Here is a 57,671-nt window from a genome sequence, read left to right as displayed (position 1 = left end):
CAGATACAGGCAAAGATATCATTTAAGCCCTCCGTATGGCTTTATGAACGATCCAAACGGGGTTTCCTTCTATAAGGGTATCTACCATGTGTTTTATCAGTGGAACACGAATTTTCCTGGGGAAAAACAAATCCACTGGGGTCATTTCTCAAGTGATGACATGATTAATTGGAAGCATGGCAAGGCAGTGCTTGCGCCGGTGGACTGGTATGACAAAAACGGATGCTATTCCGGTTCGGCTATTAAATATAATGACAAGCTTTATGCTTTTTATACCGGAAACGTAAAGGATGAAAAGAACATTAGAAGTGCATACCAGTGTCTGGCGATATCAGCCGATGGATTTGAATTTGAAAAGTACGATAAAAATCCATTAATTGACGGTGCCCCAAAGGGCTATACTCCCCACTACAGGGATCCTAAAGTGTGGTTGGATGAGAACGGAAAGGGGTTTATGGTCATCGGCGCTCAGAGAGAAAATCGTACTGGGACAGTTGTTCTATATACCTCAACCAACATGCTTGACTGGAAATTCAAAGGGGAAATATCGGATAAAAAATTGGGGTTCATGTGGGAATGTCCGGACCTGTTTAAACTTGATGGTCATGATGTGCTGATATTTTGTCCCCAGGGCCTTGAGCCTGAGGGAGATCTTTATAACAACAGGTATCAATGTGGTTATATGGTTGGGAACATGGATTTGGAAAACGGAAAATTCGACTCCGGTGATTTTGTCGAATTGGATAGAGGGTTTGAATTCTACGCACCCCAGACAGTATCCCTGCCTGATGGCAGGAAAATCCTTTATGCTTGGATGGGGATGCCGGAAGAAGAAGATCATCCCAGCGTAGAAGACAACTGGGTTCATTGCATGACCATGCCCAGAGAGCTGGATATCTCCCGAGGAAAGCTGATTCAAAAGCCTGTGGGAGAGATAGAGCGTCTTAAGGAAAACAAGGTTGAGTCAGGCCCTATGGAAATTAGGGAGGGCCATATAAAGATCCCTGAATTCGCCGGAGAAAGCGTGAATATTAAAATGCTGCTAAAAAATAAAGGAGCAAAAGAATTTGGGGTTTATTTGAAGGCCTCTAATGATTTGCAGGAAAACACCATGATCAAGGTCAATTCTGACACGAACAAAATAGAGCTAAACAGAGAGAAAAGCGGTCTTTGGGGCAGTGGAATAAGAAGAGCTCAGTTAAAGTCAGCAGACTCTGTTGAACTGGATATCTATCTGGACAAGTCTTCAGTTGAAGTATTCGTAAACGGAGGAGAAGAAGTTTTTACTGCCAGGATATTTCCAAGTAGAGAAGGAATATGTTTTGGAGTATTTGCAAATGGTGGAGCTGTTGAAATGGTAAAAGGTGAAAAAAGTGATATGAAAAAATCCATAAACTTTTAGGATAAATATCAAGAAGAGAAAAGAAAAAGGATACCGAAAAAGTTTCGGTATCCTAATTTTGGTGCTGTTTTCGCAAATCTTTAAGGAATACGGCAGCTGCAGGACTATTTACTAAGTAGATTCCCATACTGACCAGGGATAGGGCAATTAGATTTTTGAAACTTAAAAACTGCTCTCCCAAAAAAAGTCCTGATAATACCGTGCCAAAAACGGGAATAAGGAACTTATATACGCTTATCTGCCCAACCTTGTTGTATTTAAAAAGTGTCGTCCACAGGGTAAAGGCGGCAGCAGTCAAAAAAGCCATGTAAATCAAAAGTAGTGTCGATTGCAGCGTAAAGCCTGATAATCGAGCCCCGTTAAGGACTGAAATTAAAATCAACATTCCTCCGCCAAATAAAAGCTGAAAACCTGTTAGGGCTACGGTATTTATTCTTTTGCTTAAACTCTTGCTGTAAATAAAGCCAACTGAACTTACAAAAGCAGCGAGAACTATAAAACCATCCCCAAAAAAATTTATATCAATATTGATGGTGCCGCCGCTGAGGCTGACTATGGCGACCCCTGCAAAACCAATGATGCAGCCCAAGGTTTTTGATAAGGTCAGCTTGTCTTGCGAGTAAATATAATGGGCTAAGATTACCGAGAAAAAAGCGCCGGTAGAATTGAGTATTGCGCCGTTTACTCCAGTAGTATTGCTTAGACCGATGTAAAAAAGAGTATAGTGAATGCCGGTAAGCAAAACACCCAGTAGAAAAACTTTCGGTACGTCGGACTTTGATGGAAGCTTGATTGACCTAAACAGCATAAAGTTGAGAATCAAGACCAAAATTCCTGAAAGCGTGAATCTGTAACCGGCAAAGGCCATTTTTCCGTACAAGTCTTCCGTGGGGATGGAAAACATCTCGTATCCGATTTTTATACCAGGGTAGGCGCTTCCCCAAAGAAAAGTGCAAAGCACAGCGATAAGAATTATGTTTTGTTTTTTCGTAAAGAATCTTTTTATATTCATTGGTATGTTCCTTTATTTATAGATTACTATCGATTATAACACATTTGATACAAAGTTAAAGAAGCGGAGAGGATTCCGCTTCTTTAACCGTTTGCAGCTTTAGATGGTAAGCAACCAGATGCCGATGGCTAGGGCAATAGCTGCGAATACGTAAAAGAAAATCACCGTACCTTTTTCTCCGAAGAGTTTAATGAAAAACTTGATTTTGGCCATATTCCATATAGCCGGCGGTTTTTTAACAGTGATTCCAACTACAGCAAATGAGTAAACAACTAGTATAATGCCAAGTAGAGCTAGTCCGTTCATAAGATATACCTCCCTTTAATTTAATCCCTGTTCGATGCGTTTTTTTAGAAGAGCAAATACTGCCGCAGTTATGACAAGTATGATTGCGCTGTTTCTCGCTATTTGAGTCCAAATTGCATCCTGCATCAAGATATCGTTGATGCTGTCATAAGCCCAGTAAAAAGGCGACCAGTACAGCACGAATTGCCACCTGTCCGGGAGATACATATACCCGAATACAGAAGCCAATACAGGAATAAAAGTTATTTTCATGCTGGCAATTGCTGCAATGGGTTCATCGTTGACCACCCCGATACTGAAGCCTATGATTATGCTTATCAAAGCTATCCCTATAAGGCTCACAATAAGCATGGGATAGTTGATTGACTCAAATCCCAAAATCAGGACTACACAAATAGAACCCACTATCGGTAGGATAAAGCCAAGCAATCCTTTGCCAACGACAAATTCGAGCCTAGTTGCAGAGGTGACGTTGATTGCGCTTATGGTGTTGCTCATTTTTTCTTCAACAAGATTTAATAAAATAAGCATCCCGCCAAGAATGGCGGTAAATATTATTATTATGTTGCCACCTTGCTGCTTCAATGGAGACATTTCCCATCCTACATCAGAAAATTCAACGATAACTGGTGCATCGGGAAGGTCGGTCTGAGCGTATTTGTCCAAAATGCTAGTTAACACGATATCCATGTTACCTGTTTCATTGCCTTGTTTTAGGATTTCTATTCCGTTGCTGTTTGGGATAACACCAAACACATCGTCCATCCTAAGTATTCGCTCTTCCATTTTATCCATGTCTGATGCGTGTTCAACATTGGCGTAGATTGACAGATGTTCTGTCAATGCATTGTCTGCGCCTTCCATTAAGACTACATTGAGGCCCGATGAGCTTACGCTTGGTATCAAAGTCCTGATGATAAAGGCGAAAAGTATTGGAGCTATGGTGAGATATATAATCAGCCAATCCCTGGTGCCGTTTTTCACATCTCTTCCAACTATTGCTAGTATCTTTTTCATAGGTGCACCCCCTAAACCGTCAAAGATTTTTTAAATCTTATGTTTGCCGCAACGAACACGATTAACCCCAATACCAAAAACAATCCGGCTTGAGTGTAAATATATCTAGCGTTTCCGCCTTCAAGGAGCAATTCTCTGAAGGAAAACATCATGGGATAAGAGGGAAAAACCCTTATCCACAATGGATTGAATGATGGCATGAAGTACGAAACAACCGGCAATACCAGCAACATCATTCCTGCATATAGACCCCCCATGGCTTTTACCATGGTGTCAAAGAAACTTGAAATAAAAAGCCCCAGGGCAGAGCCAAATAGATTAAATGAGACCACCAGCAAAAACAGTTGGAGAAAATTTACCCCTGTTCCCGCAATAGCTAAAACTGTCATTATTGATGTTACAAGTCCCATCATCAACATGATTAACATTTTACTTGCCAGATATTGCCATAATTTTACAGGTGCTACGGCGTAGGCCTTGATGACGCCTTCGTCCTTGTCTAAAAATATGTAAGCTGCTATTATGAAGAGTCCCATCAGTCCTACATTGATAGTAAGATATATTGGAAGGACATTGACCCTGTCTGAAAGCCTTTGAGGGTTTTCATCTAATGTACTGGTGCTGACTGCAGAAGTAAATCCAGGTATTTGAGACAAAAATTCCCCTTCTATCGAAGCTTTTAGCATTGCCTTCATGCTTTCGCTTTCGTATCCTTGAAGGATAAGGTCGTATGCAAGTACGTTGCCGTCTGTTTTTATTTCTACCCCTACAGCCGACCGGTCTTTAGACAGCGCTTCTTCCACCTGGGATCTTTCGGATAAAATCTCGACAGATTCAGCTTCAACAAGCTCCATGATCTGAGATTTGGCTGGTTCATCCAAGTTGATGAATGCGAAAAGCTGTTGGGACTGATCGAAGTTTTCGGGTACCACGAACAGCATCACGGCTATGAAAATGACGGCCATTCCAATCTCGATATAAAAGTAAAGGCTATTTAATGAAAGTTTTGCGTCTTTTAAAAAAGTGGTGAAGAGCTTTTTCATATTATTTCAGCCCCCTCCCGGTTACTTTTATGAAAATTTCCTCTAGAGTAGCCTCTTTGGTATGCATCATTTCAATCTTGCCATTTTTGATTATATGACTTAGCCTTTCCTTATCCTCTGGCAGCAAGAGGGATAATTGCTCCTTTACGGTTTTACCTTCTTCAACATGGTCTACAGCCACCATTTTTTCACCGTATTTGAGCTTGAGATTTCTAGGGGAATCGATGAGTTTTATGACCCCGTCGATTATGAAGGCAACCCTATGACAAAGTTCATCTGCCACGAACATGTTATGGGTTGTCAAAAAAACGGTTGTTCCCTTTGAATTCTGCTCTTTTATTATATCTTTTATCTTACTTGCAATTGCGGGATCCAATCCTGTTGTAGGCTCATCCAAGAACCACAATTCCGGATTATTGAGCATGCTTCTTACGAATGTAAGTCGGTGCTTCATTCCTTTTGAAAATTCACCTGCTTTTTTGTTTGCCACATGATCTAAACCAGCTATCTCTAATAGCTTCATTGGGTCTTCAGTTTTTACATCAAAGAGTTTTTGATAGAATTTTAAGTTTTCCAAAGCTGTCAGTTTGCCGTAAACATTGGACTGCTCAAAAGAGACGCCTATTTTATTGAACATGCTTCTCTGGGGTTTGTGCATGTCACAACCTGCTACCGTCGCTTCACCCTTTTGCAAGGGAAGAAGACCGGTCAAGATGCCCTGGGTAGTTGACTTGCCTGCACCGGATGGGCCTAAAAAACCGAACACTTCGCCTTTTTCAACTTCGAAACTAACGTCCTTTACCGCATAGGCGTCGTTTTTTTCATAGGAATGGTATAGATTTTTAACGCTTATCATAGAAATTCCTCCTCAGAATTTAATGTGTCCAACTGGTCATGTGACTTGTTAGTCATATTATATTCCTCACGCTTTTTATTGTCAATAGCATATTATCCATATGCGTATTTCTACTGGAATAAATGAAATTAAAAATCACCTTGAACTTATTTGAAGGTGATTTAAGTAGTTTGTTTTATAAATTTGAAACTTTCAATGCAGCCGATTTGACAGCATCTTTTACATCATCAAAGAAATTGTATTCACCTACATCATCGATATAGCCTGAAACCCTTAAAATCTTAAGGGGCTGTTCATTGACTCCGCAATAATATAAGGCGGTCTTTTCCTTAACGCATCTTTTGTGTATTCTTTTAAGTGCATCCAGAGCAGTGGCATCCATATTAGGGACGTTATTCATTTTAAGTATTAAAAATTCAGTATGGGTCTTCAATTCGTTTAAGATATCCAAGAAGGTGTTTGCGGCGCCAAAAAACAAAGGACCGTTGATGTCGTAGACCAATATTTTAGATCCTAGATAATCGTGGGAAGTACTATCCGTTTCCATATTTTCGTCGTGTTCATCGTCAAGTATATTTTTATACATCAATGCCGTATTTGCTACTTGGGTACTGTCGGCCATTCTTCTGATAAACAGAAACATAGCAGCAAGCATGCCAATTTGGATAGCTATTATAAGGTCGAAAACCACAGTTAAGATAAAAGTGAGAAGCAAAACGGTCACGTCGCTTTTAGTAGAACGCAAAAGCCCTTTGAATGAGCGCCACTCGCTCATGTTGTAAGCAACTACTAAAAGTATCGCACCCAGAGAAGTCATAGGTATAAGTTTTGCTAAAGGCATGAAAATCTGCATTATAAGAAGCAAAAAAAGAGCGTGGACTATTCCGGCGATAGGAGTCCTGCCGCCATTTTTCACATTTGCTGCAGTTCGGGCTATAGCTCCCGTTGCCGGTATGCCACCAAAAACGGCCGAGCCGATATTTGCGATTCCCTGGGCTATCAACTCTGTATTTGATCTGTGTTTCTTGCCGATCATTCCATCTGCCACCACAGCTGAGAGCAGGGACTCGATGCTGGCAAGAAATGCAATGGTCAGGGCAGGGGGGATCAAGTTTCTAATGATTGGTATAGAGATTTCAATGGCTGTAAGATCAATAAGTGTTATCTTGCTTGAAATTTCTCCGAAATGATCTCCGATTGTTAAGACGGGAAGATTGAATGCGGCAACGATACCTGTAGAGATTACAAGAGCTATCAAGGATCCGGGAATAGTCTTGTTTATTTTTGGCCATAAAACTATTATCAACAGGGACAAGAGTCCGACGGATACTGTAGGTAGGCTTAAGGTATGTATATTGGATATATAGGAGTGCCACTTTTCAAAGAATTCAGAAGGGACGTTGACAATTTCAAGACCTAAAAAATCCTTTACTTGGGTAGAAAATAAAACTACAGCGATTCCCGATGTAAAACCTGTAGTGATAGGGTAGGGGATATATCTGATTATGCTTCCAAACTGCATAAGTCCGAAGAGAATCATGAAAACACCTGCCATAATTGTAGCAATAGTAAGCCCCTCGATGCCGAACTGAGCAATGACGCCGTAAACTATAATGACAAATGCCCCTGTAGGGCCGCCGATCTGCACACGGCTGCCGCCTAAAAAAGATATCAAAAATCCTGCTATAACAGCAGTTATCAAACCTTTTTCAGGTTCTACGCCTGAAGCGATCCCTAGTGCTATGGATAAAGGCAGAGCAATAATTGCCACTATTATGCCTGAAACGATATCCTTTGTTATTTGGTTTTTATTTAGGGAGGGGTTTTTAGTGCTTATTAAAGTGAAAAGCTTTGGACGGAACATTAAAACATCTCCTTGTGGAATTAATTTGAAGGCTCGTGCTTAAAAACAATGCTTTGCATGCAATATGCGCGATATCATTCTAGACTTTAATCGCAGACATGTCAATATGATGTGTAAATATACAAAAATAAACACAGATTTAAGAGATTAGTTAATAAGAGTGGGTGCTTGTATAAAGGATTATCATGTGATATACTGACTCTAACACAATAATGAAATGTGCTGGGGGTGCCTAAAAGGCTGAGAAAAGTTGAACTTTAACCCTTTGAACCTGATGCGGTTAAAACTGCCGGAGGAAAGCTTTAATGGACGTTCGCCCAAGCACTGTAATTTTACAGTGCTTTTTTATATTGGAGCAGCCAGATATTGGAGGAACAATGTATATAGATGCCCATACTCATTTGGAGCAATTTGAAGACAACCTTCATGTCGCCCTTGAGATAATAAAAAAGGAAGAAATACTGACTTTGGCATGTTCAATGGACGCTGAGTCCTATGAGTTTTCAAAGGCTGTTTCTAAAGATTGGGATCTTGTGATACCTGCTTTTGGAATTCATCCATGGAAAGCATCTGCGAACTTAAATGTTTTAGAAGACCATGATCCGCTGATTCGCGAGGCAGCCTGTATAGGAGAAATAGGACTAGATTTTTACTGGGATAAAAATAAAGAAAATTATCCTGCTCAGTACAAGGTTTTCGAATATATGCTCGACAGGTGCAAAAAATATGGCAAAGTGTCGAACATTCATACCAAGGGGGCCGAAAAAGAGGTTCTATCATCGATTAAGTCCTTTGATATCAAACCGCCTATCATTCACTGGTATAGCGGACCTAGAGATATTTTGACAAAGCTGATCGATTTTGGATGTTTATTTACGATTAGCGTGGATTCCGGAATTTCGCCAGCAGCTGGAGAACTTATTGAGTATGTGCCCTTAAAGCAAATCTTGACGGAAACAGATGGTCCCGGATCATTGCTATGGGTAAATGGGAAGTGCGGATATCCAAATGAAGTAAAAAACATAGTAAAAGAAATAGCGGAAATCAAAAAAATCGATGTGGCTGAAATGACAGAAATTATAGAGGGAAACTTTTACGAAAAGTTAAACGTTGGTTTCAAAGAAAGGGAAGATGTCTAAATGAAAACAGTAAATGTTAGTCTTCAAGTATTGCCTGGCGTACCTGAATGTGAAATATACGATGTGGTAGACAAGGCTATAGAGTATATACAATCAACAGGCGTCAAACATATCGTTGGTCCCATGGAAACGACCATGGAGGGAGAATACGATCAGCTCATGGACATAGTTAAAAGATGTCAGGAAATTGTTTTTGAAAATGGAGCTGAAAGGGTGGTGTCCGTAATTAAAATAGATGCCAAAAAAGACGGGGTCACAATGGATGAAAAAATATATAAATACAGATAAGCTTTACCCGATAGCCGGGATAGCGTTGGCACTTGTGTTATGGCAGATTATCGTACAGGTCAGAAATGTCCCGGGTTATATTCTGCCCTCCCCTACGAGAATAGCTTCCGCCCTTGTCAGAGATTTTGAACTTATCAGATATCACTCGGCAAGAACCCTTTACGCATCTTTTGTAGGTTTTGGATTTTCCATAGTGTTGGCTTTCATATTAGCGATAATAATGGATAGCTTTGAAATAATAAAAAAGGCGTTATATCCTTTATTGGTAATTTCTCAAACGGTTCCGATAATAGCAATTGCGCCTCTACTGATCATTTGGTTCGGGTTCGGCACGCTTCCTAAAATAATTATAGTGGTTATAGTATGCTTCTTTCCAATTGTAATCAGCCTGGTTCATGGAATGGAAAGCATAGATGAGGATTATCTAAGGTTGTTCAAGACAATGAAGGCTACAAAGTTGCAGGTATTCTATCACTTGAAGCTTCCTTTTGCGTTGGTACACTTTTTTTCCGGACTCAAAATTGCCGCTACATATATGATAATGTCTGCAGTCATTGGAGAATGGCTAGGGGGAGATCGGGGTATAGGGGTATACATGTTAAGGGCAAAAAATGCTTATGCCCTGGACAGGGTGTTTGCATCGATATTAATAATTGTAATTATGAGTATTTTAATAATATATGCTATAGAAATATTAGGGAATAGAGTTTTGCATTGGCAAACAGAAAGGGATGAGGATTAAATGAAAAAATTATTGATGGGTTTAACTCTAACATTGGCATTGGCATTGGCATTGGCAGGTTGCGGGGGAGAAACCGAAGAAAAGACTACGGTTATACTGGATTGGACTCCTAATACGAACCATACAGGGCTTTATGTAGCTTTGGAGAACGGATATTTTGAGGATGAAGGCTTGGATGTAGAAATCATTCAACCAATGGAAGGTTCCTCCACCACCCTTGTAGCCACAGGGCAAGGAGATTTTGGAGTGACATATCAAGAGGATGTCACCTATGCGCTTACCAGTGAAGATCCATTGCCGGTTACTGCGATTGCTACCATAATCCAAAACAACACTTCAGGCTTTGCATCAAGAAAAACGGCTAATATCGAGACAGTAATGGATTTTGAAGGAAAAGTTTACGGAGGATGGGGGTCTCCATCTGAAGAAGCTATTTTAAATGCCATCATGACAAACGCTGGAGCTGAATATGAAACATTAACAAACACAAATATAGGAACAGACGATTTTTTTGCAGCAACAGAAAAAGAAATAGATTTAGTGTGGATTTTTGAAGGTTGGACTGGCATAGAGGCTAGGCTTAGAGGCATAGAACTGAACTATATGCCTATAAAAGATTTAGATGATGCATTAAATTACTACACGCCGATTTTGGTTGCAAACAACGATACTATTAAAAACAACCCGGAAAAAGTGGAAGCTTTTTTAAGAGCTGTGGAAAAGGGATATCTGTATTCTGTCGAAAACCCTGAAGAAGCTGCTGCAATCTTGCTTAAATATGCTCCGGAACTTGAAGAAGAATTAGTGGTAGAAAGCCAAAAGTTTCTTGCTGATCAGTACATGATGGGAGCAGATCAGTGGGGAGTCATGAAAGCGGAGGTTTGGAAAGATTATGCTGATTTCTTGATGGACAATGGTCTTTTGGAGAAGGAGTTGGATGTGGATAATGCCTTTACGAATGAATTCCTCCCAAAGTGACAGTGATACTGTAATAAGTCTAAAACACGTAGGGAAGAGTTTTGGCGAAATGGTGGTTTTTGAGGATATCTCGCTGCATGTCAACAGAGGAGAGATCGTATCCATACTCGGGTCAAGCGGCAGCGGAAAGAGCACTCTGTTCAATATAATAGCAGGATTGATTCCCATAGATCACGGAGATGTTATCGTCAAAGGAACTGTTGGATACATGCAGCAAAAAGATCTTTTGCTGCCATGGAAAACAGTGTCAGCCAATGTGGGACTTCCCTTGAAGCTCAAAGGAGTGGAAAAAGAAGACATAAAAAAAAGAATAGAGGAATATCTTCCTCTTGTGGGGTTGGAAGGCTATGAAGATAAATTTCCTTTTCAGCTATCAGGTGGAATGAGACAAAGAGCAAGCTTTTTAAGGACGTTAATGACTTCTGAGGAAATTTTTCTATTGGATGAAGCTTTTGGGTCCTTGGATTCAATAACCCGGGGTCAAATGCAAAAATGGCTGCTTGAGATGAAAAGAGAGCTTGATAATACGGTGGTATTTATCACTCATGATATTGATGAGGCGATTCTTTTATCCGACAGGATATACGTGATATCTAAGATTCCTGCTGAAATCAAAAAAGAAATCGATGTAGATTTTCACAAAGACGATAAGAATAAGCGGCTGCTGTCTTCCAAGACCCTTCAACTAAAACAGGAGATACTTAGATATCTGTAATAAGCCGGCTTTTTAGCCGGTTTTAATTTACCATTTGATTAGCTGGTTTCAAAAACATATAATATAAATAAAAACGAGGTGCAATAATGGGATATATACCTGATTTAAATGAAGCGCAAAATCTCCTGGAAGAATACAATCAGGATAAATTTCTTTTAAAGCATGGCAAAATAGTTTCCGGCATAATGGGGTATTTTGCAAAAAAATATGATCCCGACAATGAAGAGTTTTGGAGAGTGGCAGGGTTATTGCACGATCTGGATTTTGAAAGATACCCTAAAGAGCATTGCATAAAAACAAAAGAAATCATGAAGGATATGGACTTTGACGACAAACTCATTAGGGCAGTTGAAAGCCATGGGTTTGGAATTGTAACCGATGTAGAGCCTGAACATATGATGGAAAAAATACTGTATACCACAGACGAGTTGTCAGGGCTGATAGGGGCTGCCGCGATAATGCGACCATCCCGAAGCTTAAGGGACCTTGGGGTAAAATCTGTTATGAAAAAGTTTAAGACGCCGAGCTTTGCCAAAGGCTGTTCTCGGGAAGTCATTGCAAAAGGCGCACAGATGCTTGATATGGAACTGAGAGACCTTATTGAAATCACAATTGAAGCCATGAGATCCATGGGTGATGAGATACTTGATTGACTGAGCTGAGCACGGGTATAAGTAGCACTATATTACTGTATGAAAGAAGGGTTTAATATGGGATACGATATGGGAAAATTGTACGAGACGACTATCGAGTGTATGGAACGACGTGGAGTAGTGATTGATGACATTGCAGAAATAGTCTTGTTTTTGCAGGAAAAATACCATCCTGAGCTTACCATGGAGGAAAGCATTGAAAACGTTAAGGCGGTAATTACAAAACGTGAAACAATACACGCTATACTTACAGGGATAGCCCTGGACGAGCTTGCTGAGAAAAAAATGCTGCCGGAGCCACTCCAATCGATCATTGAGTCAGACGAGGCATTGTATGGAATCGATGAGATTATACCATTGTCTATAGTGAATTTATACGGCACAATAGGGCTAACTAACTACGGTTATTTAGACAAGGAGAAGATTGGGATAGTCAAAAAGCTGGACACCAAGGAAGGCGAGAAGATAAACACTTTCATGGACGATCTTGTATGCGCCATCGCTGCAGCGGCAGCCAGCAGAATAGCACATTCTGACAAGTATTGATGTTTTCTGTTATTTGAATCGAATATTATGCTAAGATGTGCAAACAATATATACCCGGCCTTCGAGTCGGGTTTTTTTCTGTACTTACTTATCTACCACACTTTTTGACTGTCCCGCCTTTAAAAGTTTGGGAAAAAGTGTGGATAAATGATGAGATATATATTATAATGTCTATCATAATAGTAGGTATTAGTAAAATTCATATTAACGTCACATCAAGCTTTTTACAATACCAATATCTTTGTTATACTTAAACTGTAACAGAATAGGAAATAAGCAAATAATGGAGTGAAGCGCATGGAAATAGCTGTGATAGGGATAGACCATAATAAAGCACATATAAATATAAGGGAAAAAGCATCCTTTGCTACTTATTCAAGCAGAGAGAAGGTAATGGATGAGCTCGCTGCTAAGGGAGTGGAGGAAATAGTGATTCTATCCACATGCAATAGAAGCGAGATATACATATCTTCCGAAGATGTTGACAGATTCATCCCCTATGTGGTGGATATTTATCGAAAAGCAACAGGACTGATGGATATTGAAAAGTTTCTTACCGTGATGAGGGAGGATGTCGCTGCAAGGCATCTTTATCGAGTGGCTGTTGGCTTTGAATCTTTGGTTTTGGGAGAAGATCAGATTCTTGGGCAGGTAAAAGAGGCTATGGAACATTCCATAAAGAAAAAATACAGCAAAAAAATATTAAATAAGCTTTTTAGATGTGCGATAACTTATTCAAAAGCGGTAAAAACTAAATTCAAGATTTCAGAAAATCCATTATCGATAAGCTATATAGGCCTAAAAAAATTGAAAAATGAAGTGGAATCCTTTGAAAACAAGACAGTTCTGATAGTAGGCGCCGGTAATATCGGGACATTGGCCCTTAAATACATGCTGGAAGAAAGACCTAAGAAGATTTTGATGACAAACAGAACTCATAATAGACTAAAGGCCATTGTGCAGGAAACGCACCACATAGTGCCAATACCTTACGAAAAAAGATACCAATATCTAGCTGAGTCAGATATAGTAATCAGCGCGACTGCATCTCCACATAAAATATTTACTAAAGAAAATATGCCTGATATCAAAAAAAAGCTATGTATATTGGACTTGGCCCTTCCCAGAGATGTAGAGAAAGAAGTAGGGGATATCCTGGGTGTCAAGATCTTCAATATAGATGATTTGAAAAAAGTAGAGGAAGAAAGCAAGGGCTACAGACAAAAGATCCTCAAGGCAGCAATGGCTGAAATGAAGAACGAGATAGAGGAGTTTATCTGCTGGAAGGCTGGAGCCAAGGTAGATCCTTTAATTGGATACATAGATGATAAATGCAAAAAAATCAGAAAAGAGACTATGAGCTATATAGAAAACAATACATGCATAAGCGAGGAAGACAAAGTATCCATAGAGAGATTTCTAACCTCTCAATTAAAAGAAAAGTTTAAGAAACCTATAATAAACGTTAAAAAATCTCAAAGCCAGACACAATTAATGGGACTAAAGGATTATTTGAGCTTGATGGCAGAGGGGTATGGTGAGTGATATGGGGTATCCTGTCGTTTTAGATCTTGAAGGTAAAAAGGTAGGGATTATAGGAGGAGGCAAGGTCGCATTGAAAAAAGCTGAAAAGCTATTGGGATGCGGTGCTGTTTTATACGTCAAGGCTCAGGATATGCACCAAGGATTTTCCAAGCTGGAAGAAATATACCAGGAAAACCTGTTTTTGATACGGGGAAGTTATACATTAGAAATATTAGACGGGTGCATGCTGGTTTTTGCGGCAACCTCTAATCCAGAATTAAACGAGCAAATAAAGCGGGACTGCAGCAGCAGAAATATTTTCTGCAACGTGGTTTCAGACAAGGATTTATCCGATTTTTCAAATACTGCTTACTTTGATAGGGGAAAGGTTCAAATCAGCGTTTCTACAAATGGAGCATCTCCCAAAATCGCTAGAGATATAAAAGATTATTTAGAAGAAAATTTTAATCCAAAATGGGAGGCGGATGTCATAAAATATGGCAGAATCAGAGATTTCATATTGAAAAGCAAATTAAAAGACGCTCAAAAAAGAGAAAAGCTGAAAACCTTATTAGACCTTAAACCCGAATATTGGGATTTCTTTTTTGAAGCAATCCGGAAGGAGGTTCATATAGATGAAAATTAGAGTTGGAAGCAGGGGCAGCAAGTTGGCGATTGCTCAAGCCCAGATATTTCTCGAAAGCGTGAAAGAAAAGCACAAGGAATTTGAATATGAAATCAAGATCATAAAAACTACAGGTGACAAGATCCAAGATGTAAGCCTCGACAAGATAGGAGATAAAGGCGTTTTTGTAAAAGAAATTGAGGAAAGCCTTATAGAAGGGACTATAGATTTAGCAGTGCACAGCATGAAGGACATGCCTTCTGCCATCCCTGAGGAACTTATGTTTTCTGCCATTCCAAAAAGAGAAGATCCCAGAGATGCCCTCATATTGAATTACGGGCGTAAAGGCCTCGATGAACTTCCTATGGGTGCTGTTATAGCCACGGGAAGCAAGAGAAGAGAGTACCAGCTTTTACGCTACAGGCCGGATATTAAAATAGTACCTATCAGAGGAAATATCGACACCAGAATCAGAAAAATGTATGAACAAAATCTCGATGGATTGGTAATAGCAGCGGCAGGGTTGAATCGACTGAAAATAAAATCTGATATAAAGCAAAACATCATTTTACTGGACGAAGAATTGATGCTTCCAGCACCTGCCCAGGGGGCGCTTGGCCTCGAGATAAGAAAAAACGACAAAGAGCTCGATGATGTACTAAGGCTTGTAGAGGACTATGAATCAGCTGTTCAGATACGTGCGGAGCGAGAATTCTTAAAGGAGATCGACGGTGGCTGTCATCTGCCAATAGGCGCTTTATGCAAAGTGGAGGGTGAAAACATTTTGTTGGTTGGTCTGCTTGGGAATGAAGATGGCAAAATATTAGTAAAAAGAAAAATTGAAGGAAAAGCTGAAGATGCAGAAATGTTGGGAATAAAACTCGCGAGGATTATCAAAGGGGAGATGCCCAAATGAAAAAAGGAAAGGTTTACCTTACCGGTGCGGGACCAGGGGACGAGAAGCTAATTACTGTGAGAGGTCTGGAGACTATTATTCAAGCCGATGTGCTGGTTTACGACAGGCTGGCAGGTGAAGGGCTCCTGAGACATGCTTCAAAAGACTGTGAGCTTATCTACGTGGGGAAGGTTTCGAGAAATCATACAAAAACCCAGGATGAGATTAACCAAATGATTTGCGAAAAAGCATGTCAGGGTAAAATCGTCACAAGGTTAAAGGGCGGGGACCCGTATGTTTTTGGAAGAGGCGGTGAAGAAGGAGAATATCTCGCAGACAGAGGCATAGAATTCGAGGTAGTGCCGGGAATAACTTCAGCAATAGGGGGCTTGGCTTACGGAGGGATACCTATAACTCACAGAGATCATGCCTCTAGCTTTCACGTCATTACCGGACACCTTAAAGACGAAGAAGAGGAACTGGACTGGGATGTTCTGTCAAGGTTAAAGGGGACATTGGTCTTTTTGATGGGTATGGGACAGCTTGAACAAATTGCATTAAAATTGATTGAAAAGGGAATGGACAAAAAAACTCCTGTTGCAATTGTAAACTGGGCAAGCACGCCCATGCAAAAAAGCGTGAGAGGCGAGCTTGATAACATATACTTTAAAGCAAAAGAAAAAAACATAGGTTCACCGGGTATAATCGTCGTTGGCGATGTGGTGAAGTTAAAGGATAAATTAAATTTTTTTGAGAGCAAGCCCCTTTTCGGCAAGAGAATTCTCGTGACAAGGGCACGAGAGCAAAGCAGCCTGTTGTCTCAAAAAATCAAGAGTCTAGGTGGACAAAGCTTGGAGTTCCCGGTTATTAAAATCCGTGAGACTAAAGCGATAGCCGAGCTTAAAGACAGAATTCCTAATATTGAGGATTATGGATGGTTGGTATTTACAAGCCAAAATGGGGTGAAAATATTTTTCAAGTATCTATTTGAAGCCGGATACGATTCAAGAAAGTTAGGAGGGGTAAAGGTTGCAGTAATTGGCAAGGCAACGGGACAGGAGCTAGAAAAATATAATATAAAGCCTGACTTGATTCCGGAGAGCTTTGTTGCAGAGTCTTTAGCCCATGCTTTGTACGAAAGAGTAAGGCCAGAAGAAAAAATTCTTATTGCCAGAGCTGAAAATGCCAGGGATTTTTTAGCTAAGGAGCTTTCTAAGCTTTGTACTGTAGAGGATCTAAGGATATATGAAGCAGTAAAAGAAGAAACAAATGATAAAAGAGAAGACATAATCAAAAAACTTGCAGCTAACGAAATCGACTATGTGACATTTACTAGCTCATCCACTGTTAAGAACTTAATCGAGATATTGGGGGATGAAAAATATTTGCTTGAAAAAACAAAGCTTGTGTCTATTGGTCCTATAACAAGTCGCACAATTGCTGAAAATGGCCTTGCTGTTTGGAGGGAAGCAAAAACATTCGATACAGACGGGGTAATCGAAGCTATTGCGGCAACACAAGGAGGTAATCGATGAATATTTCAAAAAGGCCTCGAAGACTTAGAGGAAATGATATTTTAAGAAAAATGACAAGGGAGACTCATCTCAAGAAAGAAGATTTTGTTTACCCGCTTTTTGTTCAGGAGGGAAACGGAATAAAGACGGAGATAAAGTCAATGCCGGGGCAGTTTAGATATTCTATTGACAGCCTGGTAGAAGAATGCAGCGAGCTTATAGAAATTGGGATTGACAAGATTATGCTGTTTGGAATACCGGCTGATAAGGACGATAAAGGTTCCCAGGCATCAAGCATGGATGGAATCATTCAAAAGGCTGTGAGAATCCTCAAGAAAGTTTACCGGGATAAAATATATATAATCACAGATGTGTGCTTATGTGAATACACTTCTCATGGTCATTGCGGAATCATAGATGACAAGGGCCGGGTAAGAAACGATGAAACCGTGGATATTCTTTCAGAAATCGCATTGACACACGCTAAAGCAGGTGCAGACATGATCGCACCATCAGATATGATGGATGGCAGAATAGGGCAGATAAGAACCAATCTGGATTTGGCGGGGTATCAGGACATACCTATAATGGCCTATAGCGCAAAGTATGCATCCAGCTTCTATGGACCTTTCAGAGACGCTGCGGATTCTGCGCCAGCCTTTGGAGACAGAAAAGCCTATCAGATGGATCCGGGAAATATCAGAGAAGCTGTCAAGGAAGTAGAGCTTGATATACACGAAGGAGCGGATATAGTGATGGTCAAGCCGGCACTTTCCTATTTGGATGTTGTTTCTAAAATCAAACAGGAGACAAATATTCCTGTAGCTGCATACAATGTAAGTGGTGAATATGCAATGCTTAAGATGGCGGTTGAAAATGGAATAATGAGTTTAGATGTGATAAATGAGACGCTTTTGTCTATTAAACGAGCGGGAGCCGACATTATCATAACTTATTTTGCGAAAGAATTTGCATTAAAATCAAAATGAGAGGATTTTTCATATGAAATTCGATAGATCGGAAGAGCTCTTTGAAAGAGCTGAAAAAGTCATGCCGGGAGGGGTCAATAGTCCCGTACGGGCGTTTAAAAGCGTAGAGATGACAGCTCTGTTTGCTAAAAGCGCTTCGGGAAGCAAAATAACTGATGAAGACGGAAATGTATATATAGACTATATATCAAGCTGGGGACCGTTGATACTCGGACATGCAAATCCTGAAGTCCACAAAGGAGTCATGGATGTATTTGAGGGAGGCATAAGCTATGGGCTTTCAACAAAGAAGGAGATTGAACTGGCTGAACTAATATCATCCATGTATCCCGCTGCACAGATGGTCAGGATGGTGAACTCCGGAACGGAAGCGACTATGAGCGCTATCCGGCTTGCTAGAGGCTATACCGAGAGAAGTAAAATACTTAAATTCGAAGGCTGTTACCATGGCCACTTTGACGGTTTATTGGTCAAAAGCGGATCTGGGGCGTTAACCTTTAATATTCCTACGAGCAAAGGGGTGACGGAGGACATCGCCAAAGACACTCTAGTGGCAACGTACAACGACTTTAAAAGCGTTGAGAAGTGCTTTGAAGAATTTGGACCTGAAATAGCAGGTGTCATAATTGAGCCGGTGGCAGGAAATATGGGAGTTGTGGAAGGGGAGAGGGAATTTATCTCTGCTTTAAGAAAAATAACTAGAGAAAACGGAACCTTATTGATTTTTGACGAGGTGATCACCGGATTTCGTCTGGGGTTAGATGGAGCAGCTGGATATTATGGTATTGAACCTGATTTAGTCTGCTTTGGAAAAGTTATCGGTGGAGGTCTCCCGGTAGGCGCATACGGGGGGAAAAGAGAGATAATGAGCGAAGTCGCTCCTTTAGGAGACGTTTATCAGGCAGGAACCTTGTCAGGCAATCCTCTTGCAGTCCATTTGGGGCTCAACCTCTTAAGCTACTTAAATAGAAATCCTCAAATATATTCTCAGCTGGAAGACAGGGCCATCAGATTGGAAGAGGGTCTCGTGGAAGGGGCAAAATCCGGGAAGATACCTGTGACGGTTAACAGGGTTAAGGGCATGTTGAGCATGTTCATGACGGATAGCCCGGTAACTACATTTGCTCAAGTAATGACATCAGATACCAAAATCTATGCTAGGTATTTTAAAAAGATGCTCAGTCAAGGGATATTATTTCCACCATCTCAATATGAAGGGTTGTTTCTTTCAGCAGCTCATACTGATGAGGATCTTAATTTGACAATCAAAGCAAATGTTAATGCGTTAAGGCTAGCAGGCGAATAATTCAAGCAGGTGACTTATGAATAAAGATAATTTATCCAAAATCAGCAATAAGAAGGCCTTGTTGATTGTGAGCGTAGGAACCAGCTGCAAAAAAACAAATGAAAAGAACTTAGATTCCATTGAAAAAGCAATAACCGATAATTGGTCTAATGTGATTGTAAGAAGGGCGTTTACTTCAAGAACATCAATTTCCAAGGCTGAAAATAAGGACGCTGCACACACCACAGCTGAAGCATTGTCAAAGCTTATGGCTGAGGATTATAAAGAGATAATCATTCAGCCGATTCAAGTGATAGAAGGTTTAGAGTTTGAAAAGATTATTTGTAGCGCTATGGATTTTAAGGGGAGATTCAAGAAGATTTCGATCGGAAGGCCACTGCTAAGTTCAAGGTTGGACTTTATAGAACTGATTGCAGCACTAGATAACGAATATGGCTTAAAAGACGGAAAACATACGATTTTTATAGGACATGGGTCTGCCCATAGGGGAAATCAAGCATATCGGGATTTAAAGGTTATCTTTAACAACGAAGGCTTTGAGGATGTTCATATCGAGACTTTAAAGAGAAATTCCGGCTTTGACAGTCTTTTAATGAATCTCAAAGAAAAAAAGATTGATGATGTGAGGCTGTTGCCCCTTATGATTTCAGCGGGAAAACACATCCTTGAAGATATTTATGGTTCAAGTGATGAGTCATTGAAGTCAGTTCTGGAAAGCAACGGATTCTCTGTAGAAGGGTCAGTTAAAGGTTTGGGAGAAATCGACGGCATCATAAAAATTTTTATACGACATGTTAAAGAAGCCATGGATGGCATAGAAAAAATCAGTTGAAGATAAGATTGATTTGACAAAAACATTTTGAGAGGTGACGACAGTGACGACGAAAAGCTTTTGCCACGGAGGAGATGTATGGCAAGGGGAAAATCCTTCCGATTGGATTGATTTTTCAGCCAATCTTAATCCTCGAGGCGCTCCGGATAGGATGTTGCGGGAAATTAAAAAATCTATAAATGAAATAGGCTTTTATCCAGACCAAAAGATGAGGGAGGCTAAAGAGAATATAGCAGATTTTCTAGGATGTGATATTAGCAAAGTCTTGCCCACAAATGGAGGAATAGGTGCACTTCAGCTGGTAGTAGAACATGAGAGACCGACTAAGGCGATTATAATTGAACCCTCCTTTGCAGAATATAAGAGGCTTGCCTTGAAATCAGGAGCTGATATAGTTCATATACCCATGTTTCAAAAGGACGAAATCATATGGGATGTTGATAGAATAAAAAAAGAAATCGTGAATAAAGGAATGATTTTCATATGCTCTCCGTCTAATCCTCTTGGAAATATAGTCGAAAGAAGAATTCTTTTGGAAATATTGGAATGCAGCGAAAAGTCCGGAGCAGTAGTGGTGCTGGACGAAGCATTTATAGACTATTGCGAGGAGAATTCAGCGAGAGATTTGATTGATAAGTACTCTTCTTTGGTCATAATGGGATCATTCACAAAAATGTTTTCCATACCAGGAGTTAGGCTCGGCTATGCATTGGCTTGTGAAAATATGATAAAAACATATGAAAAGTACATGATGCCATGGTCTCTGTCTGCTCAAGCTGTAGGTGCGAGCAGAGCTTTGCCTTCTTTGAAGGCTTTTGCAAATGAGTCAGCGGGAATGAACAGGCTGCTAAGAAAGAAATTATCAAGTGATATTTCTCGACTTGGTTTTACAGTGTTTGATTCTGAGGCCAACTATCTTTTAGTAAAAATAAACGATGAAGCAGTGAGTCTCGATTATATCGAAATGAAGCTGAAAGAAAAAAATGTCCTGATAAGAAACTGTTCCAACTACGAGTGTCTAGGGGATAGATACTTTAGGGTTGGGGTCAAAAGTGAAAAAGAAAATTCCATGCTGGTGGAGTATTTAGAAACAATATTGTCAAAGCCTACTTGGAGGACGACATGATTAAGGAGAACATTATTATATTGGTACTCGCTCTATTGCTGGATTTTATGATAGGCGATCCTTATTGGTTTTACCATCCGGTCAGGATAATAGGCAAGTTCATAAGTTTTGAGGAAAAACTTATACGTAAGTATTTTAAAGGCAAAAAAATGGAGACTTTGGCGGGTGTCGCTTTGCTTTTAGATACAGCATTATTTACTGCCGGGATAACTTGGTGTATTCTTATCGTTTCAAAGTCGATAAATCCCTCTTTAGGATTTGGAGCAAAGGTGTTTTTAGCATATACAACCTTATCTATCAGATCACTTCATTTTGAGGGGATTCAGGTTAAAGATGAATTGGCAAAGAGTCTGGAGCAAGGAAGAAAAAGAGTGTCTCATATTGTTGGCAGGGATACGGATAATCTGTCGGAGGAAGAGGTAGTAAAGGCGGCAATAGAAACCATTGCCGAGAATACAACTGATGGGGTAATATCACCCATGTTTTATATCTTGCTTTTAGGTCCGATTGGAGCTATGGTCTTTAAAGCTGTCAGCACCCTTGATTCCATGGTGGGTTATAGAACTGAAAAATACGAATATATAGGAAAAGCTTCAGCTAAGGCTGATGACTTGTTAAATTACCTCCCTGCAAGAATCTGCGGCGCATTGATGGTTATAGCTGCCTATGTTTTAAGATACGACTATAAAAATGCTTGGAAAATACTTGCTAGAGATCACGGCAATCACAAGAGTCCAAATTCAGCATGGTCCGAAAGCGCGGTTGCAGGTGCTTTGAACATAAAGCTAGGCGGGGTTCACGACTATTGGGGAGTATCTGTATACAAGCCTACAATAGGAGATGATGGAAGAAGTGCCGAAGCCGGTGATATCCATAAAACAATCAAGATGATGTATATCGCTTCTATATCGTTTGTATTGATAATATCAATATTTATATTTTGGTCATGATGCCTCCAAGTCAATTGGAGGTTTTTATATATTAAAAATTAATTAAAATATACTGTTCAGGTTTAAGGAATTTTAAAATGCTGTTATCATTGTATATGGAAGCTAGGAGGCGATAATATGGTTGAAGTGAAAAATCTAAAAAAAATTTTCAAGCTAAGCAAAAAAGACATGAAGAAAGAAAAAACTAAGCAAAGAGAAAAAATAGCTGTAGACGGTCTGTCCTTTAAAGCTGAACAGGGTCAAATCTTCGGGCTTCTAGGCCCCAACGGAGCAGGCAAAACCACCACATTAAGATGCATATCCACTCTTATCAAGCCTACAGAAGGAGAAATAAATGTAGAAGGCATAATTGTTGAAGCGAATCCTGAAATGGTCAGAAAAAAAATCTGCTTTCTGACAAATGAATTGAAACTGGATACTCATTTCACACCTGCTTATACCATCGAGTATTTCGGAAAGCTGCATGGAATGGATACTGGTGCGATTTACAGAAGGAAAGAAGAGCTTTTTAAGAGGTTTGGCGTTTCGGATTTCGAAAACATGGCAATAGGGGAATTGTCCACAGGCATGAAGCAGAAGCTGTCCATTGCAATCAGCCTTGTTCATGATCCGAAGGTGATAATCTTTGACGAGCCTACAAATGGACTGGATATTATTACTGCCAAGAGCGTTACCGATTATCTCCTGGAGATGAAAGAAGTGGGGAAAACCGTTATAATATCTACTCACATAATGGACGTGGCAGAAAAGCTTTGCGACAAGATTGCAATTATGCTTGACGGAAAACTAAGCATAGAAGGAACTACTGAAGAAATTTGCAGGAATACAGGCCAGAAAAATCTTGAAGAGGCATTTTTCAAGCTCTATTTCGACCAGGCTTCAGGAGGTGCAGCAAATGCTTGAGATGATTGGAGTAATAATAAAAAAAGAGCTAAAGAGAGTTTTTACGGATAAAAGGCTGATATTCACAACGTTGATTCTTCCGCCTATCATGCTTGTGGTGCTTTACGGCATCATAGGCATGGGTGCCAGCGGGATGATGGAGGATATTGAAGCCCATACTTCCAGAATAGTTGCTGTACAGGCACCTGAAGATGTGGTGGGTGCGATTAGAGCAACCGGTTCGCAAGTCACAGTTGCCGCTAGGGATGAAATGGAAGGCGTTAAGGAAAATATTAGGGCGGGAGACATCGAGGTAATGATCGAGTTTGATCCTGATTTTGAAGAAAAAGTCATGAACTACACCTCGATGGCTGCTCCTTATGTAAACACGTATCACAATTCAAGTGAGGATTACTCATCTTCAGCTTTCTACATGGTTAGAGACATACTCACTCAATACGAAAACCAAATGCTGGGAATCAGAATGGGAGATGAAGCTTACGCCAGTATATTTGAGCTTAACATGAATAACCCGGAACAGGTGATAGTAGATGAGAAGAGGGCTTCAGGAAGACTTCTGTCGATGCTGCTCCCCATGCTGATTACCATTTTCTTGTTTGCCGGAGCAATGTCATTGGGACCGGACTCTATCGCAGGAGAAAAGGAAAGAGGTACCATGGCGACATTACTGATGACTCCAGTAAAGAGGGAAGTAATAGCATTCGGGAAGGTAATAAGTTTGGGGATACTGGCATTTTTGAGCGCGCTATCTTCCCTTGTGGGAATTATCATAGCACTGCCTCTGTTGGCTGGATCATTTGCAGGGGGAATGGGCATGAATATAACGGATTATGTGAACTACAAAGCAGTGGATTATCTTATGATATTGGGAATACTGATATCCATGGAGATAATTTTTGTCGGAATGATCAGTGCTGCTTCTGTTGTTGCAAAAAATGTCAAGGAAGCGGGCACTTACCTGATGCCTATATATTTCATGGTAATGATAGCAGCTTTCAGCAATATGTACTCAATGCAATCCCCAGAGCTCTTTGAGTACGCAATACCTGTTTACGGAAGCATCGTAGCCTTAAAAAGCGTCTTGAGCTTTGAGATGACTGCCCTGGGTTTGGCTTTGAATATAGGGGTTTCGCTCATGGTGGGAGTTGCCTTGGTATATTTGATCAAGGTGCTATTTGAAAATGAGAATGTGATGTTCAATCAATAAAGGTTTATTGATTTATCGAAAGCGAATAAGGGTATAAAGTTATAAACATAATTTAAAGATCAAACAATTGAGAGGGTGGTATTTATGGATATCCGCAAAGTCATGCTAGAGAGAAAATCGGTAAGGGACTTTAAAGACAAAAAAGTGCCTGTTGAAACCTTACAGGGATCTATTGATTTCTGCAAGCCTAAATACGAATTGGTTTGCAGCACAAATATGAAAGCTGTAATACTTGAAGATGGTAAAAAAATCTCGAAGCTTCTAAACGGAATAGCAGGCTATAACGGCTTGATGATAGAAGCACCCCACTACATATTGTTTTTAAGTAACGACGTGAAAAACCATCAGATACAGACGGGCTATTATGCTGAAAATATAATGCTGGATCTTGAGTCAAAATCAATAGACACTTGCTGGCTTAATATTCCGGAAGATGGCACATTGGTTAAACAGGCGCTAGACATAGAGGATCCAAGGGAAGCTTCAGCACTGATAGCAGTGGGTTACAAAAAAAGAGATAAAAAGGTCATAAATCCTCTTCACACAGGAGATAATTATTCCCAGGCAAATCTGAAAGTAGTGGATGACAATACTTCCGCCAGGTTAAAACCAGAAGAAATAGTATATCTTGATAAATGGGGATACAATCCAACTGCCGATGAGCTTAAGAACTTGGGCTTGGACAATGTGTTCTTTTATGTGAGGCTAGCACCATCCACTCTAAACAGACAGCCATGGAGGTATTTTATCAAGGATAAAAAAATTTATCTGACCATAAAAACACAAGAGAGCATAAACCACGAGCACGACATGCTGGATGCAGGGATTGCGATGTTGTATACTGATCTAATAATGAATAACTACAGCTATAACGGTAAGTGGACCGTAGCAAACGAGAGCGCCAAGAACTATGGCATACCTGAAGATTATTATGTAGCTGGGTATTTTAGCAAGGAATAAACTATATCCACAAAAGGGAACCTAAAAGGTTCTTTTTTGGTATAATGATACGAGAGACATAATCCTGCTGAAAATGGAGGATGGAAATGGATGCAACTGAAAAGATATTAACATTGAGTCAAATTGATAGAATAGGAAGCGCGACGATACGGCATGCCTATGATTTTTTTAGTGATTTTGATAGTGCGACTTTTAAGGATTTAATTAAATTTGTCCAGATGGTCAGAAATTTTAATATTGATCCTGAGGCTGTCACTAAGGCATTAAGAAAGAAAGACGATATTATCGATTCATGTCTGAAAGATGACGTAGAGATTTGCAGCTTTGTTGATGATGACTATCCTGATAAGTTCTCAATGGTCGAAGTATCCCCTTCAGTTTTGTATTTAAAAGGGAATCGAGATATTCTGAAAGACAGGCTTGTGGGAATTATAGGAACTAGAAATCCCACCCAGCAGGGGAGAAAGATAGCCTGTGACTACGGCAGGGTATCTGCTGGTGAGGGCATCGGAGTAGTAAGCGGCCTTGCTGCTGGTTGTGATACTTGTGCGCACGTAGGTGCTGTTGAAACTAATGGGATGACGGTAGCGGTACTTCCCGGCGGGATAAATAGGATATATCCGAAGGAGAACACAGGACTTGCTGAGGCCATACTCGATAAGGGAGGGCTCCTGCTAAGCGAATATCATCCGGATGAAGGCGTTGAAAATTATAAATTTATTTCTAGAGACAAGCTTCAAGCTTGTTTGAGTGAAAAGGTCTTTGTCGTAGAATCAGGCGTAACGGGGGGCACCATGCATACAGTAAATTTCACATTGCAACAATCAAAACCGGTGGGAGTTGCCATGTATGGGCTAATGAAAACATCCCAGAGAAAGGGTAATTTGATGCTCCTTGGCAGTTGCAAACACAAAATCATACCGGTTGACGGTGAGGATGATTTTAAGGTGTTTATAAATGAAAAAGCTTAAAAGGATTATCGCTATCGTTTCCATTGCAGTTGCCGCTGCGACCTTGTTTTTTCAGTTCGCATTTATCAGAAGTTTATTTGTTATGGGCGTTTACAGTTTTCAACAGAACCGAGAGTCTCTATTTGTCAAAGAAAACATAGATGTAATAATTCCCGGAGGGCTCTCTACCCGGGAGAAGGACTGGTATCCATTTGTCATTACATACAACGATTCAGATATCTCTAAAATTCTCAAAACAGATGCAGAGATGAGCATTAGATACAACTTTGGGGCATTTGAAAATGGAAGCTCGTTGTTGTATGATTCTCAAAGTAAGTATTTCAATTCTTTTTATGGATGTTATATAATAAAGGGGAAGGATACCCCAATGATTCTTCACGATCAAAAGGGTGAATGGGATATAGAGAGGATAAAAATGATACCTGCATATGATCTCGAAGTATTGGTGTTAAAAAGCTTGGGAGCCCAGAATCCGGTAGCCGAATTTATAGTGAAGAAAGAAACTCCGGGTATGGAAGTTGCAGGTTATGATGATTGGACCGTATTCGATGCCGAGATAGTCTCGAACAGTCCAGAGCATCACAAAAGGGAGTTTAAAAGAGCGTACCTGCAATATGGCAGCCCGAAGAATTATTTGGGCAAGGATTTTCCAGCCGTCGAATCATACGGAAGGATGTATGGGAGGTATTTTAACGAAAAAGAACTGTACGTTCTAATTTTTGTAATATCTACAGACATTCATACTGTGTATCGAACTGATTCTAATTTTTTATCAAAAACGATTATCGAGAAATAAAGGGGGGCATCACGTGAAGCTTTATACGGAAGAATGGATGAAAATACTGGAGCACATTGAAAATAACGATCAGGATTACAAGCTGTTTTCAATAAATTATGAAAGCAACTATTGGTTTAATGCCAAGGTAAAAGGAGACGAGGTGGAGATAAGCAACGCAAAGTTCCATGAAAACTCCTGCAGCATACCAACTCCCAGAAAGATAAACATAAAGGAATTTTCATTGGCTTTTCCTTTGTATAAGCAATATACTTCTGGAGTTCCCGGTATAAGATATAAAATGCAGAAGAGAAAGATTTACAATTCTTCATACATAATAGCCTTGATACACAATATTATAGACGATTATTATTTTAGATTCTCAAACATTTTAAACAAGTAAAAGGAGCGTAAAATGAAGAACGACATATTTGAACTGGCCATGCAAATTCAAGCCTATGCGAAAACAGGGCTGCATTATGTCAATAATGAATACGAAATTGACAGATATAATCAAATCATGGATGCGACTGTTAGCATAATATCAAGATTAAGCACTGAAGATCCACAAAAGATAAGCTTAGCCTTGCACAGCGAAACCCTGTATGTCACGCCAAAAGTCGACCTTAGAAGCGTAGTATTCAACGATGCAGGAAAATTTTTGATGGTTAAAGAAAAAGTGGATGGGCTGTGGACGTTGCCAGGAGGCTTTTGCGATGTTGGGTATACCCCTTCCCAAATAGCAGTCAAGGAGACCAAGGAAGAAGCTGGAATAGACGTAGAGGCTGTAAAACTTCTGGGTGTGTTGGATAAAAGCAAGCATGGACATCCAAAATCGATTTATTATTTGTACACTATTTTTATGCTGTGCAAAAAAACCGGTGGAATTGAAGAACCGGGGATGGAAACTCTAGATGTTGGATATTTCGGTCTGGACGACTTGCCGGAGCTGTCCAGTCCAAGAATAACGAGGGAACAGCTTGAGATGATGCAGAAGTTTTACGAAAATGAAAGCATGGAACCATATTTCGATTAAAAGGAGAGAAGAAAAATGCAATGGTATGTTATTGTAGGATTAATCATTGTTTTGGCGCTGGCTGTAGCGGGAATATACAACTCATTAATATCCCTGAGAAATAGGGTTAAGGATTCATGGGCACAAATAGATGTGCAATTAAAGAGAAGGTTTGACCTCATACCAAATCTCGTGAACACGGTTAAAGGATATGCTTCCCACGAAAAGGAAACATTGGATGCTGTAATCAGTGCAAGGAATAAATTCACTCAAGCTACAACTCCTACCGAAGAGATGGAAAGCAACAATCAGCTTACATCTGCCTTGTCCAGGTTGTTTGCGTTGGCTGAGAGTTATCCTGATCTTAAGGCAAATCAAAACTTCTTGAGCCTGCAGGATGAGCTTTCCAAAACAGAGGACAAGATAAGTTTTGCAAGACAGTTTTACAACGATACTGTATTGATGTTCAACAACAAGGTTCAGATGTTCCCAAGCAACATAGTAGCCAACATGTTTAACTTTAAATCTGAGAAATTTTTTGAAATCGAAGAAAGTTCAAGGGAAAACCCCAATGTTACTTTTTAATTGCAGTAAATTAAAGTTTTTTGCGGTCTTATTATTGCTGGCATTCGTAATGACATCTCCGGCAAAAGCAGCCGCATCAAATGTGGATTTTGACATCACCGGATATAAGATCGATGCTTATATCCAACAGGATGGATCGATGAAGGTAACAGAGGCGATTACATACGATGGAAGGTTCAACGGTCAATTTTGGAATTTGGAATACTCCTCAGGAGGAGAAAAGCCGATAACGGGAAGCCTGGGTGACTTGGCGGGAAGCTCGGGTCTGTATAATGCCCATGAGATATCTGATATCAGGGTGTCAAGGCTGATTGATCCGGGAAGTCCTTTGACTCCAAGCAATTTAGAGGAGTATTCACAAATAGGCACAGGCAGTGGAATTCCTGGTGATGAGCGTGTATACGAGTTTAGTGTAGACGACCAAAGAGCCGAGCTTAAAATATTTTCTCCCACATACGGTAGTATAAAGACACTGGTAATTGAGTACACCCTCTCAAATGTCGCCGTATTGCACAATGATGTTGGTGAGGTTTACTGGAATTTTATCGGCATAGGCTGGGAAGACACAATTAACAACCTAGAGATAGATTTGTACTTGCCTACCGGAAGTGATGAATTAAGGATATTTGCTCACGGTCCTTTGACAGGCGTCAGTGAGCTGGTTGGCAACAACCAGGCAAAGCTTCAAATAGACAGAGTGCATCCTAGTGAAGCGGTAGATGCAAGATTTGTTTTTTCAACTGAAGTTTTATCAGGTGTTGTTAAAGAAACAAATATAGATGCACTGGATGAAATACTGAGAGTCGAGCAGGCGCGAGCCGATGAAGCAAATGCCCAGCGTGACAGGGCCAGAGCAATAAAAACAGCGTTGAGCGTTTTAGGCATAGTTTGGTTTATCTTTATGGCAGCAGGGACAATCTTTATATATTTTAAATATGATAAAGAATTCAAGGCTGATTTTTATGGTAAATACTATAGGGAGCTTCCTGCAGATTACGGGCCTGCCGTCATGAGCTATAATTACAACTTCAAAAAAATATCTCCCAGGGATTTGACTGCGACTATTCTTAATATGATTAGAAATAAGGCTTTCACTTTGACTTATGAAAAGGTAGAGAAAAAAAGATTGCTTTTTGGAAGCAAAATGGAAGATGTTTATACCATAACAGATAATTCTGATAATTTACGCAGAGAACTTACCAGAGAGGAATCACACCTTAAGGATTGGTTGATCGGTAAAATTGGAAACGGTAAATCTGTTACTTTCGACGATATCGAAGAGTATTCCAAGAACAAAAAAAACGCTTTGGCATTTTATGATGACTATGATATATGGAAGACCATAATTGAAGGAAAAGCTCAGGGTTATGATTTCTTTGATGATAAAGCAGTTTATGGAGCCATCATGGGCGTTCTTTTAGGAATCAGTGGAATTATCCTAGGTGTTGCAGGTGCTGTATGGGGAGTCTTATTGACATTGATAAATGTTCCTTTAGGAATCTTAATCGTTATATTTTCTATTAGGATTAAAAGAAGGAGCAAAAGAGGCAATGAAGACTTTGTAAAATGGAAGGCATTCAAGGATTTCTTAACTGATTTTAGTAAAATTGATGACGCAGTAGTTCCGTCGATCATATTATGGGAGCATTATCTGGTTTACGCCGTGTCATTGGGAGTTGCAGATAAGGTTATAGAGACAATGAAGGTAGTATTGAAAGATTCAGACTTTAGCGATCCGAATTTGACTTATTTAAGAGGAGGATACGGTTACGCAGGATTTTACGCCTTTAGCGCACTTAACACGTCTCTTGACACAGTTACCAGAAACGCAGTCCAATCTGCAATGACACAGCATTCCTCCGGTTCCGGCGGTGGCGGTGGATTTAGTGTCGGCGGAGGCGGAGGCGGCGGAGGCGGAAGCGGCGGACGCGGCTTCTGATTAAAGTTTAAACTAGGAGGGTTTGTTATGGGATTTATTGATGATTTTAACAGGAAAGCCAATGAAGCGGCAAAAAAAGTAGGTGAAAAGTCCGAGGAATTGATTGAGTCCGGAAAAATTAGAATAGAAATAGAAAAGGCGGAGCTAAAGCTTGGAAGAATTTATAAAGAGCTGGGCAATAAGCTTTACATTCTTTACAAGGAAGGTGAAATAGCTGTTGACGAAAGGCTAATTGAACATTGTAATAAAATAGATGATTTGAAAGAAAAAATTGAAGATTTAGAAAGTAAAAAAGCCTAAGCAACAAAAAATGAACTGGAGGAAGGGTTTTTGTCATGGATAATAAAAACAAAGTCATAGCTAAAATACAAGGTGCGGAATATACATTGGTTGGGGATATATCCCAAGAGCATATGGATGAAATCTGCGAGACAGTAAATGATATGCTTTTGGATGTAAAAAAGTCAAATCCTCTGATGAATAAGAACATGGCTTTGTTGCTCTGTGCTCTAAACCTGTCGGAAGGCCTAAAAAACCAAAAGATGCTAAACGACGAGCTCAATGAACAGATAGGAAACCTGGAGAATATCAAGGAGCTGAAGGAGCAGATTCGTATATACAAAGAGTATGCCAGTAGAAACAACGAGATTTATCAGGAGCTCTCTCTGGAAAATGACAGATTAAAGGAAGAAGTTGAAACTTCAAGAGATAGCCTTGAACAGTACAACAAGAAGATAAAGCAATACAAGTATGACATCGAGGAAAGCAGGAAGACTATTTTGGATCTGCAAAACCAGCTGTTTGAAAGCCAAATAGAGCTGGTAAAGGCCAATAAAAAGGGCACTTACGATGACTAATTAAGCGACTGGCAATAATAACTGCATGGAGGCGTAGATATGAATATACTGGTTACCGGCGGTGCCGGGTACATAGGATCCCACACATGCATCTCTCTTATAGAATCCGGGCATGATGTGATAATTGCTGATAATCTTTCTAACAGTAAAATCGAAATACTGTATTATATAGAAAAGATTACAGGCATTAAGGTTAAGTTTTATGAAAGCGATGTTACTGATGAAAATGAATTGGAAAAGATATTTTCCCAGAACGATATTGATGGTGTTATTCATTTCGCAGGATTCAAAGCGGTGGGAGAGTCTGTTGAAAAGCCTATCGAATACTATTATAACAATCTGATAAGCACCATATTGTTAAGCAAGATGTGTACATTGCATGGAGTGAATAAAATCGTATTTTCATCCTCTGCCACTGTATATGGTGAGAACAAGGTGCCCTTTGAAGAGACGATGGAACTTTTGCCAACAACTAACCCGTATGGTGAGACCAAGGCTATCAGCGAAAAAATACTTAGGGACGTGTCTAATGCATATCCAAAATTATCAGTGATATTGTTAAGATATTTTAATCCGGTGGGAGCTCATAAGAGCGGCTTGATTGGAGAGAACCCAAACGGAATTCCGAATAATTTGATGCCGTTTATAACTCAAGTAGCAAAAGGTAAGCTTCAAGAGCTAAAAGTATTCGGAGATGATTATGATACTGTTGATGGAACAGGCGTAAGAGATTACATACACGTTATTGATTTGGCTAAGGGGCATGTAGCTGCTATCGAAAAGTCACAAAAAGGTACTTCTGTGTATAATTTGGGAACAGGTCGAGGAACCTCTGTTTTGGAGCTTATAAAAGCCTTTGAAAAAATCAATGGTATAAAGATACCGTATTCAATAACAAAAAGGCGCCAAGGGGATATTGCCGAATGCTACGCAGATGTTAAAAAAGCAGAAGAGGAATTGGGATGGACAGCTGAACTTGGGGTCGAAGATATGGTCAGAGATGCCTGGAACTTTGAAAAAAAGAGGGCATAAAGGCAAGCACTGCTCTTAAATAAATATTTAACGGAAAGTAACCTTTGAAATAATCATTATGAATGGAGTAATTAGTGAAGATTAAAAAATGATAAAAATACCGCACAGTATTCTGTACGCTATAAGAAAGAGTAGTGCTTAATCTCGATACGAAAGTTCCTTTTGTTATGCAGAAACTAAAAAAGTCTTAAGAGAATATTTAAAGTTGTATCTAAAATGTAAATAAAGTTTGCGCGTTTGTATATTTAATGTTACAATACTCTTGTTGAAAAAATTTAACTCTATCAAGAGTATGGGAGAAATGTTATGAACAAAAACTGGATGAAAACAGTAGATGTACAGACATGGCAATTAAAAGACAGAGCAAAGGCGTTGGCAGTATCTGGTGCCATTACTGCGACTATAGCTATAGGAGTATTGACCTACCAAAACAGCTTTTCTTATCAGTTGTACTTCAATGGTCAGAACCTAGGTTATGTATCAGAGCAAATGATGGTTGAAGATGCATTGGCTGAAATTGAAAAACAGCTTATAGATCAGTACGGTGAAGACTTTTTTTATGAAAAGGAAATAACCTTCGAAAAAGTGAGAGTGGATAAAAGCTCGACTTTGGAAATTGACAGCTTAACTAATGCATTGCAAGAAAATATTCAGGTATTCCAAGAAGCGGCAGTAATTATGGTTGACGGAGAAGAAAAGCTTATTCTAGCGACTGTTGAGGAAGCTAATGAAATTTTGGAACAAATGAAAAAACCATATGTTGAAAGTCTTGCCGGGTCATCGAATAATATCGAGATTCTAGATATAGCCTTTGAGCAAGATGTAGAAGTAATATTAAAAAATGTTCAAGCGGATTTGATACTTGATGAAGTTGACGCACTTGAAAGAGTGAATATAAATACAGAAGAAATTCAGACATACAAAGTGGCTCAAGGTGACTCAGCTTGGACAATTTCCAGGTCTTACGGAACTGGCTTGAGAACCTTGGAGGAAGCAAATCCTGATAAAAACCTTGAAGAGTTGATGCCGGGAGACACTATAAATTTAAGCGTTGAAAAACCATTTCTTGACGTATCAGCGATGGTGAAAGAGACTGTTAGTGAAAAAATATCATATGCTACCGAGAAGAAAAAGGATTCTTCTTTATTTATCGGACAAACGAAGGTAGAGCAGGAAGGCAAGAACGGCGAAAAGGAAGTAACAAAAGAAGTTTTATACGTAAATGGAGTAGCGGAAAAATCAAAGGTTATAAATGAAAAGGTAATCGCGGAACCAATTGCCAAGATAGTGCTTGAAGGCACCAAATCAAGACCAGTGGTAACTGCTTCGAGATCAACTTCAGCTTCATCATACAAGTCTAACCTGGGTTCTTCAATAGTAGCAACTGCAAGACAGTACCTGGGAACTCCATATAGAAGTGGAGGGTCGACGCCAGCTGGTTTCGATTGTTCCGGTTTCACACAGTATGTATTCAGACAATTGGGAATAGGTCTCCCTAGAACCAGCGGAGGGCAGAGAAGCGTCGGAGGATTCGTTGCGAAAAGCGATTTGATGCCCGGAGATTTAGTTGTTTTTTCAGGTCATGTGGGTATTTACGTAGGAAACGGCAACATGATTCACTCACCCAGGCCAGGAAGAAGAGTTGAGATAACGTCTATTAATACAGCGTATTGGAGAGCAAAATACATCAGTGGAAGAAGAGCCTACTGAATTTAATAGCTATTAATCATTGTTCCCAGGTGGATTCCAAGGCTTTGCTCTTGGAATCCACCTGGGAACATTTTTTTTATAATGGTCGTAATCTTTGCCGAAACGCTTTAAGAGATCAGGCTCTTCAAATAAAGAGAAATATAAGTTGTTGACTATGAAAAATACAAAGCAGAAGGCAAATATCCTCATTGAAGCGAAAACAAGAGAATATCCCAGCAATACCGTGATTACGCTTAATATCATCGGATTTCTAACATAGGCATATGGTCCTGTCATAATAAGTCTTTGAGAAGGATTCCAAGGCATAATCGTGCTTCTGCTAACGGAAATAAAAAACTTAACGATAATAAAAAAACAAATGCAGCTGACTAAAAGCAGTATAATACCCAATAATAGAACTGCTTTGTTTTGGTTGAAAAGAGAATCGCCCACAGCACTTATTTCAAAGAAAATAATAACCAAGGGAACTGCGATGCATACGACTATAGGCAAGAGAAATGATATGATATGCTTTTTTAAATTTTTCATGTTTATCACCCTCTTTATTATTTAAATAATTAGTACCCCTACCAGAAGAAAAGAAACTGATGTTTGCCATTGTATGTAAATGGTTAATTTGTTATAATGAATTTAACCTGTAAGTAGTATTGCTGACTTGAAAGAAAATCAGAGGAGGTAGTCTATAGTGAAAGGTATGCTGAAATATGCTCAAAAGTACAAAGATCAGATGACTGTTGTAGATATAGGGCTTTTAAAGCTTTCGTTATGCTCCATGGGAGTCCTTATGGGAATGGCAGTGCCTCAGTCCCAGAGAAAAAAGGTGATGGCCTGTGCAAGTACTGTTTTTGCTCTGTCGTATGCGCCTCTGCTTGCAAAATATCTTGGGATTCTCACTGAGGAATGCAAAAACAGATCCGATTATTCAGATGACATATACTGACTAGATTAGTAACAAAACTTTTAATCATACATAATGGGGAGCTTGCGCATGCAGGCTGAGAGGAGACTAAATGCTGTCTCGACCCTAAAAACCTGATTTGGATAATGCCAACGTGGGACTCATAGCTTGCTGTTTATTGAGATCTGCTTTGCGCAGGTCTCTTTTTATATATTAAATTTAAGGAGGATTTAAATGAACATCAAAAAATTATCATTAGCAGGTCTTTTTGTTGCACTAGCTGTATCATTGTCCGGATTCTTTATTCCTGTGGGAGCCGCAAAGTGCTTTCCCATACAGCATATGGTCAATGTTTTATCTGGAGTAATACTGGGACCCGTATATGGAGTGGGGGTTGCATTTGCAACATCTCTGATTCGCATTTCAATGGGTACCGGGAGCCTTCTTGCCTTCCCGGGGAGCATGATAGGAGCTATGATGTGTGGTGTTTTGTACATGAAAAGCAGAAAGATGACCCACGCATTTTTAGGTGAAGTTGTTGGGACCGGTTTATTCGGAGCGCTTGCTTCCTACCCTGTAGCCGCATTATTAATGGGCAGGGAGGTAGCCCTGTTCGCATTTGTGATTCCCTTTGGAGTAAGCTCGATTGCAGGAAGCACAATTTCAGTATTGATTATAAAAGCTTTGGAGAGAACTAAGGTGTTTCAACTTATCAAAATGTGAAGCGCTAACGCTGAAAAAATGTAGTATAATAAGGTATGAGCAAATTCATTTGGAAGCGGTGGTGCAACATGAAGCTTGAAGAACTTGTTAACGAATACCGGCAGCAATTAAATCAAACAGATCTTCAGGTCTGGCAGTTCATATATAACAATAAAGAAAAATGCAAGACCATGTCTATCTATGAAATGGCAGATCATTGCTGTGTATCGAGAACAACGATACTTCGTTTTGCAAAGAAGATATCCTTAGACGGTTACAGTGAATTAAAAGCAATTTTAAAAATGGAAGCAGGCGATCAAAAAGAAGAAAAAATTGATGAAGTAAAAGCTTTGCTAGGTCTTTATAAAAGAGTCGCTGAGGAGATGGCAGATAAGGATTTTACATCAGTCTGCAGGCTTATTTACAAAGCCAAAAGGATAATTGGATATGGGTCTGGTTTTGTCCAAAAAAATGTTGTAAATGAAATCAAAAGGCTTTTTGTAAACGGAGGAGACCTAATTTATATACTTGAAGGAAATGCCGAATTCAATCTGCTGTCCAAAAAGCTAACCAAGGACGACCTGTTCATCATCGTTTCTTTGGATGGAGAATCCCAGCAAGTCATAAAGATGGCCAGAGAGCTGAAATTAAGGGAGATACCTTTTATTTCGATAACAAGACTTAAAGACAATACCCTAGCAAGCTTGAGCACTGAAAAAATATATATAACACCATATCAATTCAACTTGTTGGATTAAAGGAACACGATGCGTGGAAAGTATTGAAATTGTGGATGTAAACAATTACTATAAACACATAACAAGCGCGCTGATCAAACCGGTAAACAATTAGATTAGAAATCGAAAGGAAGTTTTATATGAAATCAAGCTCAATTACAATAGCAGGTGGGGGTAGCACTTTCACACCCGGAATAGTAATTATGTTGCTGGACAATCTTGACAAATTCCCGATACGTCAAATAAAATTCTACGATAATGATGGTGACCGACAGGAAGTAATAGGAAAGGCTTGTGAGATACTTCTAAAGGAAAGGGCACCGCAAATCAAGTTCAGCTATACTACAGATCCCGAAGAAGCCTTTACTGATATCGACTTCGTAATGGCTCATATAAGAGTCGGAAAGTATGCAATGCGTGAATTGGATGAAAAAATTCCACTAAGATATAAAGTATTAGGTCAAGAAACCTGTGGACCTGGGGGAATAGCATACGGAATGAGATCCATAGGAGGAATACTCGAAATCATAGATTTTATGGAAAAATATTCACCAAATGCGTGGATGCTTAACTACTCCAACCCGGCAGCAATCGTAGCTGAAGCTACGAGAAGACTGAGACCTGATTCAAGAGTGCTCAATATATGTGATATGCCTGTTGGTATAGAAGAGCTCATGGCCAGGATTGCAGGCTTGAATTCCAGAAAAGAAATGGATGTCAGATATTATGGACTAAACCACTTTGGCTGGTGGAATAGCATAAGAGATAAACAGGGAAATGATTTAATGCCAAAAATCAAAGAGCATGTGGCAAAATATGGATACACATTCGATATGGGTCACCACCAGCATGTTGACGCTAGCTGGAATGACACATTTCACAAGGCAAAGGATGTATTTGCTTTGGACCCGGACACATTGCCTAACACATATCTAAAATATTATCTGTTTCAGGACTACGTCGTCGAGCATTCAGACATAGAGTTTTCCAGAGCAAATGAAGTCATGGAAGGAAGAGAGAAAACAGTATTTAAAGCAGCACAGGATATAATAGACAAAGGGACTGCAAAGGACTGCAATTTTCATCCCGATGAACATGCAAGCTACATAGTAGATTTGGCTAGAGCCATAGCATTTAATACAAAGGAAAGAATGCTGCTTATAGTGGAGAACGAAGGGGCGATTGAAAACTTCGATTCAACCGGCATGGTAGAAATCCCTTGTCTGGTGGGAAGTGAAGGTTATGAAAAACTGAGCATGGGGAAAATTCCACAATTTCAAAAGGGATTGATGGAGCAGCAGGTTTCTGTAGAAAAGCTGGTAGTCGATGCCTGGATAACAGGAAGCTATCAAAAATTGTGGCAAGCTATGACTTTATCCAAAACGGTACCTAGTGCATCAATTGCCAAGAAAATACTTGACGATTTAATTGAAGCAAATAAAGAATATTGGCCTGAATTGAATTAGAGTAATAGGCAAACACTAATTATAGATGGAGTGATTAATTATGAAACAAAAAATTCAAAGGTTTGGTGCAGCGATGTTTGTACCGGTTCTCCTGTTTGCTTTTGCAGGAATAACTGTAGGGTTGACTATATTGTTTAAAAATCAGGACATAATGGGCCCCATAGCCCACCCCGACGGCATGTGGTATAAATTTTGGTTTGTCGTCGAGGAAGGCGGCTGGACAGTGTTCAGACAGCTTCCACTATTGTTCGTGGTGGGTCTTCCCATAGCTTTGGCTAAAAAGGCACAAGCACGAGCTTGTCTTGAGTCTTTGGTAATATATTTGACATTCAACTACTTTATAAGCGCCTTGCTTCAATTATGGGGACCGACCTTTAATGTAGACTATTCTTTGGAAGTGGGTGGCGTCAGTGGACTTGCGCTCATAGCCGGAATAAAAACATTAGATACCGGGATGATCGGAGCTATATTTATAGCAGCCATCGCAGTATATTTGCATAATAAGTTTTTTGATACTAAGCTACCTGATTTTTTAGGGATATTTCAAGGATCTTCGTTTGTAGTCATAATCGGATTTTTTCTTATGATTCCTACAGCCCTTTTAATAAGCTTTGTTTGGCCGCAAATACAAGCAGGAATTGCTTCAATGCAGGGATTTTTAACATCAACTGGGGTATTCGGAGTTTGGTTGTACACTTTTTTAGAGAGAATATTAATTCCAACGGGGCTTCATCACTTTGTTTACGGACCGTTTCTTTTTGGTCCGGCAGTTGTTGAAAGCGGAATATATGCAGAATGGACGCAAAATCTGTCGTCATTTGCCACATCTGCAATGAGCTTAAAAGAAATGTTTCCGGAAGGTGGATTTGCGTTGCATGGTCTATCAAAAGTATTCGGTTGTACGGGGATTGCGCTAGCAATATATTCTACAGCCAAACCTGAGAAGAAAAAAATAGTCGCAGGTCTTCTTATACCCGCTACATTGACAGCAGTTCTTGCAGGGATAACCGAACCTCTGGAATTTACATTCTTGTTTATTGCACCGGCACTTTTTGCCCTTCACTCCGTACTGGCCGCTACTTTGGCCGCAGTTTCATATACATTTGGAGTAGTCGGTAACTTTGGAGGAGGACTAATAGAATGGTTGGCACAAAATTGGATGCCGTTGTTTAACTATCATTCTTCCACTTATATTATTCAGATCATAATAGGGTTGATATTTACGGTGATCTACTTCTTTTCATTCAGATTTGCTATACTGAAGTTTGATCTTGCTACTCCGGGAAGGGAAAAAGACACAGACGAGACAAAGCTGTACTCCAAAGCAGATTACAAGGCTAAAAAGTCTTCTTCTGGGGCCGCAAACAGCAAGCCCTCACAAGCTCAAGCGTTTTTAGAGGCACTAGGTGGAGCGGAAAACATCGTAGATGTAACGAATTGTGCTACGAGATTGAGAGTTTCTGTTAATGATGGATCAAAGCTTCTATCAGACAATTACTTCAAAGAAGCTGGAGCACATGGAGTTGTCAGAAACGGGAATGCGATTCAGGTTATAGTAGGTCTTTCAGTGCCACAAGTAAGGGATGACTTTGAAAGCTTGATTTCTGATCGCAATGCAAATGGCTTAGTATAAATTTAAAAAATCAAAGGAGGAAGTTTGGCTTGACGGCTCAAACGAATCGTATGTTTAAAAAAATACTTAAAAGAAAAGATTTTTTTTCACCCATGGAGGGTGAATTGATGAGAATTGATCAGGTTGAAGATGAAGTTTTTTCAACGAGGTCGATGGGGGATGGATTTGCCATAGATTTTAATGGAGTTGATGTTAAAGCGCCTACTGATGGAGAAGTTATTATGGCATTTCCGACAGGACATGCAATAGGCATAAAAAATGACAACATGGAATATTTGATTCACATAGGCATGGACACTGTCGAGCTTGAAGGGGAAGGCTTTGAGCTGTGCGTCGCTCAAGGAGATCGCATCAAGCAGGGAGATGTGATCGTGAAAGTCGATAAGGAAAAAATCCTTGAAAAAGGCAAATCCCTTAAATCACCAATTGTATTCTTGACAGGTGAAAAGATTGAGGTTTTGTCCGTGGGAAGATACGTAAAGTGCATGGAGAAAAATATAATTAAAATAAAATAATAATCTCAACCGCTATTGTTATCACATCAATAGCGGTTTTTATATTCCATGATCAAAATCTATTTAAAATTTTAGCGATTCCTTTTATTATTTTCTTTTTAAGGGTGGATTTCAAGGAGGGAGCAGATTTATTGTGATTATTTATTATGCTTAAAAGCATAGCCTCCCTGATGAAGTGTTTTTGGCTATTTAACGGCTTTTTCTCAGTCCTAGGTTTTTTTGTATATGTTCCGTCACTTAACATCAGACGTGCTTTGGTATTATCATTCAGCATTACATCCAATATATGAAGTATCCTCTTTTTGTTATCCTGGTCCAGAATAGGACAGGAAATCTCCACTCTGCGGTTCATATTTCGTGTCATAAGGTCGGCAGAGGATATATATATCTTGGCATCTTTCCCTCTTCCAAAGCAATAAATCCTAGGATGCTCCAAAAACCTGCCTACTATGCTTGTGACGGTTATATTTTCCGTTTTCCCCTTGATACCCGGTAAAATGCAGCAGATTCCTCTGATTATCAAATCGATTTTTACTCCTGCGATAGAAGCCTCTGACAGCTTGTCGATAATGTTTCGTTCAGTAAGCGAGTTTGCCTTAAAAATCAGACGGGCATTTTCCCCTCGCCTAGCCTTGGCGATTTCTTCGTCGATATGATCAATTATCTTACATTTATAAGATGAAGGAGCTACCATCAATTTAAAATAAATACCTTCTAAATTCCCTATGGACATGTTTTTGAAGAAATTGACGGCGTCTTTTCCTATTTCTATATTTGATGTGATCAAAGATAGATCTGTATATAATTTGGCGGTTTTTTCATTGTAATTTCCCGTTCCAATTTGAGTGATATAGCTGATTTTATCTCTCTCCATGCAGGTGATGAGACAAATCTTTGAATGAACCTTATATTCTTCAAATCCGTAAATGACTTTGCACCCCGAGTCTTCAAGCCTCTCTGCCCATTCTATATTGTTCTTTTCGTCAAAGCGTGCTCTAAGCTCTATAAGAACTGTGACATCTTTTCCATTTTCTGCTGCTTCACATAGATATTCTATTATTTTAGAGCGAGAAGCAAGACGGTAAAGGGTTATTTTTATAGACTTCACAATTTTTGATGTGACGCTTTCCTTTAGAAGCTGAATAAATGGCTCGATGTCTTCGTAAGGGAAAAACAGCAAAAGGTCTTTTCTTAAGACTTGGCTTATGATGCTTTCCCGGCGCTTTAAAGAGGACGGATACTGGGGTTCGAAAGGAGGGTATTCAAGGCCACGTTTCGCCGATGCCGATAGTGTTTCCCCCATGCTAAAAGCATAATCCAATATCAACGGCGATTTGCTGAAAAATATTTGTTCATCTTTAATTTCAAGCCTGCTAATGAGATAATTTCCAAGCTTTTTATCAAGAGTGCCTTCTACCTCCAACCTTACAGGAGCGAGCTTAGATCTCTTTTTCAATATTTGCTTCATATGAGATCTAAAATCTTCATCGAAATCAAAAGCTTCATCTTCAGGACTGATATCTGCATTTCGAGTTACCGATATAATGCATTTATTATCGACGCTGTAAAGGTCAAATACATTATCGTAGTAATAAAGTATTATCTTTTCCATCAAAACGAAACGCAGGCTGTTTCCAGGCATCAATATGAATCTAGGCACTGCATTGGGAACGCCAAGAATGCCAACAGTTGAGGAATTGTCCTTGTACTTTACATTGCCGATAACATACAACCCCTTATTCCAAAGATGGGGGAAAGGGTGGTGTGAGTCAATTATCTGGGGTGACAGAAGAGGCAAGATGTTTTTTTTAAAGTAGGTGTCTACAAATTTAAGCTCAGAGCTTGTCAATTCACTCATTTTTAGGTTGAAAATCTCATGCGCCCTCAGCTGATCCTCCAATTGAAAAAAAACTTCATCCTTTTGCGAGTATAGTGGCTTTACGGCACTGAAAACCTTCTCAAGCTGTTCCTTTGGAGTGTCACCGGTTTTATTGTCATGAGTTTCTTTTTTTATGCGCGACAAATCAAAGAGACTGCCTACCCGTATCATAAAAAACTCGTCGAGATTGCTTATGAAAATGGATGCGAATTTTAACCTTTCAAGAAGGGGAACTGAGTGGTCGGACGCCTCCTGCAGCACTCTTTCGTTGAATCTAAGCCAAGAAAGCTCGCGGTTTTGGGTATAACTAGTGTCGTATTTTTGATTATGGTTTTCCATACAAAGCCTTCTCCTTTAATATTTTGTCGTATAGATAACCCTCTCTGACTCCGTATGAGCTTACCACGATTTGGTCGCTTTTAAAGACCTTGCTGACCTCGTTTAAAATCATCATGCCAGGTATTATCGTATGAATCCTATCCGGCACGACCTGCAAAATGGCATCAAGGGAGTCGCGGGAGTTCTTTGATAGAATCTTTAAGATTTTTTTGATATTTTTTATGTCAATTTCAATATTTTCATCTGGGAGATCGTAAATCGAGTTATTTAATTTTTTTGTTGCCCTGACTGTTCCGCCTACTCCGCAAATTATTTTGTAAGGCTTGTTTATGATTTCTCCGATATCTTCCAGCTCGGATTTTATAGTATCCCTTATTAGTTTCTTTTCTTTTTTGTCAGGCAATAATTGGCTGACGCATTTTTTGTATAGATTCAAGGATCCTATCGGTATGCTTATGGCATTTATAATTTTCTTGTTTTCAAATGTCACTAACTCGGTACTGCCACCGCCGATGTCGACGATGAGTCCATCAGTAACATCTACCACCTTTGTCGCACCTATAAAATCTAGTATTGCCTCATCTTCTCCGGAAATGACATCTATGTTTAGCCCGGTTTTGTTTTGTATCTGATCTACAGCGTCTTCACTGTTGTCTATGTTCCTTAAAGAGGCAGTAGCAAATACGTAAAGCTCGTCAATATCAAAATTATCGACTATGCTTTTAAATTCCATCAGTACGCTGATGGCTTTTTTGATGCCCTTTTGTGACATTGATCCATTCTCCACGTAACCTGCAAGCCCAGCAGGATTTTTGGTTCCAAACAGCAGTTTTATACTGTGCTCTTCGCATTTGTAGATATTCATCCTCATTGTATTTGAACCCACATCAACCAGCGCATAGATCATGTGACATCCCTCCTGTAGAATTATTTTATATGCAATTGGACTTTATTTATATCAGTTCAATGTTAACGCTCTGTTAAAACTATATTAATATTGATTAAACACGTAAATTGTTAAGCATGCCTAGGTATGCTGATCTTTTTTCGATAAGCCATCCTGTAAAAACGCCCTTTTCAAATGTAAATTCGAGAGACGAAGATTTACCGATATTGCTTAAAATCCATATAAATCTGTTGCAATCACAGATGACGCCCAGGACATCAGAAATATTTTTGCTGTTTTTTAACAATTTTTCATAGTCAGATTTTGTATGGGGTTGCAGGCATTTAAGAGAATATCGCAGCTTTTTGATTAATTTTCGCAAACTGTGAACAGCTTCATCGTCATTGATATTTAAATTATCGAAATCGATTGATATCTTTTTTATTATCGATGCAATTCTCTTTTTACAGTATTTTTCAAAATCCTTCTGGGAAGTTATTTTGCTATTGTATATCAGAAGAGATGTATCAATCGACTTTATGTTTTTTAAAACATAATCTTCATCTACTTTGTGGTAAGTATCTTTCTTTAGCTGAGTCAATCTTTGAGAAAAATAGTCAGTTACCTTGGCGGGAAAGGGAAGTATATCTTCGTTGGAGGCGGTTATTTCCATCCAATATTTAATAATGACATCGTATTCCCGGATTTCTGAAAAAGCAAGACCCAAATTTTTCAAGGTGGCTTGGTAAGCTGAGTAGCTATTAGGTTCAATCAAAGGCTTAAAAAAATAAAGCAGGGAGCGAAGCTGTCTTGCCTTGATTCTAAAAGTATGAACTGATTCGGGATCGTCTTTTTTGCAAAATAGATCTTTCACGGTACCTTCAAGTTCTTTTAATGCTGAGTTTAGTATCATATCCAAGCCCAATTACAATCACCTCTTTATCTTGCAGCTGAGTTCTGTTAGCGCATAAGGCTGGAGAAACCATGAGATATCAAACTTATCAAAAGACGAATCCGGCTTCAAGAGAGCTGCTGCTCCCTTTTTAAAAGGTAGGTGACAACCGGTCATCCGTTTGCTCCAGTCACCAAGCCAAGGCTCATGTCCAGCAATTAAAACCGTATCATTGGAACATGATCTAAGCTCGTTTATTAAGGCGCTATATGCACCGCTTCCTATAAAGTCGTATATAATAATATTTTGGCTTTTTAAATAGCTGTCAATAATCTCTGCAGTTTCAAGACTTCTCTTAAGGGGGCTGGCCCAAATTTGGATATTTAGATATTTTGGCAGCATATTAATCAGACCTATCATTTCCGATTGCAGGCTGACAATACCTTCCTTGGTTAATTGACGAAGTTCGTCGGAGATTGATGAACCTTTGTCTTGAGCCTTTCCATGTCGAAATAGAACAATATTATCGACCATGTACATCATCCTTTCTTTATAATATAGTATTCCCATAATACAAAGGTCGCAAACCATTAAAATGAAATATACGACATCTTTCAGCAACCATGATATATTATAGAAGAAAAATTTCAAAAATATATAAAAACCACTTTAAAAATTCTTTTTTCAGGGGTATAATGTTCTTTAGTCCTTTATATGAAACTATTACATAAGAAACGAGGTGAGTTACATGAAATTTGCAGAACGTATAGAAAGACTGAGAACTGAAAAACATATTTCTCAAGATAAATTGGCAAATATTCTTGATGTTCCCTTCGGAAATGTTGTGAAATGGGAGCAAGGCCAATCTTATCCATCTACAGAGGAGCTCATAAAGATCAGCGACATATTTGATGTATCGATAGACTATTTGATTAAAGAAAATGAATACAGGACTTATAACGACATCAACGACGAAGTCGATGAAGAAGACGAAAGCGATGAGATGATGATGATCGGCGGATTTATTTTAGGTACTGCAGCAGGGCTCGTTACAGGCAACCTCATGTGGGCGAGCATCGGTGGCTTTGCAGGATTGGGAATTGGCTTTATCATGAAAGCCCTGGATATATCTTTATAATATTTATTCGAAATATTTTGGTGGCTTAGCAAAGTTGTAGCTTTAATAAAAGGCGAACTTTCCTAGTCCATGGGTATTGTTTCGAATACCATAAACATATTAAACAGTAGGAGTGGTGTAATGACAGATGTAACGATTCATGGAATTGTATTGGGGTTTTATCTTGTTTTTTTGCTCGGGATTGGAGCGTATTTCTTTAAAAACAGCAATAGTCAGGCAGACTATTTTTTAGGTGGTCGAAATCTTAATGTATGGGTTACATCGATGAGCGCTCAGGCTTCAGACATGAGCGGATGGCTGCTAATGGGACTTCCCGGGACAGCTTTTTTGCTGACTAGAAACAGCGGAATGGCAGAAGCGGTATGGACTGCTGTCGGTCTAGCATTGGGGACTTATTTAAATTGGCTGATACTGGCAAAGAGGCTGAGGAAATATTCTGAACATGCAGGCGATGCCATAACTATACCTACTTACATGGAAAACAGGTTTAAGGACAAGACTCATTTGATAAAACTTATTTCAGCTGCATTTATTGTAACGTTTTTTCTGATTTATACAGCAGCACAATTTTCAGCAGGTGCTAAGCTGTTTAATGCTGTATTCGGATTGGATTATACCACAGCTCTTGTAGCAGGAGCCATAGTGATTGTTTCATATACTTTTTTAGGTGGATTTCTGGCTGTTTGCTGGACTGACCTGATTCAAGGAATCATGATGTTTTTTGCTATAATAATTCTTCCGATCATAGCAGTCATCCAACTAGGTGGAGCAGAGCAAACCTTTGATATAGCCGCTGGATTGGCAGAACTGCCGGGAAGCTTCGGTGCGAGTGAGTGGTTTGGCACAGAAACCTTAAGTTTGTTGGGAATTGTGTCCATAGCAGCATGGGGGTTGGGTTATTTTGGTCAGCCACATATACTGGCGAGGTTCATGGGGATCAGCCATTCAAACGAAATAAAGCCAGCCAGAAGGATTGCGACGGTTTGGGTAGTTTGCACTTTGGCGGCATCCACATTGCTGGGCGTCATAGGCAAGGCTTACATGTCGACGATAGTTTCTGCTGACGTATTGAATACTCTGGATGGTGAAAGAATCTTCATTTATTTGGTTCAGAACATCCTTTCAGGACCCGGATTATCAATAATAGCAGGGATTTTATTGACGGCAATCCTGTCGGCTATAATGAGCACTGCGGATTCTCAGCTATTGGTTACATCTTCTGCAGTATCAGAGGACATTTGCAAGAATATGTTTTCAAAGCTAACGGATAAACAGCTTTTATGGATAAGCCGAATCAGCGTTTTAGTAGTGGCGTTTATAGCAATAATCATTGCCAGGGACCCTGACAGCTCGGTATTTGACCTTGTAGCATACGCTTGGGCAGGATTTGGTGCAGCCTTTGGGCCGGCAATACTGATGTCATTGTATTGGAAACGCATGAATTGGCAGGGGGCTTTGGCCGGAATACTATCCGGAGGCATTACCGTTTTGGTTTGGAGAAATTTCATTAAAGAGTATATAAATCTTTATGAGATACTTCCAGCGTTTGGGATATCTATTGCATTTATAATAGTTGTAAGCCTATTGACCAAGGAACCTTCAGAAGATCTTAAAAAGGAATTCGATGAATTCATGAATGCAGACATATAATAAATAAAAAACCTGCCAAATTATATTAAATGGCAGGTTTTTTATTATTTAACGATCATAACAGGGCACTGGGCTTGATGCAAGACCCTTTGGCTCACGCTGCCCAAAAGAGCACCGGCTACGAAGCCGTGTCCGTGACTTCCCATTACTATCAAATCCACGTCCTGTTCTTCAGCTGTTTCAATTATCTGATTTGAAGGATTTCCGAACTTGATTATTGGCTTTAGAGGTATATCGGTAGTGATGTCTGCCATTGAAATCTCTATTGCCAGATTTCCCAACTCCCTTAAAGACTCCTGATTGACTGTCAAGCCGTAGGAAGCTGTATATCCCCAGTATGAGTCGGGAGAATGAGTGACATTCAAAAGAAATATATCTCCTTCAGTCATATGCGCAATTGCGATGGCTTCCAATAATGCCCTTTTTGAAAAATCTGAAGCATCCGTAGGTACCAGAATTTTTTTATACATGATGTTAGCCTCCTTGCATTTATGTTTGTCTTATATATATTTTAACATAATTTCAACCATTAATCCTTTTAATTTGAATTATAATTTAATGTGGTAGAAAAAAAGTTGCTATCACTGCTAAAAAGATCTCTATTGTGAACTGATTGTGTTATAATGTAACTGGTATTTACTTGCAATTAAGATATAAGAACTGTATCAATGGATTATAGAAAGCATGGTGAATATTATGAAAGAGCTTGATGTAGCATACAGTAGGGAATCATATAAAAAAATATTTGTTTTTGTAGCTGTTTTGTGGACCGTGTCAATGCTCTTTTTATCAAGCTATGCTTTCTTAAAGATTACAGGTAATCTGCAAGAAGAAATCGGCAGCAAAGCCATGTTAATCGCAATAATAATCGCATACATATGGAATAAAAGCTCTGCAGATAATCTCAGGGATCAGCAAGCTATTTCGTAAAAACCATAAATGCATTGCATCTCCCCTTGGGGGAGGATGTAGGATTTAGTAAAGGAGATGAATGCATGTTTCGTATTGGTGAATTTTCAAAGATGGGAAAAACAACTGTGAAGACCCTTCGCTATTATGATGAGCAGGGCCTGTTAAAGCCGGAAATGATAGACAAGTTTACTAAGCACAGGTATTATGCAACTGATCAATTACTTGTACTTCACCGGATTCAATCTTATAGGCAAATGGGACTTGGCATCGAAGACATAAAATCTATAATGTCAGGGGATAACCCGGATAGGTTTTTGATAAGGCGAAAATTTGAATTGATTGACCAATTGAATCGCGTAAAAGAAACAATCTCCAGGATAGAATTTGTTCTACATCAAAAGGAGGATGGTTTTATGAATTATGTTGCAACAATCAAGGAATTACCGGAATGCATCGTTTATTCTAAAAAGTTGACGGTTCCGAGCTACGATTCCTACTTTGAGTTGATACCCGAAATAGGAAGAGTCATCTCAGAAAAATATTCAGATCTTAAATGTAGAGTGCCGGAATATTGCTTCATAGAGTATCTTGACGGAGAGTACAAGGACAAAGATTTCAATATTGAGTTCTGTGAAGCTGTTGACAGTTTCAGGGATGACTTTGATGATATCAAGTTTAAGAAGATCGAAGCTGTAACTGCGGTGTCTGTCATGCACAAGGGAGCATACTCAGGTTTGGCACAAGCATATGCCTTTGCTTTCAAGTGGATTGAAACCAATGGATACGAGATAGCGGGAGCCCCAAGGGAAAGCTACATAGACGGCATTTGGAACAAGGAAAGTGAAGAAGAGTGGTTAACCGAATTGCAGATTCCTGTAAATAAACCTAATTAGAATCATAAAAATGGCGGTGATCTATTGCACTGAGAGTGCATGGAATCGCCGCCTGTTTTATTACTTATCCAGCTCTGCTAATATCTGAGTTGTCTTGCTCGTGCCAAGTCTGGTACATCCGGCTTCGATAAGCTCCAATGAGAATTTCAGGTCTGTTATTCCACCAGCTGCCTTAATTTTCATTTTATCGCTTACAGCGTTTTTCATAAGAAGAATGTTCTTGATGGTAGCTCCTTCGTGGGCAAATCCTGTTGATGTCTTAACGTAGTGTGCGCCTGCTTCCTCACAAAGCTTGCTTCCTAAAATAATTTCTTCGTCTGTCAGATAAGCGGTTTCAAGTATTACCTTTACTATGGCGGGAGATGACTTTACTACTTCGGATATATCGTTGCGGACGTAGTCTATATCACCTGAACGAATAGCTCCGATGTCTATTACCATGTCTATCTCGGTAGCTCCGTTTTTATATGCTTCTTCAGTTTCCAAAGCCTTGATATAAGTAGTGTGGGCCCCTGATGGGAACCCCACCACAGTACCTACGGCTGTTTGGGTATCCTTTAAAACGTCGTAAGCCATTTTTACTCTGTTAGAATTTACGCAAACGGACACACAGTTTAGATCCTTTGCATATAGACATCCATTTATGATGTCCTCGTTGGTAAGGTTTGGCTTTAACAGTGAATGATCGATATAACGTACCAGTTGTTCTTTAGTGATCATATTTGATCCCTCCTTGAATTAATTGTGTTCATATGAACGCAAGTGTGTTAAAATGAACATAGATATAGTATATAAAGAAAAAATGAAGATGTCAATCTTTACTTTACATCAACAACGATATTATAATACTATTATATACTGAAAAGGAGCAGCAGATGAAAAAATCAGATTTGGTTAAAATAGCGAGGCTTTATTATGAGAAAAAGATGACGCAACAAAAGATAGCGGATATAATGAATATTTCAAGGATGGCTGTTTCCAGGAGCCTTTCAAAGTGCGAAGAAGAAGGAATAGTTGATATTAAAATAAATACTCTAGACTCGTATATGGATATGGAAGATGCTATCAAAAGGAGCTATCCTCTTGCAGAGGTGCATATTGTTCCTTTCGACGATGAGATTAATGTGCTTCAAAGGCTGCTATCGGAAAAAGCCATGGATGTCCTGGAGAGGCATCTGAAAAAAGGAGCCAAAGTAGGCGTAGGATGGGGATCGACTATGCGAGCGCTAAAAAATTATGCCGGGGACAATGAAATGCCTTGTATAGAAGCACAATTCGTTCCACTGATGGGTGGGTATGGAAATACCGATTCTGAATTTCATGCAAGTCAAATAGCAGCAACTTTGGGCAAGGCATATAATGGCAGTTTTTTGCAGCTTCATGCTCCGGCTATTGTAGGAAGTAGCGAGATAAAAAAAGTTTTAATGGAAGATGCACAAATTGATCTGGTATTTAAAAGTTTAAAAAAACTCGATATGGCTGTCCACAGCTTTGGCTGCCTTTCGGCAGAGGATGCTTCTGTTTTATCTTCAGGTTACTTCATGGAAAGCGATATAGAGGAATTGAGAAGAGCCAAAGTGGAGTGCGATATAGTATCCAGCATATATCTCGACAGAGATGGAAATGAAGTGGATCTTGAGATATTGACAAGGACCATAGGCATAGCCTCGGAAGATTATAAAAAAATCCCGATAAAAATAGCAGTAGCCGGCGGGAATTCGAAATTGCCTGCTACTAAACTTGTTGCAAGGAGCGGATTAGTTGATATTTTAGTAACTGATGAAAAGACAGGAGAACACCTTGTAAAGAATGCGAAATAGTTTGCAATTCAACCGGGTTATTGATATAATTGCTATGTTAAAAGAACCTTTATCTCGGTTTGCTGACTCTCCGACAGCTGACTGTGATGATGGGGATTCAAATTTAGGAGGTAAACAAATGGGTTTAGAAAAACAAACAAAAGCGGAAATCATCGAGAAGTTCAAAAAAAGCGAAAATGACACAGGTTCAACTGAGGTTCAAATCGCACTTTTGACTCAAAGAATCAACGAACTTACAGGTCACTTTAAAGTTCACAAAAAAGATCACCATTCAAGAAGAGGTCTTCTGAAAATGGTAGGTCAAAGAAGAGGTTTGCTGAACTATCTTAAAAGCAAGGATATTGCCAAGTACAGAGAGCTGCTTGAACAATTGAATCTTCGAAAATAATTCAAGGGCGGAGAAATCCGCCTTGTATTATTATGTGGAGAAGTTTAATTGCAGGCACCTGTTTTGGCTTGAAAGAAAAGTATAATAAACAAGGAGGTATAAAATGCTGAAAACATTTAAAATGGATTTGGGCGGAAGAGAATTAACCGCTGAAATCGGAGAAATGGCTGAATTGGCAAACGGTGCGGTTTTTTTAAGATATGGACAAACCAACGTTTTGGTAACAGCTTGTGGTTCAAAAACACCTAGGGAAGGCCTGGACTTTTTTCCTCTTAGCTGCGACTATGAAGAAAAAAGATATGCCGTAGGCAAGTTTCCCGGTGGATTTATCAAAAGGGAGGGAAGACCTTCTGAAAGGGCTATCCTTACATGCAGGCTTATGGACAGACCAATAAGACCACTATTTCCCAACGGATATAGAAACGAAGTACAAGTTGTAGCGACTGCGATGTCAATATCACAAGATCATCCTCCTGAAATAGTTTCCATGATTGGATCTTCAATTGCGCTGTCAATTTCAGATATTCCATTTAACGGACCTACAGGATCAGTTTTGGTAGGACTTATCGATGGTGAATACATCGTAAATCCGACTGCTGCTCAGCAGGAAGAAAGTGAAATCCACTTGGTAGTTTCTGGAACAAAAGAGGCGATCATGATGGTGGAGGCTGGCAGCAAGGAAGTTTCAGAAGAAGTAATGCTAAAAGCTATTTTATTCGCACACGAACAGATCAAAAAGATCGTAGCCTTCCAAGAAGAGATAATTGCTGAGGTAGGAAAAGAAAAAATGGAAGTGCCTTTGGCAAAACCGGATGATACGATAGATTCTGAGATCAGGGTTTTTGCAACTGAAAAGTATATTGATGCTATTAAAACTGAAGATAAAAATTTGAGAACTGAAAAAATTGATGAAGTCAATGAATTGGTTCAAAGCGAATTTGCTGAAAAATATCCGGAAAATCTAAAAGATATAAAGGAAGTATGCTATAACCTGGTTAAGGAACAGGTGAGAAGGATGATCGTCGAGGAAGGCATTAGACCGGATAACCGAGCTCATGACGAGATACGACCTATTTCTTCAAAGATAGGCCTTCTTGATAGGGTCCATGGTTCAGGAATGTTCACAAGGGGACAGACGCAAGTTGTATCTGCGCTAACTTTGGGTGCACTTGGAGATGTCCAGATCATAGATGGATTTACTGACGAGGAAGAGAGCAAGAGATATATACATCATTATAACTTCCCAGCATTCAGCGTAGGGGAAGCAAGACCTTTGAGAGGACCGGGAAGAAGAGAGATTGGTCATGGTGCATTGGCTGAGAGGGCATTGTTGCCTGTAATACCTTCAGAGGATGAATTTCCATACACCATCAGGGTAGTATCTGAAGTTATAAGCTCAAACGGATCCACTTCACAGGCCAGCGTTTGCGGAAGTTCACTGTCGCTGATGGATGCAGGTGTTCCTATAAAAGCTCCGGTTGCAGGTATCGCAATGGGACTTATCAAGGAAGGGGACAAGGTAGCTGTGCTTTCGGATATTCAAGGCATGGAGGACTTCCTTGGTGATATGGATTTTAAAGTTGCCGGGACAAAGGAAGGAATTACAGCCATTCAGATGGATATCAAGATAGACGGCATCGATGAAGGTGTTCTTACCAATGCGTTGGAAAAAGCCAGGGTAGGAAGACTGTATATACTGGATAAAATGAATGAAGTAATAAGCGAGCCTAAAGCGGAGCTAAAGCCTTTTGCCCCTAGAATAATAACCTTGCAAATACATCCTGACAAGATCAGGGAAGTAATTGGCGCAGGGGGTAAGGTCATCAATAAAATTATAGATGACACTGGGGTTAAGATAGATATCAGCGATGATGGTAAGGTATTTATAGCATCACCTGATCTGCCGGCAGCTGAAAAAGCCAAAGGCATAATCGAAGCCATCGTAAAGGATATTGAAGTAGGAGAGGTATTCTTAGGCAAGGTAACCAGAATCATGAATTTTGGTGCTTTTGTTGAAATTCCGGGAGGAAGAGAAGGAATGGTTCACATATCCAAGCTTGCTCACGAAAGAGTAAACAAAGTTGAAGATGTTGTCGACATCGGTGATGAAATAACTGTAAAAGTTGTTGAGATTGATAAGCAAGGCAGAATAAACTTGTCAAGAAAAGCGACTTTGCCCAGAGTTGACAATAAAGAATAAGATTAAACAAACTACATAAACCTTAAGTGGTTTATGTTTTTTTATGCTTAATATATTTGAACATTTCCATTAAGTTCTATATAATTTAACGTGAAAACAAATGGAGGTAATTATGGAAAAATGCAAAATTAAGATAGTGAACAAATCTGCTCAGCCATTGCCCGGGTACATGACGGAAGGCTCTGCCGGCATGGACCTTTATGCTGATACAAATGAAGGCATCGAGATTAAGCCTATGGATATAGTTCTAGTTCCCACAGGGATTTTCATATCCCTTCCCGTGGGATATGAAGTGCAGATTAGGGCCAGAAGCGGACTCTCTTTAAAGTATGGCATCACTATGGTTAATGGTATAGGAACGATCGACTCAGATTACAGAGGTGAGATAAAGGTACCGCTGATAAATTTGGGCAAAAGCGCTTATACTGTAAAACCAGGAGAACGGATTTGCCAAATGATCGTTAAGAAATACATAATAGGTGAATTTGAAGTGGTGGAAGAGCTAGATGATACCCTGCGAGGTGAAGGGGGATTTGGGCATTCAGGCAAGCTTTAGTCCGGTCATAGGATGGGGAAGCCATATGAAGCACAAATCGATCTATTTTATGATATACTAAAAGCTGCGGAAAATTTAAAACAGGTGGGATGATAATGAATATAATTGACGCAATATTTTTAGGGATACTACAAGGATTGACAGAATTTTTGCCCGTGAGCAGCTCGGGGCACCTTGTTATAGCCCAGCATTTTATGGGAATCAGCGAAGGAAATCTGGCTCTTAATGTATTGTTGCATCTTGGAACGTTAATAGCAATTTTTATAGTTTATAGGTCTTCTATAATTCACATGTTCTTTGAATTTTTCAAAATGTTCGGTGATCTATTCAGAGAAAAAAGTCTGTGTGTCTATAAAAGCAAATACAGAAAGTATATACTTCTAATTATTGCAGCAAGCATACCGACGGCAATTATCGGTCTCTCGCTGGGTGACGTGTTTGAGGAGCTGTTTTCATCAATCGAAGTGGTATCCGTAACTTTGATATTTACAGGAATAATGCTCGTATTGGGTGAAAAGATAGGAAAGAAAAATCAAATGCATATTGAAAAGCTGACCCTTGGGAAAGGAGTAGTAGTAGGTCTTTTTCAGACCTTGGCTATTACACCGGGGATATCACGATCTGGATCTACAATAGTAGGTGGATTGGCAAACGGGCTTAAAAAGGACGAAGCTACGGAGTTTTCATTTCTTATTTCAATTCCCGCAGTATTGGGAGCAGTGCTTTTAAAGTCAAAGGACATACTTGAGCTTAATAATGTGGGAATGAGCACTCCGGCATTGCTGGCTTCTTTTACAGCTTCCATAATATTTGGGATATTTGCCATTAGGCTTCTCGTTAAGCTGGTAAAAAACGGCAAGCTGCATTACTTTTCTTATTACTGCTGGGGAATGGCAGGATTATTATTGATCAATAATTTCATAATATCATAAAAAGTATTTAAAGGTGGTATTTCAGTGGCGGTAAAAAGCAAGAATAGAAGGACTAAAAGCATGAAAAAAAATCCTGCAAGGGATATTATAATTAGGGACATAATAGCACTGTCCGTGATATTTTACGGGATTTACATGTTCTATTTTTTGATGGCTGAAAATGCCGGTGCAATAGGCAATTTTATGTCATCAGGCATTTCTTTTCTTTTCGGGCGCTCCGGATACTTTTTGGCCTTTGTCCTGGTAGTTACAGGAATTTTGATAATATTTGGCAAAGATTCGACCTTAAAGAAAAGGGTTGTGGCTGCTGGTTGTTTTCTTATACTGGTCATATCCATGCTTTTCTCCATTATCGACGGACACTTGGTTGACAGGGCGTTTTCTGCAGCAGTTTTCGAATTAAGCCATAGCGCATCTAGTGGCGGAGGCATTTTAGGAGCTTTTACAGCATCGCTGTCTGTAAACATGTTTTCAATGACTGGGACAGTAATATTAATGATTTTGCTGGTCTTGGTTTCAGGGGTACTGGTAACCCCAAAATCCTTGTATGAATATCTGTCTACAGGTGGTCAAAAGCTTAAGGTGGAGAAAAGGGCTCCAAGAGAGAAAAATACAAAAGTGCAAAAAACAGAAAACAGGATGGAAGAAAGCAAAAATAATCCTGAACAGCCGGCAGAAGACGTAAAGCAAATTAAAATATTGGATTATGCTGAGATAAGACCAATATCCAAACATGAAAACATTAAGAATGAAGATGAACTCAAAAAAACTGATGAGGCATCTTCAGTAAAGCCAATAGAAAAATCCTACAAAAAGAAAAAAATCGATATCGAGAAAGAAGAAAAGGAAATTGAGAAGCTTATGGACAAGTTAGATGATCCAATTACATATGACTTTCCTTCTATCGAATATCTAGATAAGACACTGACAGGAAATAGCCAGAGGAACAAGAAAGAAGTTATGGCCAGTGCCAGGCTTCTTGAAAAGACCCTTGGAGATTTTGGCGTAAAGGCAAAAGTTTCAGAGGTATCTGTAGGTCCGACGGTTACTCGTTACGAACTTCAGCCGGAGCCAGGGGTGAAAGTCAGCAAGATAGTCAATTTGTCCAACGATCTGGCCTTAAGCCTTGCAACATCTGATGTGAGAATTGAAGCTCCTATACCCGGCAAGGCTGCAATAGGAATAGAAGTACCCAATAAAGATACTGATGTGGTACACATAAGGGAGATAATCGAAAGCTCAACATTTGAAAGACACGACAGTAAAATTTCGTTTGCTCTTGGTAAAAAACTATCCGGAAGCGTTGTGGTGGCAGATATAGCCAAGATGCCCCACCTGCTGATAGCGGGAGCGACGGGAGCTGGAAAAAGCGTATGCATAAATAGCATAATCATAAGCATATTATACAAGGCTACACCGGAAGAGGTGAAGCTGATACTGATAGACCCCAAAATGGTGGAGTTGAACAACTATAATGGAATACCACATCTTTTGATACCTGTAGTAACAGATCCAAAACATGCAGCTGGAGCGCTGAATTGGGGTATAAAGGAAATGACGGAAAGATACAAGGCTTTTAAGGATGCAGGTGTAAGAGATATCATAAGGTTCAATGAATTGGCAAAGGAAAAAGACGAAAAACCTATGCCTCGAATAGTGATTATAATAGACGAGCTTGCGGATTTGATGATGGTATCTCCTCGTGAGGTCGAAAATGCCATATGCCGACTGGCGCAGCTTGCAAGAGCAGCTGGAATACACTTGGTATTGGCGACGCAAAGACCTTCAGTAGATGTAATAACAGGTCTGATAAAGGCGAATATACCATCTAGGATATCCTTTTCAGTATCGTCAATGATGGATTCCAGGACTATACTGGATATGGGAGGAGCGGAGAAACTTCTTGGACGCGGCGACATGCTCTACTATCCGGTAGGTGAACCGAAGCCTATCAGGCTCCAGGGAACCTTTATTTCTGACAAGGAAGTTGAAAGAGTCGTCGATTTTGTCAAAAGAGACTCCGAACCCCAATATAGAGAAGAAGTCATTGAAGAAATCAAGGAAATAAAAAATCCAATTGATGAAGATTTTGAAGATGACATGCTTCCGAAAGCGATTGAACTGGCGCTAGAAAACGGCTCTATATCAACTTCCCAGCTTCAAAGGAAATTGCGCTTGGGATATTCAAGAGCTGGAAGAATAATAGATGAAATGGAAGAAAGAGGCATAATATCCGGTCCTGACGGCAGCAAGCCGCGGAAAGTACTAATAGACAAGGCGGAGTTTTCGGATGAAAACTCCCAAGAATAGAAAAGGTGATAAAATGACGACTAAAATAGCCATGGTTTCATTGGGCTGTTCAAAAAATCTAGTGGATTCGGAGATCATGCTCGGTCTTTTAGATCAAAACTCATATGAAATAACGGAAAACAGTGATGATGCGGATTTTATTATAATTAATACTTGTGGTTTTATCGAGTCAGCCAAGGAAGAATCCATCGATATGATTCTTGAAATGGGAGAACTTAAAAGAACGGGGAGACTCAAAGGCCTTATTGCGGCAGGATGCTTAAGTGAAAGGTATCACGAGGAGCTAATGGAAGAGATTCCTGAACTGGACAGCGTAATAGGAACAGGGGACTATGAGAAGATCGTAGAAGTTATTAAAAAGATTCAGGAAACCGGAGAAAAGGTCAAGTCTTTTGGGAATATTCATGTGGATTTCAACGAGGAGCTGCCACGCCTGATAAGCACTGCATCTCATACCGCGTATATCAAGATAGCAGAAGGCTGCGACAACCACTGCACCTATTGTATTATTCCTAAGCTAAGGGGAAAGTACAGGAGCAGAAAGTTAGAAAATATCGTTGCCGAAGCCAAGGCTTTAGCTGAAAGAGGTACAAAGGAAATAATACTTATAGCCCAAGACACGACAATGTATGGATGGGATCTTTATGGA

60 protein-coding genes and 2 riboswitches (2 of these 62 running past the window's edge) are annotated in these 57,671 nt (G+C 39.6%); of the genes, 47 read left to right on the top strand and 13 right to left on the bottom strand.

All coding sequences use genetic code 11. From position 1 onward, the window contains the following. Positions 1–1,402 carry the 3' portion of a glycoside hydrolase family 32 protein gene (locus BUB93_RS01420; protein ID WP_073269274.1) on the top strand. It extends 11 nt beyond the left edge of the window, so only the last 1,402 of its 1,413 coding nucleotides appear in the window; its start codon lies beyond the left edge, outside the window; its stop codon occupies positions 1,400–1,402. Positions 1,403–1,454: 52 nt separating this feature from the next. On the opposite strand, the gene BUB93_RS01415 is transcribed toward BUB93_RS01420, so the two are convergent. The 6 genes from BUB93_RS01415 to BUB93_RS01390 all read right to left on the bottom strand — a co-directional run bounded on the left by BUB93_RS01415 (position 1,455) and on the right by BUB93_RS01390 (position 7,500). After that, positions 1,455–2,414 carry a DMT family transporter gene (locus BUB93_RS01415; protein ID WP_073269273.1) on the bottom strand — a complete coding sequence of 320 codons (960 nt, stop codon included), beginning with the start codon at positions 2,412–2,414 and terminating at the stop codon, positions 1,455–1,457. Positions 2,415–2,513: 99 nt separating this feature from the next. Next, positions 2,514–2,720: a hypothetical protein gene (locus tag BUB93_RS01410; RefSeq protein WP_073269272.1), complete on the bottom strand. Its 207-nt coding sequence runs from the start codon at positions 2,718–2,720 to the stop codon at positions 2,514–2,516. A gap of 15 nt (positions 2,721–2,735) precedes the next feature. Then, positions 2,736–3,737 carry an ABC transporter permease gene (locus tag BUB93_RS01405; RefSeq protein WP_073269271.1) on the bottom strand — a complete coding sequence of 334 codons (1,002 nt, stop codon included), beginning with the start codon at positions 3,735–3,737 and terminating at the stop codon, positions 2,736–2,738. Between the two features lie 11 nt (positions 3,738–3,748). Next, positions 3,749–4,780 carry an ABC transporter permease gene (locus tag BUB93_RS01400; RefSeq protein WP_073269270.1) on the bottom strand — a complete coding sequence of 344 codons (1,032 nt, stop codon included), beginning with the start codon at positions 4,778–4,780 and terminating at the stop codon, positions 3,749–3,751. A 1-nt stretch (position 4,781) separates the two neighbouring features. Beyond that, on the bottom strand, positions 4,782–5,636 hold the full coding sequence (locus BUB93_RS01395; protein ID WP_073269269.1) for an ABC transporter ATP-binding protein: 855 nt from the start codon (positions 5,634–5,636) through the stop codon (positions 4,782–4,784). Between the two features lie 175 nt (positions 5,637–5,811). Continuing rightward, positions 5,812–7,500, bottom strand: a complete 1,689-nt coding sequence (locus BUB93_RS01390) for a SulP family inorganic anion transporter (protein WP_073269268.1) — start codon at positions 7,498–7,500, stop codon at positions 5,812–5,814. A 214-nt stretch (positions 7,501–7,714) separates the two neighbouring features. Further along, positions 7,715–7,815: riboswitch (TPP riboswitch) on the top strand. On the opposite strand from BUB93_RS01390, the gene BUB93_RS01385 reads away from it, so the two are divergent. The 29 genes from BUB93_RS01385 (at position 7,806) to BUB93_RS01245 (ending at position 34,276) form a co-directional block, all read left to right on the top strand. Then, complete coding sequence (locus tag BUB93_RS01385) at positions 7,806–8,639, top strand: TatD family hydrolase (RefSeq protein ID WP_242945271.1); 834 nt, start codon at positions 7,806–7,808, stop codon at positions 8,637–8,639. Its footprint overlaps the riboswitch before it by 10 nt. After that, positions 8,640–8,927 carry an MTH1187 family thiamine-binding protein gene (locus tag BUB93_RS01380; protein ID WP_073269266.1) on the top strand — a complete coding sequence of 96 codons (288 nt, stop codon included), beginning with the start codon at positions 8,640–8,642 and terminating at the stop codon, positions 8,925–8,927. Beyond that, positions 8,902–9,669, top strand: a complete 768-nt coding sequence (locus BUB93_RS01375; protein WP_073269265.1) for an ABC transporter permease — start codon at positions 8,902–8,904, stop codon at positions 9,667–9,669. The genes BUB93_RS01380 and BUB93_RS01375 overlap by 26 nt, the downstream gene beginning before the upstream one ends. Then, positions 9,670–10,647 (top strand): ABC transporter substrate-binding protein, encoded by a 978-nt coding sequence (locus BUB93_RS01370; RefSeq protein WP_073269264.1) that lies wholly within the window; start codon positions 9,670–9,672, stop codon positions 10,645–10,647. It begins immediately after the preceding gene. After that, positions 10,616–11,362, top strand: coding sequence for an ABC transporter ATP-binding protein (locus tag BUB93_RS01365; RefSeq protein ID WP_341465266.1), 747 nt, complete (start codon positions 10,616–10,618; stop codon positions 11,360–11,362). Before BUB93_RS01370 ends, BUB93_RS01365 begins: the two co-directional genes overlap by 32 nt. Before the next feature lie 86 nt (positions 11,363–11,448). Continuing rightward, positions 11,449–12,015, top strand: a complete 567-nt coding sequence (locus BUB93_RS01360) for an HDIG domain-containing metalloprotein (protein ID WP_073269262.1) — start codon at positions 11,449–11,451, stop codon at positions 12,013–12,015. A gap of 57 nt (positions 12,016–12,072) precedes the next feature. Then, positions 12,073–12,561, top strand: a complete 489-nt coding sequence (locus tag BUB93_RS01355; RefSeq protein WP_242945270.1) for a phosphatidylglycerophosphatase A family protein — start codon at positions 12,073–12,075, stop codon at positions 12,559–12,561. Between the two features lie 297 nt (positions 12,562–12,858). After that, positions 12,859–14,106 carry a glutamyl-tRNA reductase gene (gene hemA, locus BUB93_RS01350; protein WP_073269260.1) on the top strand — a complete coding sequence of 416 codons (1,248 nt, stop codon included), beginning with the start codon at positions 12,859–12,861 and terminating at the stop codon, positions 14,104–14,106. Beyond that, complete coding sequence (locus BUB93_RS01345; RefSeq protein WP_084116798.1) at positions 14,096–14,731, top strand: precorrin-2 dehydrogenase/sirohydrochlorin ferrochelatase family protein; 636 nt, start codon at positions 14,096–14,098, stop codon at positions 14,729–14,731. The genes hemA and BUB93_RS01345 overlap by 11 nt, the downstream gene beginning before the upstream one ends. Next, complete coding sequence (hemC, locus tag BUB93_RS01340; protein ID WP_073269258.1) at positions 14,721–15,626, top strand: hydroxymethylbilane synthase; 906 nt, start codon at positions 14,721–14,723, stop codon at positions 15,624–15,626. Before BUB93_RS01345 ends, hemC begins: the two co-directional genes overlap by 11 nt. Further along, positions 15,623–17,140, top strand: a complete 1,518-nt coding sequence (gene cobA, locus BUB93_RS01335; RefSeq protein ID WP_073269257.1) for a uroporphyrinogen-III C-methyltransferase — start codon at positions 15,623–15,625, stop codon at positions 17,138–17,140. Before hemC ends, cobA begins: the two co-directional genes overlap by 4 nt. Beyond that, positions 17,137–18,108, top strand: a complete 972-nt coding sequence (hemB, locus tag BUB93_RS01330) for a porphobilinogen synthase (RefSeq protein WP_073269256.1) — start codon at positions 17,137–17,139, stop codon at positions 18,106–18,108. The genes cobA and hemB overlap by 4 nt, the downstream gene beginning before the upstream one ends. 13 nt (positions 18,109–18,121) lie before the next feature. Continuing rightward, the gene (gene hemL / locus BUB93_RS01325) at positions 18,122–19,414 is read left to right on the top strand and encodes a glutamate-1-semialdehyde 2,1-aminomutase (protein ID WP_073269255.1); all 1,293 of its coding nucleotides are present in this window, start codon (positions 18,122–18,124) and stop codon (positions 19,412–19,414) included. Between the two features lie 16 nt (positions 19,415–19,430). Next, on the top strand, positions 19,431–20,246 hold the full coding sequence (locus BUB93_RS01320; protein WP_073269254.1) for a sirohydrochlorin cobaltochelatase: 816 nt from the start codon (positions 19,431–19,433) through the stop codon (positions 20,244–20,246). Between the two features lie 43 nt (positions 20,247–20,289). Continuing rightward, positions 20,290–21,372 (top strand): pyridoxal phosphate-dependent aminotransferase, encoded by a 1,083-nt coding sequence (locus BUB93_RS01315; RefSeq protein ID WP_073269253.1) that lies wholly within the window; start codon positions 20,290–20,292, stop codon positions 21,370–21,372. Beyond that, positions 21,369–22,322, top strand: coding sequence for an adenosylcobinamide-phosphate synthase CbiB (cbiB, locus tag BUB93_RS01310; protein WP_073269252.1), 954 nt, complete (start codon positions 21,369–21,371; stop codon positions 22,320–22,322). The genes BUB93_RS01315 and cbiB overlap by 4 nt, the downstream gene beginning before the upstream one ends. Positions 22,323–22,439: 117 nt before the next feature. Further along, positions 22,440–23,225 carry an ABC transporter ATP-binding protein gene (locus tag BUB93_RS01305; RefSeq protein WP_073269251.1) on the top strand — a complete coding sequence of 262 codons (786 nt, stop codon included), beginning with the start codon at positions 22,440–22,442 and terminating at the stop codon, positions 23,223–23,225. Further along, positions 23,218–24,432 carry an ABC transporter permease gene (locus BUB93_RS01300; protein WP_073269250.1) on the top strand — a complete coding sequence of 405 codons (1,215 nt, stop codon included), beginning with the start codon at positions 23,218–23,220 and terminating at the stop codon, positions 24,430–24,432. Before BUB93_RS01305 ends, BUB93_RS01300 begins: the two co-directional genes overlap by 8 nt. Before the next feature lie 84 nt (positions 24,433–24,516). Continuing rightward, a complete protein-coding gene (locus tag BUB93_RS01295; RefSeq protein ID WP_073269249.1) occupies positions 24,517–25,392 on the top strand; it encodes a nitroreductase family protein in 876 nt (291 codons plus the stop codon). 86 nt (positions 25,393–25,478) lie between these two features. Beyond that, positions 25,479–26,363, top strand: a complete 885-nt coding sequence (locus BUB93_RS01290; RefSeq protein ID WP_073269248.1) for a DNA-processing protein DprA — start codon at positions 25,479–25,481, stop codon at positions 26,361–26,363. Next, positions 26,350–27,159: a hypothetical protein gene (locus tag BUB93_RS01285; RefSeq protein WP_073269247.1), complete on the top strand. Its 810-nt coding sequence runs from the start codon at positions 26,350–26,352 to the stop codon at positions 27,157–27,159. The genes BUB93_RS01290 and BUB93_RS01285 overlap by 14 nt, the downstream gene beginning before the upstream one ends. Positions 27,160–27,172: 13 nt before the next feature. After that, a complete protein-coding gene (locus BUB93_RS01280) occupies positions 27,173–27,541 on the top strand; it encodes a hypothetical protein (protein ID WP_073269246.1) in 369 nt (122 codons plus the stop codon). A gap of 12 nt (positions 27,542–27,553) precedes the next feature. After that, positions 27,554–28,174, top strand: coding sequence for an NUDIX hydrolase (locus BUB93_RS01275; RefSeq protein WP_073269245.1), 621 nt, complete (start codon positions 27,554–27,556; stop codon positions 28,172–28,174). Positions 28,175–28,189: 15 nt separating this feature from the next. After that, entirely contained in the window at positions 28,190–28,738 is a 549-nt protein-coding gene (locus tag BUB93_RS01270) for a LemA family protein (protein ID WP_073269244.1), read from the top strand. Continuing rightward, positions 28,725–30,677: a DUF2207 domain-containing protein gene (locus BUB93_RS01265; protein ID WP_073269243.1), complete on the top strand. Its 1,953-nt coding sequence runs from the start codon at positions 28,725–28,727 to the stop codon at positions 30,675–30,677. The genes BUB93_RS01270 and BUB93_RS01265 overlap by 14 nt, the downstream gene beginning before the upstream one ends. Before the next feature lie 27 nt (positions 30,678–30,704). Next, a complete protein-coding gene (locus BUB93_RS01260; RefSeq protein ID WP_073269242.1) occupies positions 30,705–30,977 on the top strand; it encodes a hypothetical protein in 273 nt (90 codons plus the stop codon). A gap of 35 nt (positions 30,978–31,012) precedes the next feature. Beyond that, positions 31,013–31,534, top strand: a complete 522-nt coding sequence (gene zapA / locus BUB93_RS01255) for a cell division protein ZapA (RefSeq protein WP_084116792.1) — start codon at positions 31,013–31,015, stop codon at positions 31,532–31,534. Between the two features lie 39 nt (positions 31,535–31,573). Beyond that, positions 31,574–32,566, top strand: a complete 993-nt coding sequence (gene galE, locus BUB93_RS01250; protein ID WP_073269241.1) for a UDP-glucose 4-epimerase GalE — start codon at positions 31,574–31,576, stop codon at positions 32,564–32,566. Between the two features lie 306 nt (positions 32,567–32,872). After that, positions 32,873–34,276 (top strand): C40 family peptidase, encoded by a 1,404-nt coding sequence (locus BUB93_RS01245; RefSeq protein WP_073269240.1) that lies wholly within the window; start codon positions 32,873–32,875, stop codon positions 34,274–34,276. Positions 34,277–34,288: 12 nt separating this feature from the next. On the opposite strand, the gene BUB93_RS01240 is transcribed toward BUB93_RS01245, so the two are convergent. Then, positions 34,289–34,804 carry a methyltransferase family protein gene (locus tag BUB93_RS01240; protein ID WP_073269239.1) on the bottom strand — a complete coding sequence of 172 codons (516 nt, stop codon included), beginning with the start codon at positions 34,802–34,804 and terminating at the stop codon, positions 34,289–34,291. 157 nt (positions 34,805–34,961) lie between these two features. On the opposite strand from BUB93_RS01240, the gene BUB93_RS01235 reads away from it, so the two are divergent. The 6 genes from BUB93_RS01235 (at position 34,962) to BUB93_RS01210 (ending at position 40,227) form a co-directional block, all read left to right on the top strand. After that, positions 34,962–35,216, top strand: coding sequence for a hypothetical protein (locus BUB93_RS01235; RefSeq protein ID WP_073269238.1), 255 nt, complete (start codon positions 34,962–34,964; stop codon positions 35,214–35,216). 24 nt (positions 35,217–35,240) lie between these two features. Then, positions 35,241–35,352, top strand: a riboswitch (TPP riboswitch). Between the two features lie 56 nt (positions 35,353–35,408). Next, positions 35,409–35,897, top strand: coding sequence for an energy coupling factor transporter S component ThiW (gene thiW, locus BUB93_RS01230; RefSeq protein ID WP_073269237.1), 489 nt, complete (start codon positions 35,409–35,411; stop codon positions 35,895–35,897). A gap of 68 nt (positions 35,898–35,965) precedes the next feature. Continuing rightward, the gene (locus tag BUB93_RS01225) at positions 35,966–36,634 is read left to right on the top strand and encodes a MurR/RpiR family transcriptional regulator (RefSeq protein ID WP_073269236.1); all 669 of its coding nucleotides are present in this window, start codon (positions 35,966–35,968) and stop codon (positions 36,632–36,634) included. Positions 36,635–36,753: 119 nt separating this feature from the next. After that, positions 36,754–38,079: a 6-phospho-alpha-glucosidase gene (locus BUB93_RS01220; RefSeq protein WP_073269235.1), complete on the top strand. Its 1,326-nt coding sequence runs from the start codon at positions 36,754–36,756 to the stop codon at positions 38,077–38,079. A gap of 40 nt (positions 38,080–38,119) precedes the next feature. Next, the gene (locus BUB93_RS01215; RefSeq protein WP_073269234.1) at positions 38,120–39,712 is read left to right on the top strand and encodes an alpha-glucoside-specific PTS transporter subunit IIBC; all 1,593 of its coding nucleotides are present in this window, start codon (positions 38,120–38,122) and stop codon (positions 39,710–39,712) included. Between the two features lie 50 nt (positions 39,713–39,762). Further along, positions 39,763–40,227, top strand: coding sequence for a PTS sugar transporter subunit IIA (locus BUB93_RS01210; protein WP_073269233.1), 465 nt, complete (start codon positions 39,763–39,765; stop codon positions 40,225–40,227). Between the two features lie 52 nt (positions 40,228–40,279). Here BUB93_RS01210 and ppk1 read toward each other — a convergent pair whose 3' ends face one another. The 4 genes from ppk1 to BUB93_RS01190 form a co-directional block, all read right to left on the bottom strand. Beyond that, complete coding sequence (gene ppk1, locus BUB93_RS01205; RefSeq protein WP_073269232.1) at positions 40,280–42,445, bottom strand: polyphosphate kinase 1; 2,166 nt, start codon at positions 42,443–42,445, stop codon at positions 40,280–40,282. Beyond that, positions 42,432–43,352 (bottom strand): Ppx/GppA phosphatase family protein, encoded by a 921-nt coding sequence (locus tag BUB93_RS01200; protein WP_073269231.1) that lies wholly within the window; start codon positions 43,350–43,352, stop codon positions 42,432–42,434. Before BUB93_RS01200 ends, ppk1 begins: the two co-directional genes overlap by 14 nt. Before the next feature lie 94 nt (positions 43,353–43,446). Further along, positions 43,447–44,256, bottom strand: coding sequence for a CHAD domain-containing protein (locus tag BUB93_RS01195; protein WP_073269230.1), 810 nt, complete (start codon positions 44,254–44,256; stop codon positions 43,447–43,449). 6 nt (positions 44,257–44,262) lie between these two features. Next, entirely contained in the window at positions 44,263–44,757 is a 495-nt protein-coding gene (locus BUB93_RS01190; protein ID WP_073269229.1) for a SixA phosphatase family protein, read from the bottom strand. Positions 44,758–44,971: 214 nt separating this feature from the next. Between BUB93_RS01190 and BUB93_RS01185 the strand changes: the two genes are divergently transcribed. Further along, positions 44,972–45,361 carry a helix-turn-helix domain-containing protein gene (locus BUB93_RS01185; RefSeq protein ID WP_073269228.1) on the top strand — a complete coding sequence of 130 codons (390 nt, stop codon included), beginning with the start codon at positions 44,972–44,974 and terminating at the stop codon, positions 45,359–45,361. Positions 45,362–45,481: 120 nt separating this feature from the next. Next, complete coding sequence (gene putP / locus BUB93_RS01180) at positions 45,482–47,011, top strand: sodium/proline symporter PutP (protein ID WP_073269227.1); 1,530 nt, start codon at positions 45,482–45,484, stop codon at positions 47,009–47,011. Positions 47,012–47,055: 44 nt separating this feature from the next. Here the strand turns inward: putP and BUB93_RS01175 are convergent, their stop codons facing one another. Beyond that, entirely contained in the window at positions 47,056–47,481 is a 426-nt protein-coding gene (locus BUB93_RS01175; protein WP_073269226.1) for a universal stress protein, read from the bottom strand. A gap of 226 nt (positions 47,482–47,707) precedes the next feature. Between BUB93_RS01175 and BUB93_RS01170 the strand changes: the two genes are divergently transcribed. Together BUB93_RS01170 and BUB93_RS01165 are read left to right on the top strand one after the other, a co-directional pair. Then, positions 47,708–47,941 (top strand): hypothetical protein, encoded by a 234-nt coding sequence (locus tag BUB93_RS01170; RefSeq protein ID WP_073269225.1) that lies wholly within the window; start codon positions 47,708–47,710, stop codon positions 47,939–47,941. A 65-nt stretch (positions 47,942–48,006) separates the two neighbouring features. After that, a complete protein-coding gene (locus tag BUB93_RS01165; RefSeq protein ID WP_073269224.1) occupies positions 48,007–48,816 on the top strand; it encodes a MerR family transcriptional regulator in 810 nt (269 codons plus the stop codon). 60 nt (positions 48,817–48,876) lie between these two features. On the opposite strand, the gene deoC is transcribed toward BUB93_RS01165, so the two are convergent. Further along, a complete protein-coding gene (deoC, locus tag BUB93_RS01160; protein WP_073269223.1) occupies positions 48,877–49,536 on the bottom strand; it encodes a deoxyribose-phosphate aldolase in 660 nt (219 codons plus the stop codon). Positions 49,537–49,691: 155 nt separating this feature from the next. Between deoC and BUB93_RS01155 the strand changes: the two genes are divergently transcribed. The 7 genes from BUB93_RS01155 to rimO all read left to right on the top strand — a co-directional run. Further along, entirely contained in the window at positions 49,692–50,636 is a 945-nt protein-coding gene (locus BUB93_RS01155; RefSeq protein ID WP_073269222.1) for a sugar-binding transcriptional regulator, read from the top strand. A 118-nt stretch (positions 50,637–50,754) separates the two neighbouring features. After that, positions 50,755–51,024 (top strand): 30S ribosomal protein S15, encoded by a 270-nt coding sequence (rpsO, locus tag BUB93_RS01150; protein ID WP_073269221.1) that lies wholly within the window; start codon positions 50,755–50,757, stop codon positions 51,022–51,024. Between the two features lie 103 nt (positions 51,025–51,127). Next, the gene (locus BUB93_RS01145) at positions 51,128–53,224 is read left to right on the top strand and encodes a polyribonucleotide nucleotidyltransferase (RefSeq protein ID WP_073269220.1); all 2,097 of its coding nucleotides are present in this window, start codon (positions 51,128–51,130) and stop codon (positions 53,222–53,224) included. 112 nt (positions 53,225–53,336) lie between these two features. Further along, entirely contained in the window at positions 53,337–53,780 is a 444-nt protein-coding gene (dut, locus tag BUB93_RS01140; protein WP_073269219.1) for a dUTP diphosphatase, read from the top strand. 95 nt (positions 53,781–53,875) lie between these two features. Further along, on the top strand, positions 53,876–54,712 hold the full coding sequence (locus tag BUB93_RS01135) for an undecaprenyl-diphosphate phosphatase (RefSeq protein ID WP_073269218.1): 837 nt from the start codon (positions 53,876–53,878) through the stop codon (positions 54,710–54,712). A 24-nt stretch (positions 54,713–54,736) separates the two neighbouring features. Next, positions 54,737–57,022, top strand: coding sequence for an FtsK/SpoIIIE family DNA translocase (locus BUB93_RS01130; RefSeq protein ID WP_242945268.1), 2,286 nt, complete (start codon positions 54,737–54,739; stop codon positions 57,020–57,022). Then, a protein-coding gene (gene rimO / locus BUB93_RS01125; protein WP_242945267.1) for a 30S ribosomal protein S12 methylthiotransferase RimO crosses the window boundary here: on the top strand, positions 57,003–57,671 show its 5' end (the start). The gene runs 702 nt beyond the window's last position; the window shows 669 of its 1,371 coding nt (coding positions 1–669); it begins with the start codon at positions 57,003–57,005; its stop codon lies off the right edge, out of view. The genes BUB93_RS01130 and rimO overlap by 20 nt, the downstream gene beginning before the upstream one ends.

The organism is Alkalibacter saccharofermentans DSM 14828 (genome assembly GCF_900128885.1).
Lineage (GTDB): Bacteria > Bacillota > Clostridia > Eubacteriales > Alkalibacteraceae > Alkalibacter > Alkalibacter saccharofermentans.
The sequence above is the reverse complement of the archived record's forward strand: the minus strand, read 5'-3'. Positions and strand labels throughout refer to the sequence as shown.

What these genes read in the sequence shown, in the direction of transcription:
- BUB93_RS01415 (WP_073269273.1), bottom strand. Translation starts at nt 2,414, where the DNA reads ATGAATATAAAAAGATTCTTTACGAAAAAACAAAACATAATTCTTATC.
- BUB93_RS01410 (WP_073269272.1), bottom strand. Translation starts at nt 2,720, where the DNA reads ATGAACGGACTAGCTCTACTTGGCATTATACTAGTTGTTTACTCATTT.
- BUB93_RS01405 (WP_073269271.1), bottom strand. Translation starts at nt 3,737, where the DNA reads ATGAAAAAGATACTAGCAATAGTTGGAAGAGATGTGAAAAACGGCACC.
- BUB93_RS01400 (WP_073269270.1), bottom strand. Translation starts at nt 4,780, where the DNA reads ATGAAAAAGCTCTTCACCACTTTTTTAAAAGACGCAAAACTTTCATTA.
- BUB93_RS01395 (WP_073269269.1), bottom strand. Translation starts at nt 5,636, where the DNA reads ATGATAAGCGTTAAAAATCTATACCATTCCTATGAAAAAAACGACGCC.
- BUB93_RS01390 (WP_073269268.1), bottom strand. Translation starts at nt 7,500, where the DNA reads ATGTTCCGTCCAAAGCTTTTCACTTTAATAAGCACTAAAAACCCCTCC.
- BUB93_RS01385 (WP_242945271.1), top strand. Translation starts at nt 7,806, where the DNA reads ATGGACGTTCGCCCAAGCACTGTAATTTTACAGTGCTTTTTTATATTG.
- BUB93_RS01380 (WP_073269266.1), top strand. Translation starts at nt 8,640, where the DNA reads ATGAAAACAGTAAATGTTAGTCTTCAAGTATTGCCTGGCGTACCTGAA.
- BUB93_RS01375 (WP_073269265.1), top strand. Translation starts at nt 8,902, where the DNA reads ATGAAAAAATATATAAATACAGATAAGCTTTACCCGATAGCCGGGATA.
- BUB93_RS01370 (WP_073269264.1), top strand. Translation starts at nt 9,670, where the DNA reads ATGAAAAAATTATTGATGGGTTTAACTCTAACATTGGCATTGGCATTG.
- BUB93_RS01365 (WP_341465266.1), top strand. Translation starts at nt 10,616, where the DNA reads ATGCCTTTACGAATGAATTCCTCCCAAAGTGACAGTGATACTGTAATA.
- BUB93_RS01360 (WP_073269262.1), top strand. Translation starts at nt 11,449, where the DNA reads ATGGGATATATACCTGATTTAAATGAAGCGCAAAATCTCCTGGAAGAA.
- BUB93_RS01355 (WP_242945270.1), top strand. Translation starts at nt 12,073, where the DNA reads ATGGGATACGATATGGGAAAATTGTACGAGACGACTATCGAGTGTATG.
- hemA (WP_073269260.1), top strand. Translation starts at nt 12,859, where the DNA reads ATGGAAATAGCTGTGATAGGGATAGACCATAATAAAGCACATATAAAT.
- BUB93_RS01345 (WP_084116798.1), top strand. Translation starts at nt 14,096, where the DNA reads ATGGTGAGTGATATGGGGTATCCTGTCGTTTTAGATCTTGAAGGTAAA.
- hemC (WP_073269258.1), top strand. Translation starts at nt 14,721, where the DNA reads ATGAAAATTAGAGTTGGAAGCAGGGGCAGCAAGTTGGCGATTGCTCAA.
- cobA (WP_073269257.1), top strand. Translation starts at nt 15,623, where the DNA reads ATGAAAAAAGGAAAGGTTTACCTTACCGGTGCGGGACCAGGGGACGAG.
- hemB (WP_073269256.1), top strand. Translation starts at nt 17,137, where the DNA reads ATGAATATTTCAAAAAGGCCTCGAAGACTTAGAGGAAATGATATTTTA.
- hemL (WP_073269255.1), top strand. Translation starts at nt 18,122, where the DNA reads ATGAAATTCGATAGATCGGAAGAGCTCTTTGAAAGAGCTGAAAAAGTC.
- BUB93_RS01320 (WP_073269254.1), top strand. Translation starts at nt 19,431, where the DNA reads ATGAATAAAGATAATTTATCCAAAATCAGCAATAAGAAGGCCTTGTTG.
- cbiB (WP_073269252.1), top strand. Translation starts at nt 21,369, where the DNA reads ATGATTAAGGAGAACATTATTATATTGGTACTCGCTCTATTGCTGGAT.
- BUB93_RS01305 (WP_073269251.1), top strand. Translation starts at nt 22,440, where the DNA reads ATGGTTGAAGTGAAAAATCTAAAAAAAATTTTCAAGCTAAGCAAAAAA.
- BUB93_RS01300 (WP_073269250.1), top strand. Translation starts at nt 23,218, where the DNA reads ATGCTTGAGATGATTGGAGTAATAATAAAAAAAGAGCTAAAGAGAGTT.
- BUB93_RS01295 (WP_073269249.1), top strand. Translation starts at nt 24,517, where the DNA reads ATGGATATCCGCAAAGTCATGCTAGAGAGAAAATCGGTAAGGGACTTT.
- BUB93_RS01290 (WP_073269248.1), top strand. Translation starts at nt 25,479, where the DNA reads ATGGATGCAACTGAAAAGATATTAACATTGAGTCAAATTGATAGAATA.
- BUB93_RS01285 (WP_073269247.1), top strand. Translation starts at nt 26,350, where the DNA reads ATGAAAAAGCTTAAAAGGATTATCGCTATCGTTTCCATTGCAGTTGCC.
- BUB93_RS01275 (WP_073269245.1), top strand. Translation starts at nt 27,554, where the DNA reads ATGAAGAACGACATATTTGAACTGGCCATGCAAATTCAAGCCTATGCG.
- BUB93_RS01270 (WP_073269244.1), top strand. Translation starts at nt 28,190, where the DNA reads ATGCAATGGTATGTTATTGTAGGATTAATCATTGTTTTGGCGCTGGCT.
- BUB93_RS01265 (WP_073269243.1), top strand. Translation starts at nt 28,725, where the DNA reads ATGTTACTTTTTAATTGCAGTAAATTAAAGTTTTTTGCGGTCTTATTA.
- BUB93_RS01260 (WP_073269242.1), top strand. Translation starts at nt 30,705, where the DNA reads ATGGGATTTATTGATGATTTTAACAGGAAAGCCAATGAAGCGGCAAAA.
- zapA (WP_084116792.1), top strand. Translation starts at nt 31,013, where the DNA reads ATGGATAATAAAAACAAAGTCATAGCTAAAATACAAGGTGCGGAATAT.
- galE (WP_073269241.1), top strand. Translation starts at nt 31,574, where the DNA reads ATGAATATACTGGTTACCGGCGGTGCCGGGTACATAGGATCCCACACA.
- BUB93_RS01245 (WP_073269240.1), top strand. Translation starts at nt 32,873, where the DNA reads ATGAACAAAAACTGGATGAAAACAGTAGATGTACAGACATGGCAATTA.
- BUB93_RS01240 (WP_073269239.1), bottom strand. Translation starts at nt 34,804, where the DNA reads ATGAAAAATTTAAAAAAGCATATCATATCATTTCTCTTGCCTATAGTC.
- thiW (WP_073269237.1), top strand. Translation starts at nt 35,409, where the DNA reads ATGAACATCAAAAAATTATCATTAGCAGGTCTTTTTGTTGCACTAGCT.
- BUB93_RS01225 (WP_073269236.1), top strand. Translation starts at nt 35,966, where the DNA reads ATGAAGCTTGAAGAACTTGTTAACGAATACCGGCAGCAATTAAATCAA.
- BUB93_RS01220 (WP_073269235.1), top strand. Translation starts at nt 36,754, where the DNA reads ATGAAATCAAGCTCAATTACAATAGCAGGTGGGGGTAGCACTTTCACA.
- BUB93_RS01215 (WP_073269234.1), top strand. Translation starts at nt 38,120, where the DNA reads ATGAAACAAAAAATTCAAAGGTTTGGTGCAGCGATGTTTGTACCGGTT.
- BUB93_RS01210 (WP_073269233.1), top strand. Translation starts at nt 39,763, where the DNA reads ATGTTTAAAAAAATACTTAAAAGAAAAGATTTTTTTTCACCCATGGAG.
- ppk1 (WP_073269232.1), bottom strand. Translation starts at nt 42,445, where the DNA reads ATGGAAAACCATAATCAAAAATACGACACTAGTTATACCCAAAACCGC.
- BUB93_RS01200 (WP_073269231.1), bottom strand. Translation starts at nt 43,352, where the DNA reads ATGATCTATGCGCTGGTTGATGTGGGTTCAAATACAATGAGGATGAAT.
- BUB93_RS01190 (WP_073269229.1), bottom strand. Translation starts at nt 44,757, where the DNA reads ATGGTCGATAATATTGTTCTATTTCGACATGGAAAGGCTCAAGACAAA.
- BUB93_RS01185 (WP_073269228.1), top strand. Translation starts at nt 44,972, where the DNA reads ATGAAATTTGCAGAACGTATAGAAAGACTGAGAACTGAAAAACATATT.
- putP (WP_073269227.1), top strand. Translation starts at nt 45,482, where the DNA reads ATGACAGATGTAACGATTCATGGAATTGTATTGGGGTTTTATCTTGTT.
- BUB93_RS01175 (WP_073269226.1), bottom strand. Translation starts at nt 47,481, where the DNA reads ATGTATAAAAAAATTCTGGTACCTACGGATGCTTCAGATTTTTCAAAA.
- BUB93_RS01170 (WP_073269225.1), top strand. Translation starts at nt 47,708, where the DNA reads ATGAAAGAGCTTGATGTAGCATACAGTAGGGAATCATATAAAAAAATA.
- BUB93_RS01165 (WP_073269224.1), top strand. Translation starts at nt 48,007, where the DNA reads ATGTTTCGTATTGGTGAATTTTCAAAGATGGGAAAAACAACTGTGAAG.
- deoC (WP_073269223.1), bottom strand. Translation starts at nt 49,536, where the DNA reads ATGATCACTAAAGAACAACTGGTACGTTATATCGATCATTCACTGTTA.
- BUB93_RS01155 (WP_073269222.1), top strand. Translation starts at nt 49,692, where the DNA reads ATGAAAAAATCAGATTTGGTTAAAATAGCGAGGCTTTATTATGAGAAA.
- rpsO (WP_073269221.1), top strand. Translation starts at nt 50,755, where the DNA reads ATGGGTTTAGAAAAACAAACAAAAGCGGAAATCATCGAGAAGTTCAAA.
- BUB93_RS01145 (WP_073269220.1), top strand. Translation starts at nt 51,128, where the DNA reads ATGCTGAAAACATTTAAAATGGATTTGGGCGGAAGAGAATTAACCGCT.
- dut (WP_073269219.1), top strand. Translation starts at nt 53,337, where the DNA reads ATGGAAAAATGCAAAATTAAGATAGTGAACAAATCTGCTCAGCCATTG.
- BUB93_RS01135 (WP_073269218.1), top strand. Translation starts at nt 53,876, where the DNA reads ATGAATATAATTGACGCAATATTTTTAGGGATACTACAAGGATTGACA.